The sequence below is a fragment of the Paenibacillus sp. S-12 genome, assembly GCF_030363895.1.
GTDB classification, from domain to species: Bacteria; Bacillota; Bacilli; order Paenibacillales; family Paenibacillaceae; genus Paenibacillus_B; species Paenibacillus_B alvei.
Genome location: NZ_JASIUF010000013.1, coordinates 173015 through 214839, shown reverse-complemented (window position 1 = coordinate 214839; position 41825 = coordinate 173015). Strand labels below are relative to the sequence as shown.

General features: G+C 45.6%; 35 protein-coding genes (1 of these 35 cut by a window edge). 22 read left to right on the top strand and 13 right to left on the bottom strand.

Annotated elements, in window-relative coordinates:
- Positions 1-91 precede the first annotated feature (91 nt).
- Complete coding sequence (locus NO352_RS13535; RefSeq protein ID WP_289355883.1) at positions 92-607, bottom strand: HPP family protein; 516 nt, start codon at positions 605-607, stop codon at positions 92-94.
- Between the two features lie 205 nt (positions 608-812).
- On the opposite strand from NO352_RS13535, the gene NO352_RS13530 reads away from it, so the two are divergent.
- A complete protein-coding gene (locus NO352_RS13530) occupies positions 813-1706 on the top strand; it encodes a LysR family transcriptional regulator (protein ID WP_051135114.1) in 894 nt (297 codons plus the stop codon).
- Between the two features lie 31 nt (positions 1707-1737).
- On the opposite strand, the gene NO352_RS13525 is transcribed toward NO352_RS13530, so the two are convergent.
- Positions 1738-2580, bottom strand: coding sequence for a DeoR/GlpR family DNA-binding transcription regulator (locus tag NO352_RS13525; RefSeq protein ID WP_005546563.1), 843 nt, complete (start codon positions 2578-2580; stop codon positions 1738-1740).
- Positions 2581-2816: 236 nt separating this feature from the next.
- On the opposite strand from NO352_RS13525, the gene NO352_RS13520 reads away from it, so the two are divergent.
- From NO352_RS13520 to NO352_RS13490, 7 genes are all read left to right on the top strand, one after another.
- Positions 2817-4067, top strand: coding sequence for a metallophosphoesterase (locus NO352_RS13520; RefSeq protein WP_289355882.1), 1251 nt, complete (start codon positions 2817-2819; stop codon positions 4065-4067).
- Between the two features lie 262 nt (positions 4068-4329).
- A complete protein-coding gene (locus NO352_RS13515) occupies positions 4330-5298 on the top strand; it encodes an ABC transporter permease (RefSeq protein ID WP_171414479.1) in 969 nt (322 codons plus the stop codon).
- Between the two features lie 31 nt (positions 5299-5329).
- Complete coding sequence (locus NO352_RS13510; RefSeq protein ID WP_005546570.1) at positions 5330-6226, top strand: carbohydrate ABC transporter permease; 897 nt, start codon at positions 5330-5332, stop codon at positions 6224-6226.
- 89 nt (positions 6227-6315) lie between these two features.
- On the top strand, positions 6316-7995 hold the full coding sequence (locus NO352_RS13505) for an extracellular solute-binding protein (protein WP_005546572.1): 1680 nt from the start codon (positions 6316-6318) through the stop codon (positions 7993-7995).
- 230 nt (positions 7996-8225) lie between these two features.
- Positions 8226-9803, top strand: a complete 1578-nt coding sequence (locus tag NO352_RS13500; RefSeq protein WP_163977028.1) for a response regulator transcription factor — start codon at positions 8226-8228, stop codon at positions 9801-9803.
- 14 nt (positions 9804-9817) lie between these two features.
- Positions 9818-11560: a sensor histidine kinase gene (locus tag NO352_RS13495; protein ID WP_005546576.1), complete on the top strand. Its 1743-nt coding sequence runs from the start codon at positions 9818-9820 to the stop codon at positions 11558-11560.
- 73 nt (positions 11561-11633) lie between these two features.
- On the top strand, positions 11634-12242 hold the full coding sequence (locus NO352_RS13490) for a hypothetical protein (RefSeq protein WP_005546578.1): 609 nt from the start codon (positions 11634-11636) through the stop codon (positions 12240-12242).
- Between the two features lie 68 nt (positions 12243-12310).
- Here the strand turns inward: NO352_RS13490 and NO352_RS13485 are convergent, their stop codons facing one another.
- Positions 12311-13159, bottom strand: a complete 849-nt coding sequence (locus tag NO352_RS13485; protein WP_005546581.1) for a DegV family protein — start codon at positions 13157-13159, stop codon at positions 12311-12313.
- A 232-nt stretch (positions 13160-13391) separates the two neighbouring features.
- Here NO352_RS13485 and NO352_RS13480 point away from each other — a divergent pair, with 232 nt between their 5' ends.
- Together NO352_RS13480 and NO352_RS13475 are read left to right on the top strand one after the other, a co-directional pair.
- On the top strand, positions 13392-13994 hold the full coding sequence (locus tag NO352_RS13480; RefSeq protein ID WP_005546583.1) for a hypothetical protein: 603 nt from the start codon (positions 13392-13394) through the stop codon (positions 13992-13994).
- A 24-nt stretch (positions 13995-14018) separates the two neighbouring features.
- Entirely contained in the window at positions 14019-14891 is an 873-nt protein-coding gene (locus NO352_RS13475; RefSeq protein ID WP_289355880.1) for a protein phosphatase 2C domain-containing protein, read from the top strand.
- A 60-nt stretch (positions 14892-14951) separates the two neighbouring features.
- Here the strand turns inward: NO352_RS13475 and msrA are convergent, their stop codons facing one another.
- The gene (gene msrA, locus NO352_RS13470) at positions 14952-15932 is read right to left on the bottom strand and encodes a peptide-methionine (S)-S-oxide reductase MsrA (protein ID WP_005546588.1); all 981 of its coding nucleotides are present in this window, start codon (positions 15930-15932) and stop codon (positions 14952-14954) included.
- A gap of 394 nt (positions 15933-16326) precedes the next feature.
- Between msrA and NO352_RS13465 the strand changes: the two genes are divergently transcribed.
- Positions 16327-17052 carry a TerC family protein gene (locus tag NO352_RS13465; RefSeq protein WP_005546590.1) on the top strand — a complete coding sequence of 242 codons (726 nt, stop codon included), beginning with the start codon at positions 16327-16329 and terminating at the stop codon, positions 17050-17052.
- An 81-nt stretch (positions 17053-17133) separates the two neighbouring features.
- On the opposite strand, the gene melA is transcribed toward NO352_RS13465, so the two are convergent.
- Positions 17134-18432 carry an alpha-glucosidase/alpha-galactosidase gene (gene melA, locus NO352_RS13460; protein WP_289355879.1) on the bottom strand — a complete coding sequence of 433 codons (1299 nt, stop codon included), beginning with the start codon at positions 18430-18432 and terminating at the stop codon, positions 17134-17136.
- Between the two features lie 174 nt (positions 18433-18606).
- On the opposite strand from melA, the gene NO352_RS13455 reads away from it, so the two are divergent.
- Positions 18607-19479 (top strand): AraC family transcriptional regulator, encoded by an 873-nt coding sequence (locus tag NO352_RS13455; RefSeq protein ID WP_289355878.1) that lies wholly within the window; start codon positions 18607-18609, stop codon positions 19477-19479.
- An 85-nt stretch (positions 19480-19564) separates the two neighbouring features.
- On the opposite strand, the gene NO352_RS13450 is transcribed toward NO352_RS13455, so the two are convergent.
- The 7 genes from NO352_RS13450 to NO352_RS13420 all read right to left on the bottom strand — a co-directional run bounded on the left by NO352_RS13450 (position 19565) and on the right by NO352_RS13420 (position 26805).
- A complete protein-coding gene (locus NO352_RS13450; RefSeq protein WP_005546596.1) occupies positions 19565-19732 on the bottom strand; it encodes a hypothetical protein in 168 nt (55 codons plus the stop codon).
- Positions 19733-19757: 25 nt separating this feature from the next.
- Positions 19758-20132, bottom strand: a complete 375-nt coding sequence (locus NO352_RS13445; protein WP_005546597.1) for a hypothetical protein — start codon at positions 20130-20132, stop codon at positions 19758-19760.
- 148 nt (positions 20133-20280) lie between these two features.
- Positions 20281-21678, bottom strand: a complete 1398-nt coding sequence (gene nhaC / locus NO352_RS13440; RefSeq protein WP_289355877.1) for a Na+/H+ antiporter NhaC — start codon at positions 21676-21678, stop codon at positions 20281-20283.
- Positions 21679-22000: 322 nt separating this feature from the next.
- On the bottom strand, positions 22001-23008 hold the full coding sequence (locus tag NO352_RS13435) for a LacI family DNA-binding transcriptional regulator (RefSeq protein ID WP_268619956.1): 1008 nt from the start codon (positions 23006-23008) through the stop codon (positions 22001-22003).
- A 340-nt stretch (positions 23009-23348) separates the two neighbouring features.
- Positions 23349-24473, bottom strand: a complete 1125-nt coding sequence (locus NO352_RS13430; protein WP_289355876.1) for a GNAT family N-acetyltransferase — start codon at positions 24471-24473, stop codon at positions 23349-23351.
- 29 nt (positions 24474-24502) lie between these two features.
- Entirely contained in the window at positions 24503-25423 is a 921-nt protein-coding gene (rbsK, locus tag NO352_RS13425) for a ribokinase (protein ID WP_005546606.1), read from the bottom strand.
- A gap of 122 nt (positions 25424-25545) precedes the next feature.
- Positions 25546-26805 (bottom strand): CapA family protein, encoded by a 1260-nt coding sequence (locus NO352_RS13420; protein WP_262866591.1) that lies wholly within the window; start codon positions 26803-26805, stop codon positions 25546-25548.
- A 226-nt stretch (positions 26806-27031) separates the two neighbouring features.
- Here NO352_RS13420 and NO352_RS13415 point away from each other — a divergent pair, with 226 nt between their 5' ends.
- The 8 genes from NO352_RS13415 (at position 27032) to NO352_RS13380 (ending at position 35964) form a co-directional block, all read left to right on the top strand.
- Positions 27032-27406, top strand: a complete 375-nt coding sequence (locus NO352_RS13415; RefSeq protein ID WP_005546610.1) for a winged helix-turn-helix transcriptional regulator — start codon at positions 27032-27034, stop codon at positions 27404-27406.
- A gap of 175 nt (positions 27407-27581) precedes the next feature.
- Positions 27582-28442, top strand: a complete 861-nt coding sequence (locus tag NO352_RS13410) for a DegV family protein (protein ID WP_163977013.1) — start codon at positions 27582-27584, stop codon at positions 28440-28442.
- Positions 28443-28672: 230 nt separating this feature from the next.
- A complete protein-coding gene (locus NO352_RS13405; protein ID WP_005546614.1) occupies positions 28673-29377 on the top strand; it encodes a response regulator transcription factor in 705 nt (234 codons plus the stop codon).
- Entirely contained in the window at positions 29374-30459 is a 1086-nt protein-coding gene (locus tag NO352_RS13400) for a sensor histidine kinase (RefSeq protein WP_268599723.1), read from the top strand. The genes NO352_RS13405 and NO352_RS13400 overlap by 4 nt, the downstream gene beginning before the upstream one ends.
- A gap of 224 nt (positions 30460-30683) precedes the next feature.
- Entirely contained in the window at positions 30684-31463 is a 780-nt protein-coding gene (locus NO352_RS13395) for an ABC transporter ATP-binding protein (RefSeq protein ID WP_040735918.1), read from the top strand.
- On the top strand, positions 31435-33396 hold the full coding sequence (locus tag NO352_RS13390) for an ABC transporter permease (protein ID WP_289355875.1): 1962 nt from the start codon (positions 31435-31437) through the stop codon (positions 33394-33396). The genes NO352_RS13395 and NO352_RS13390 overlap by 29 nt, the downstream gene beginning before the upstream one ends.
- 153 nt (positions 33397-33549) lie before the next feature.
- Positions 33550-34290 (top strand): hypothetical protein, encoded by a 741-nt coding sequence (locus NO352_RS13385; protein WP_005546622.1) that lies wholly within the window; start codon positions 33550-33552, stop codon positions 34288-34290.
- 264 nt (positions 34291-34554) lie between these two features.
- Entirely contained in the window at positions 34555-35964 is a 1410-nt protein-coding gene (locus tag NO352_RS13380) for an alpha-L-fucosidase (protein ID WP_289355874.1), read from the top strand.
- A gap of 94 nt (positions 35965-36058) precedes the next feature.
- Here NO352_RS13380 and NO352_RS13375 read toward each other — a convergent pair whose 3' ends face one another.
- Positions 36059-36778, bottom strand: coding sequence for a Crp/Fnr family transcriptional regulator (locus NO352_RS13375; RefSeq protein ID WP_163977009.1), 720 nt, complete (start codon positions 36776-36778; stop codon positions 36059-36061).
- Between the two features lie 404 nt (positions 36779-37182).
- Between NO352_RS13375 and adhE the strand changes: the two genes are divergently transcribed.
- Both adhE and pflB read left to right on the top strand, forming a co-directional pair.
- Entirely contained in the window at positions 37183-39798 is a 2616-nt protein-coding gene (adhE, locus tag NO352_RS13370; RefSeq protein WP_005546630.1) for a bifunctional acetaldehyde-CoA/alcohol dehydrogenase, read from the top strand.
- A 425-nt stretch (positions 39799-40223) separates the two neighbouring features.
- Positions 40224-41825, top strand: the 5' portion of a protein-coding gene (pflB, locus tag NO352_RS13365; protein WP_005546632.1) for a formate C-acetyltransferase. 666 nt of this gene lie beyond the right edge of the window; only the first 1602 of its 2268 coding nucleotides appear in the window; the start codon lies at positions 40224-40226; the stop codon falls past the right edge of the window.

Sequence of the window (41825 nt, the reverse complement as noted above, 5' to 3'; positions counted from 1 at the left end):
GCGTCTTTAGGCGCAGTTTGGCAACAGGGGGTTATACCCCAAGTGCAAACCACCCGTTGGACGGGTGGTTTTGATTGCATAATGGCTTGATTTAGAGCCATCGCTTCGGATAATGAAATCCGCGTGCACGATGGTAAGCCCAAGCTGCCAGCACCAAGATTACAGCTCCGATTCCTACGGGGAGCAGCAGAAATGACCACGAAGCACCCGTCATCATCATAAGCAGCGGATCTGCGCCCGCAGGCGGGTGAACGGTATGCGTCCACTGCATCAGGATTATGGCAAGACCGACAGCAAGCGCTAAGCTCCACGGATGCACGCCACAACTTGAGCCAATGATAAATCCGACGAGGGAACTGATGAGATGTCCGCCCACGACATTGCGCGGCTGTGCTAGCGGACTGTCCGGCAATGCGAAGAGAATGACACAGGATGCTCCAAATGGTGCCATCAGATAGGGCCAATTGCTCCATTTTTCAAGGACAGCCAGCAGCAATATGGCTAAAGCTCCACCGATTCCTGCGGTAAAATACATTTTTATGCTCATGAAATAGTTACGATTATAATCTGATCGATTCGATGTTTGTTTTACAGTTGATTGATCCATACAGCAACATCCTTCCTCGGTTCTTGTTAGGACGCGCGCTTCCAAACTACTTCTGCATCGATGTCTGAAAACTATTGTATAATGAATACAGGTATTTGTAATACGAATAATTTCGATATAATATATCGGAAAATGAAATATCTAATATACAATCGAAATTGCATGGATACGATCAAATTGGAATTGACTAAAAGAAGGAGTAAATATGATGCTGGATAAATTAGATGGGCGCCAGATTGCAACGGTATGGGCAGTTGCACAAGCGAGGAACATCAGTCAAGCTGCCGAGCAGCTTGGTTATGTGCAGTCCACTGTGACCTCACACGTTCAGTCGGTAGAGAAAATAGTAGGACATGCCTTATTTCATCGTTTGCCCCGCGGTGTGGAATTGACAGAGGCCGGAGCTATATTCATGAAGTACATGGAGCGTTGGCAGCAGCTTAATTCAGAACTAAGAGAAGAATTGCTGGAAGGACATCAGCTTGTAGGGGAGGTTGCAATAAGTATATTGGAATCGTTTTGCACGACGAGAATGCCGGCAATGCTAAAATCTATATTTCGGAAGCACCCTGGCATTAAGCTTCAGCTGATTCCAGGTTTCATGGATGATACATGCCATCGGGTGCTTAAAGGGGAGTGCGAGCTTGGAATTGTGCCTTGCCGACCGCAGATGGAAGGGGTGGAGTTCGTACCTCTTGTTCGAGAGCGTATGGTATGGGTAGTTTCAATGGATATGCGATCGCAATGGGATAAGCAAGGGTGGGAAGCGTTTGAGACGGTCAGGGTAATTGGGTTTGGGCCGCAATGCGCATATCAGACTATGGCATTCGAACTGTTGCAGGAGCGCGGGCTCAACCCGATTCAATACAGTACCTTCCACAGCATAGAGATGATGAAGCAGACGATTAAGCTTGGTTTGGGAATGGCACTGCTTCCATACAGCGCAGTGTGGGAGGAGGTAGAGCAAGGGGATTTGGAATGCCTGCCGTTACGGGAGCAATATTTGACGCATGGGCTTATATGGAAACAGGGGGATGATTTATCCCCCGCAGCGATTACCATACGTGACATACTGGTCAATCGTTTCATGATGGACTAATAGGCTAGGGCAAATCAAGTATGTATGGATACTATGATAGTGGCAAAGGTTTTTTGTCCTCTTTTTTGCTGCGACAAGCAGCAGCATATTGCTTGTTAGGGTCGCACTCATCATCGATAGCGATGGATTGAGTCGACAGCTCTTCCTTCCATTGGGCAGGCAATGGACAATTGGTAACGAGCATTTGGAAGCTGGATAAATCAGCGATTTTGATTAAACCGATTTTCTCGCATTTCGTTATATCTGCAACTAGTATCGTTTGTTTCGCATGCTGGAGCATAATTTTGCGCATTTCGGCTTCATCCTCATTGGCATCGGTTACTCCATGCTTCAGATCGATGCCGGAGCAGGAAAGAAAGGCTTTGTCGGCAGTGTATCGGGAAAGAGATTTGGCAGCAGCGTGGCCAGAATAGGATAGCGAGCGGCGACGAAGCGTGCCGCCTGTGCTGATTAATCTGATATCCTCGGCATCCGCCAGCTCCATGAGGACGTTAAGCGAGTTCGTGATGACGGTCAATTGTTTATGTGTTTTTATGATCTTGGCAATGTGAAGTGAAGTTGTACTGGAGTCGAGCATAATCGTATCCCCGTTACGGATAAGTTTAGCGCATTTTGTTCCGATCCACTTCTTCTCCGATAAATAACAGTCCTCGCGCACCCATACAGGGACCTCGGAGCTAACGGAAGTCTCTGCTAAAAAAGCCCCCCCATGCGTTCTAAGCAGGAGCCCTTCCTTCTCCATGCGACCCAGGTCTCTTCGCACTGTCTCTTCGGTTACTCGAAACTGCTTGCTGAGCTCTGCGACGAGGACTCTGCCGTCTTTGTACAGGTGCTGCATGATGCGTTTTCGGCGTTCAATGGCTAACAATGGCATTCACACATCCTTACGATATGGTTGACAATGGTGGCATCTTCTTTATGTAGAACTATATTATAGCGAAATATGGTATTTTTGACGAGTTAAGATAGCTTAACATTTTACAAAATAATTGAACCTCCAATTCTTGCTGGTCATCTAGCGAAAAAGGGAATAGACTAAGGGAGAGTTATCCATTCTTTATGTCGTTCGAATCGATTACATGGAATGAATAGGACAAGGGAGATGATCGAATGATGTCAGCACAGACACAGCCTACACTCGTTTTTCCCGTAATTAGTGACGTACATATCGACCCATCTGGTGAAGAAAGTGTTGTTAAGTTCGAACGTGCGATGTTGCAGTTGAATGCGAGGGCGCCTCATCAGGATGCATTCGTGATCGTAGGTGACTTGACAAACAACGGACTAGAAGAAGAATATGATCGCAATATGGAGGTTTTTTACAAGCACAAACTTCCAGAAGCAAAGCCGCTCATTGCGATTGGCAACCACGACTATTGGAATGGACTTCCGATCGAGGAGGCGCAGGCACGCTTTCTAGCGAAAACGGAAATGCCTTCATTATATTTTCATGAGGTGATAAAGGGCTATCATTTCATCGTGTTGGCGACGGAGGACAAAGTTACATCAGGATACTTTTCGTTGGAACAAATTGCATGGCTTCGCGAACAGCTGCAAATGGCTGCAGCAGATTCATCAGATCGGCCCATTTTTGTATTCTTGCACCAACACTTGAAGGACACGGTTTACGGCAGTGAGGATTGGGGCATCTTGGACAACATTGAACCTCTGATGGAGGCATTGCGCCCCTATCCGCAGGTGATCACATTCTCTGGACATTCTCACTATCCGCTTCAAGATCCGCGCAGCATCCATCAGAAGGATTTTACTTCCGTTGGAACAGCCTCGCTAAGCTATATGGAAGTGGAGCATGGCAAGCTGCAGGGAAACTTGCCGTTAAGGGGCGAGTATTTCAGTCAAGGCTGCCTTGTTGAGGTGTATGAGGATCGCGTTGCTATTCATAGGCTTGATTTCGTGTATGAACGGGAGCTTGGAGATACATGGGTCGTACCTCAGCCGGCCTCTCGATCTTCCTTCATCTATACCAATATTCGAGATGCAGAAGCACCGACCTTCCCGCCGCATGCGGTTCTTCTTGTAGAAGCAGACTGTACAACATCGAATTCGACCGTCATTATTTTCGATCAAGCGATAGATAATGAGCTTGTACATTCTTATCGAATTTCATTTAAGCCTCATGCAGCAGATGCAGCTGTCGAGTATTTTGCATACTCTGAGTATTATAAGTACCCTGTTCCCGAAAAGCTTCGTCTTGAGATTCCAGGGTTGGAACCAGATCGTGAGTACTTGATTACCGTGCAGGCGATCGATGCTTTCGGGAATGTGAGCGAGCAAATGCTGCAAGGCAGCTGCCGCACATGTCCTGCAGAAGCATTGACGGATAGAGTTCGGACAAACTAAGTCCTTGCTTTTGTAAGCAACGAAACGGTTTATCCATAGGGAGTGTCCTTCGCAAGGAATTGCGTTAGGTCACTCTTTTTTTACTTCAAGGTGAAAAAACATGGAAAAGTATCAATAATCGTTGCTTTGTCATATATTCGTGAAAGCGCTCTTCTTATACAATTGATGGTAATCAGACAGGAGATAAGAACAGGATCGCGCTTGCTTCAAATTTAATCGCTTTGCATTCCGGGACAAACATGATACTAGGAGGGATTCATGAATGGCGAAAACATCCGATGCGACGGAACCATCAGTGGGCTTGAGTCTCGATAAGCATCAGAAAAGTGCCTTTAAGCGCTTTTTTATGCAAATAGATATTCAACTAATGGTACTGCCTGCACTTGCGCTAATCTTTATCTTTTCATACATTCCAATGTATGGTGTGCTCATTGCGTTTCAAGATTACAAGATGGGCTCTAACTTATTGAATAATAATTGGGTTGGGTTGAAGCACTTTATTTACTTCTTCAACGCACCTGAGTTCTACCCTGTCATGCGCAATACGATTATTATCAGCTTTTTGAAGTTCATCTTCGGCTTCCCTGCGCCAATCATTCTTGCTCTTATGTTAAATGAGGTGCGCAAGATAGCGTTCAAGCGCATCATTCAGACGGTTACTTATCTGCCTCACTTCCTGTCTTGGGTCGTAATCGGATCGATGGTTACGTCCATGCTCTCGGTTGATAATGGAAGCGTGAACATGCTGCTGGAAAAGCTGAGGTTCATTGATGAGCCAATCAACTTCCTGTCGATGACGGAATATTTCTGGACAATTCTCGTCACAACGAATGTATGGAAGGAAATCGGCTTTGCTTCGATTGTGTACTTGGCAGCCATTGCGGGTATTGATCCGCATCTGTATGAAGCGGCCGCTATTGATGGTGCGAGCCGACTTAAACAGATTTATTTAATTACACTCCCATGTATTATGCCGGTTGTTATTATCTTTATGATCCTGGCTATTGGCAATCTGATGAATGCAGGCTTTGAGGATATTATGATTTTGGCTTCTAACCCGGCCCTACGGGAAGTGTCAGATTCACTTGATGTCTATGTCGTACGTGTCGGTATCGATAATTACAGGTACTCCTATGCAACGGCAATTGGTCTGTTCAAGGCTCTCGTAAGTGTTACGCTGCTGACATTTGCCAACTTTATCGCAAGAAGAACAGGCAATAGCTTATGGTGATGAATGACTCTATTAGGGGAGGACGTAATCGATGATTCGTGATAGCTTAGCAGACCGAATTTTAACGGTTTTCATCTATGTATTTCTTATCCTGCTGGCCTTTTCAGCTTTTTATCCGTTCTGGAACTCGCTTGTTATATCCTTCAATGACGGAATGGATACATCTAAGGGCGGAATTACATTTTGGCCGCGCCAGTTCTCTCTGGAGAACTATAGAATTGTGTTCGAAGATGCAAGACTTATGAATGGATTCGTCGTTGCGGCACTGCGCACGGTGATCGGTACAGTATCTGCCATATTGTGTACCTCGATTTTTGCGTACGGCATGTCAAAGCGTGAACTGATGGGTCGCAAATATTACATGATCATGTGTATTATCACGATGTATTTCGGTGGCGGGTTAATCCCGACTTACATGCTTATTCGTGGGCTTGGATTGTTCAACTCTTTCTGGGTATTCATCATTCCTGCGCTGATTAGTGTATGGAACATGATTATATTCCGCACCTTCTTCCAGGGGCTTCCGCAAGGTCTTGAGGAATCTGCGAAGATTGATGGCTGCGGGAACTGGGGCACTTATTTCCGAATTGTACTGCCGCTATCGGGACCGGTAGTCGCGACATTGGCATTGTTCACCGCAGTTGCGCACTGGAATGAATGGTTCGTAGCGAGCATTTATATCATGGACGAGAATTTGATGCCGATCCAAACGGTACTAAGACAGATTCTATTTTCCAATATTGCTTCCGAGCAAATTTCTAATCTGGATTCTAGCTCATTAGCGCGCCTCAATGCAGCAAAGAGCATTACATCCAAATCGTTGACGATGGCGACGATTATGGTAGCAACGATTCCAATTGTATGTGTGTACCCGTTCCTGCAGAAGTATTTTGTTAAGGGTGTATTGGTTGGTTCGCTTAAGGAATAGTCGGATCCGCTCTGATGTCATCCGCGTTTAGAGCATTCACTGCTTTAAACATAGATTAGAACTTACAAATTGAAAGGGGAAAAGAACCAGTGAAGAACAAGAGAAAACTTCTTCTGAGCGTGTTGTCGGTCTTTATGGTGTTCACCATGATGGTAGGCTGCAGCAGCGGTGGCAATACACCACAAGCGAACGAGCCGGCTAAGCAAGGTGAAGGAACGGAAAACAGCAATAGTGAAGCATCTAAGAGTGATGTGTACGAACTGGGCAAGGAGCCTCTTGAGGTTACGTTCTTCGGAAACTACGGCTGGTATGATATGCCGAAGTGGGGCAAGGATCCGGCTTCGAAATGGATTCAAGACAATAAGAAAATTTCGGTGAAGGCTATCAGTTCTGGCGGTAATGCGGCTCAAAAGCTGCAGACGATGATCGCCGGCAATGAATTGCCAGACATCATTTGGACTGACCGCGGTGCAGACGTAGAGCGTCTGCGCGAAGCGGATATGCTGGTTCCTTTGGATGAATATATCGATAAGTATCCGAACTTCAAGAAATACTTAACGAAAGATCATCTTGGCATGCTTCGTTCTCCAGACGGCAAGCTCTATCAGCTTCCGAACTACTATACGACGCAGCCAAACGGAAATGCAGGCTACGCGATCAACAAGCGCATTTATAAGGACCTGGGCTCGCCTCCATTGAATACAACGGATGATTTGTATAATTATTTGAAAGCGGTTAAGGCAAAGTATCCGGATGTCATTCCATTCGAAACAGGCTTGGCTAAAGAAGGCCATGGTGTTGATCAGATCTATTCCAGCTTCAAGGAAGGCAATCTGACCTTTACAAGATTTTATGGAGTACCGGATGGCGATAAGATTGTGTCCATTTATAAAGACGAACCGTTCCGTGAATCTGCACTCTTTGTCGCGAAGCTGATGCGTGAAAAGCTGATGACGCAGGATGCGAATACACAAACAGAAGATCAAATTAAAGAGAAAGCAATGAATGGAAAGTTCGCAGTCATTGCGGGTCCAGATCCATTCAAGTATATTAGTGCAGCCGATGCGGAGTTGAAGAAGAAAGATCCAGATGGCGGATACGAGTTCATCCAGCCTATCGCAAAGGCAGGTTTGGATCGCAGTAAAATTTACCCAGGCACTTACAATCAGTTAGGCTGGAACGTAGCGCTTATAACGAAAAATGCAAAAAATCCCGAAGCGATCTTCGCGATGCTCGACTGGATGACTGGTCCAGAGGCATCCATGGTTGAGAACTGGGGCCCTCCAGGACCAGACGGCTATTGGAATGGATTTGAAGCAGATGGTGTTACTCCGATCTTCAATAAGGATAAATATTTGAACGATCCAGGCCCGCTTGCAGATATTAATGGTGTAGCTGGTAACCTGGTATGGGTAGGCAACACGGTATACATGGACAATACAAAGAAGCAAATGCTGTCTCAATTGTCCCCAGACCAAATCGACTTTAACACTCGCTGGCAGATGGAAATAACTTGGGGCACGCAAGCGGACTACACTGAATTTTTGAATTGGGAGCCGCTTCCGGACAGCAAAGAAGGAACAATTAGACAAAGTGTAAGAGATATTTGGACAACAGCAAGAGCAAAGGCAATGTATGGCAAGACGGACGAAGAAGTGCTGGCTATATTGGATAAAGCACATGATGACTCGATGAAGCTGGGACTTCAAGAGCTCCTAGACCATGTTGCAAAGGTATGGAACGAGAATAAGAAAGCGATGGGGAGATAAAGGTTAGAATAATTCGGTTCGACGAATTAAGGAAAGAAGGCTTGCGTTGATCGCAGGCCTTCTTTTTTATGAATATTGCAGTGTGTACCTGTTGGATCGTTAGAAGGACATACATAATGTAACCGCTATTATTTGTCTGTTAAATGTAGAAATGAATTGTTATACTTAGGGTTGTGTATTGTTATAATTTAGGAGAGAGAGAAATCCAGTGTGTGTCTAAGGGGGCATTCATGTATAACGTACTGTTAGTAGACGATGAGATGTTGGATCTGGAAGGGTTGAAGCAGTTTATTCCTTGGAGCGATCTTGGCATGGAAGTCGTCGACGCTGTGAATAATGCATTTGCAGCATGCAATGTATTGGAGAAATACCCGATAGACATTATCGTTAGCGATGTGAACATGCCAAATATGTCTGGATTGGAGCTGGCGCGGACAGCTATCGAAAAAAAGCCGGATATACGGATCATTTTTGTAAGCGGTTACCAGGACTTCGGCTACGTCAAGCAAGCATTGTCGTTAAAAGCGTGCAGCTACATCTTGAAGCCTATGGATGACAACGAACTGATCACAAATTTGCAAAAAGTAAAAGATGAGCTGGATGTTGAACGGAAGCGGCGCGATGCAGAGGAAGCGTTCCAGCATATGATTCCGATGGCCAAGAACAACCTCCTGCTTCGCTTATTTGAAGGAGATTGGGACGGTATCCATGAGGAGGGCATGCATAAGCTTATTGTGTCTTATGGATTGGATCGCCTAGCATGGCCTGTTCGAGCTGCCATCATTGAATTAGATGATTGGAGCTGGCCGCAGCATGATACAGCTCAAGATCAAGGGGTAACGAAAAACTTTATTTATGAAGTCAATGAGATTGGCCATGCTTTGGGGCTGCCTCATTGCTGCAAGGTGTCAGCACATCGCTTTGTATTTTTGCTGGAAGATCACGGCATGGACGTATTTACAAAGGAATCCGCAAAATCGATTTACGCCAGAATAACCGTTTCGACGACGATAGGAGTTGGAGGTCCGGCATTCGGACTCGATGAGCTTCAGGCATCCTACAAGCAAGCATTGGAGGCGGTGGACAGCAAGATGTTCATCGGCAAGGGCCAACTCATCATGTATGAATCCGTGAATCGAGATCCGGAAATGATCGATGCCCGGAATCTTGATATCCGTATGGAAGCTCTCTTCAAGGCGATGAGTGACTATGAGCTTGTTCTCATTTATGATGAGCTCGAGAAGCTGTTTCAGTCCGTCACAATGCTCCGTTCAAAGTATACGATACATAATTTGGCAATGTTTATCATTTGGAAGCTGGATCAACAATTGAAGGGAAATGATGAAAGTTTATTCGAGATACTGGGTATGGAGCTCCACAGTCTGGACATTCTGCTTCAATTTGATACGGTGAGCGATATTCGCTCTTGGCTTGTAAGGAAGACCTTCGAAATTTCTGAATATTTGCGCAGCAAAGCTACTTCGAAGAACAACCGGCTTATTCGGGAAATGATTCAGATGATGAAAGATAAAATGAATGACAATATTACGTTGAAGGACGTGGCGAATCAATTCTCCTTCTCTCCGAATTACTTGGGGTATATGTTCAAGGAAGAGACAGGGAAATCGTTCAGTGAAGTGCTCATACAGCTCCGAATGGAAAGGGCCCGTGAACTGCTGCATGAACCATCCATCAAAATTTATGAAATAGCCAATCAAGTGGGGTATCGGTACCTTCCATACTTCAGCAGACAATTCAAGGAAGCGTATGGCATGACACCGATGGAATATCGCAAACGTGAAACGTGACAGGGGAGATGTTCATGAACGAGCAGCGAGCGAAATTTCGATACTTGCCGATTGGCTACAAACTCATGCTGACCTATATGCTCTTCATCATCATCCCTGTGCTTGTGATTGGACTCGTATCGCACTCGATGTATGATCAGTCCATTCGGAAGCATACGCGGACGAATATACAAGGTACACTGTTGCAAATTCGCGATAATATTGAATATAAAATGCAGGATTTAATCCGCATATCTACTATATTGTACGGTGATTATGAGTTATATCGGTACTTGCGCAGCTATGAGGAAGGCTGGGAGAATTTCGATCGGACGACAAAATATGTGGTTCCAAAGATAGAAGCAGCATCAGCGTCAACAGGGATGAAGCTGTGGGTATCTGTATTTTTGCGTAATGAATCGATTCATGAGATCTATCACAGTTCATTTGGGAAAGAGAATCCTTCTGATTACAACTGGCCTTATGATATTTATCATCTGAATCGAATTACGGATAAGGAATGGTATAAGAGTTTCCCGCCCGAGAAGTACAGTGTCACGATGAAATGGAGCCAAATTGAGCGCGATGAGGAGAATAGCCGCATTTCCCTGCTGCGCCGGCTTGTAGATACGAATAATCCTCTTAAGCTTCAAGAAGTCGGCTTTTTACGTATTAATGTTGCAATTTCGGAGCTATTTGACAGTATCAATTATTCAAAGATCGGGAATGGCAGCGTAATCTATCTAATGGACGAGCATGGGGAAACCATGTATCAGTCTGGCAAACTGCCGAATGATAAAGCCGATATTGAAAGCAACTATTTGACGATTCAAGAGACGATTGGAAAGCAAGCCTGGCAACTGGTAGCTCATGTTCCTCTTGCGATCATTCAGCAGGATTCCATGAAGGTTCGGTTATTCGTTATTTTTATTTGCTTCATTTGCTTTGTTGTCTTGTCATTTGCCGGCGTATTTATTTCGAGATATTTCTCCATTCGGATTACGAAGTTCGTGTCTGTGCTCAATGCTTTCCGTGAAGGGGATCTGCATAAGCGCATTTCGTATCGAGGGAAGGATGAGTTCTCGCAGATTGCGACGGCATTGAATAGTATGGGCGAGAACGTGGAGTCTCTCATTAAAGAAGTATATTTGACACAGCTCCAGAAGAAAGAAGCAGAGCTGGAGATGCTTCAATCGCAAATCAACCCGCACTTTTTATATAACACACTGTCTTCTATTAACCGACTTGCGAAATTCGGAGATAACGAGAAGCTGCAGCAAATGGTTCTGGGGCTCGCAAAGTTTTACCGGTTGTCGCTTAATAATGGCAAGCTGATGATCCCTGTACATAAGGAAATTGAGCAGGCGCAGGCTTATGTCGATATTCAGAAAATCAAATATGGAGATCGCCTTAGTGTGATGTTCGATATTGATCCTGCTGTATGGCCATTCAGTACGGTGAAGCTGATCATTCAGCCCTTTATTGAAAATGTGTTGGAGCATGCTTGGTGCGGGGATCGGATTCATATTCGCATTGTAGCGCAGAAGGATGGAGAAGAGCTGCTGTTCCGGATTATTGACGATGGGGTTGGCATGACGACGCAGCGCATCCACGACATTTTTGACGGAATCGATCATGTGAACACAGGTTACGGGATTCGAAATGTGAATCAGCGGATTAAGCTGCATTTTGGAACGGAGTATGGAGTTGCGATAATTAGCGGGCTTGGCATAGGAACGTCGGTTTCCATACGTATACCGGCAGAAAGACATAATTAATATACCATTATATGCCTAACTTCTTGTATAATAGATCATGTTGAACCATGCTCAGAAATGGAGGGAAGTTGGATTGAATGCTCGATCTTTAGCCTTTGTGGCTGTTCGACTCGGTGCTCTCTATTTGATCGCAACCTCCTTATTGGAGATGGCGAAGAATGCGGCAGATGTGGTGAGGCTGATCTCTGGCATTATTTATATGGATATTGGAAACGGAAATGTTGCATATAGCAGTTTACTTTTTTTGCTATTGCCGATTGTAGTCCCGCTTATTTGTGGCATTTTGCTATGGTGCTTGGCATATCGCTTGTCTCAAGCGTTAGCTCCAGCCAAGCTTCGCCTAGAACCGCCGATTGAATCGGCGGGCACCCGATCGAACAGTGAAGATCATTTGATGCCACTCCGTAGTCATACCCATGGAGCGAATCCGATATTGCGCACTTGCCTTCATATCGGACTTGGAATTTCTGGAATTATGCTGCTCGTGAATAGTATTCCTGAATTTATCAAACTATTAATCATGCTTACAAATCAAGAGGCTGCCCACTTTGCTGAGCATACTTGGACAGAGTACAGTGCCAATTTCGTAAAGGTGATTGTACAAATGCTGCTCGGGATATGTCTGGCGGCAGGAGCGGGTGGCATTGCACGTTTTTTCACACGCACAGCCCCGCCTTCTTAAGGATAATATGCGCAACAATACACAGCGGCTGAACCTTGCTCAATAGCGAGGCTCAGCCGCTGTGTCATTTATTTGCGGGCATATACAATACCGATCGTGTTCGGTCCACAGTGACTGGAAATCACACATCCGCAATCCGACAGGAATACATGCTTCGCTCCCGTCTTTTGTTTCAATTCCTCTTGCAGCATTTGGGCATCGTCCAGAGACAAGGAATGAGTGACAAATACGATATCCTTGTCCATTTCGTTCACATGATCCAGTGCATTTTGCTTCAACTGCTCTAAGGCTTTTTCACGTTTGCCTCGAATTTTATTGGCCGGCGTCATTTTACCGTCGACGACTTTGATGACCGGTCGAATGCGGAGGAGGCTGCCAATCAAGTTCTGCAGTCCGCTGCAGCGTCCGCCTTTGTAGAGGTAATCAAGCGTATCGATGATGAATTCCGTCTCCATTTTGCCGCGAACATCCTCAACAAGCTTCACTGTATCTTCGAGTGAGGTACCAGCTTCGAGTGCCATAGCAGCCTTGAGAACTGGAATCCCAATGCCTGTAGATAAATTCAAGGAATCTATAACGGTGACGGAACCTTCACCTAACATCTCCCCAGCAATCGTTGCGTTTTGAATGGTGGAGGATAGATGGGAAGACAATCCGATATATAAGATGTTACGGCCTTCCTTTACAAATGGTTCAAATGCCTGCATGAAGTCTGCAGGCGAAGGCGAGGACGTCTTCGGCAGCTTGCCGCATTCCTCAACTCGCTTATACATTTCTGGGGGGGTCATATCCACTCCGTCACGAAAAGCGTCGTCACCGAAGGTAACATATAAGGGGATGATGCCAATGTCATAACGTTCTAGTAATGATTTCGGCAGATCACAGGTACTGTCCGAAAATATTTTAATGTGGTTCATTATGCTTCCTCCTGAAAGGTATGTAGCTTTTATACGAAAATGGTTTCATTAGTAGACATTTAATCATTATACTGCAAAAAGAATAGACTTACCTAATCCAAATTAGTTGAATAGGCTGAAAAAATATTCCAAATGAGGCGTGCGATTGCGTTCGCTGAGCGGCCCACGTTATACTGAAGCAAGATAAAGCATGAAGTACAGAATAACAAAGTATGGTTCCAGAGGGAGCTTCATGATGGAGTACATAAGGAAAGGACAAGTAGCAACAAAGATGAACATCGAAGCGAAAGCATTTAGAAGGATTCAATGGGGTTTGTTATTTTTTATTGATTACGCGCCAAGAGGCATCGATCTGCTGCCCGATATTGTAGGCTTGGCCTTGGTCTTCAGCGGAGTTAAGGGATTGGTGTCCGTGTCAGATCGATTCTTGCTTGCGAAGCGGGTCTGCATTCCACTCATCGTGCTCGCCTTGTATGAATTAGTGCAGCCGATGGTGTTGGGTGGTGTGAACCCAGAAGTAAGAGCTTGGATTGGTGTCATACGGAGTATTGCGGAAACAGGTTTGAATATTACATTAGTGACCTTCATGTGCAGTGGATTGCGGCAATATGCCTTGAGCCGTGATTGGGGCTCCATCGCGCATATGGCACGAAGACGATCATTATACTTTACGGTTGCACTCGCATGCTCCTTCAGCATGATCGGCTTTGCGCTTGCGTCGCCAATGGTATTCTCTGCCATGGCTGCTCCGATGTTCCTGCTCTACATTATTGTCGTGTTCATGCTTATGGGGCTGTTCGGACAGGCAGCTAAAATGGTGCAGAAGCAAAAATAAATAGAGATTGGGAGGTGTGTCGAAGTGATTCGAGTTCATTGTGATGCTGTTACAAGACAAGGGCAAGGCATGCGTAATGAAGACCGGATGGTCGCACTTCCTGAACAGCAACTGTATGCAGTGATTGATGGGGTATCCGGATTGGAACCAATTGTGGATGAGCTTGGCTGTACGGCTGGTGAAATAGCAGCCATCAAGATTGCGGAGGGACTGCAATCGATTGTGGGACAGGCATCTGAAGCATGTTCTGCAATGGAAATTATGCGCTCTCATCTACTGGAAGCGAATCGGGAGCTTGATCTCCTCATGCGCAAATACAACATTGCCTCGCAGGAGACGAGCCGGCGATTCGGCGCAGTTCATGCCGGTGTATGGCTTGATGAGCATTATGCTTACTGGACACAGACAGGGGATTGTATGATTTATGCCCGTTATGATTCGGGGCGGGTTCGTGCAGTTACCTACGATCGTGTTGCGGCTTTTGATGATCATGCATTGAGAGAATGGATGAATCATGAGGAGGAGTGGAGAAAGCATCGTCAGCCTGACGTAGTCCGCAGTATCCTGCTGCACAATCGTGCCCAAGCCAACGCAGAAAATGGCTATAGTGTCCTGAATGGGGATGAAGCTGTCCAATATCGGATGGAATGCGGTGCGCTTCCACTGCAAGGAATTACGCATCTCTTGCTCGTGTCGGACGGAATCTATCCGTGGCATGTTGATCAGGAGCAAAGCTGTACAGAATGCTGGTTCCAGTCCATCATTGAGAAGGGCATGGAACGATGTGCAGTGGAACTGGAGGAACACGAACGTACGGATGAACGCTGTAATACAATGCCCCGGTTTAAAATGTGTGACGATAAGACGGGTATTCTGTTGACCATAGAGAAAATATAAAGAAGGCCCAAACCGATGCCCTGTTAGGCGGTACGGATTTGGGCCTTATTTCATACAAGCTTATTTGAACAAGGATGCGAATTCACCATAACCTTCTTGCTCCAGTTTATTCTTCGGAATGAATCGCAGAGCTGCTGAATTTATGCAATACCGAAGTCCGGTAGGCGTAGGGCCATCGTCGAACACATGACCCAAGTGAGAGTCGCCAAGTTTGCTTCTGACTTCCACACGAACCATACCGTGAGAGGTGTCCAGTTTATTTTCAACATGACTGGAGCGAAGCGGCTTCGAGAAGCTTGGCCAGCCGCAGCCCGCATCGAATTTATCCAAGGAGCTGAAGAGAGGTTCGCCTGATACGATGTCAACATAAATGCCATCCTCTTCATGGTTCCAATATTCATTGGCAAAAGGCGGTTCTGTACCGTTCTGCTGTGTTACCCGGTATTGGATCGGCGTCAGCTTTTCTGAAAGAGCTGCACGCTGCTGTTCTGTTACGCCCCAGTGACTTACGATATAGGCATCTCTGCCGGACGCAGCACGATAACGCTTGTAATGGGCTGGATTTTTCTGATGATAATGCTGATGATGCTCCTCGGCAGGATAGAATATACCTGCAGGAACAATCTCTGTTGCAATCGGCTTATCGAATCTACCGCTCTGCTCCAGCTCCTGCTTTGATTGAACTGCGAGCTTATGCTGCTCCTCATTGTGATAAAAGATGGCCGTTCGATATGACGAACCGCGGTCGTGGAACTGCCCGCCTTCATCGGTTGGGTCTATTTGCTGCCAGAAAATATCAAGCAGCTTTTTATAAGGGAATAGGGCAGGGTCGAATGTAATCTGAACAGCTTCGGCATGCCCTGTAGTTTCCGAACATACTTGCTCATATGTAGGACAGTCTGTGTGTCCTCCTGTATAGCCAGACACAATTGAATGGATGCCAGGAAGCTCTTCGAACGGCGTGACCATGCACCAGAAGCAGCCACCTGCAAAGGTCGCTTTTTCAAGTGAAGGATGATGATTGGATTGTTCTTCGCTCACGATAGGGAAGCCTCCTTATGATTAAATACGTATATCTTCATCATACCCAATTGTTATCATTCGAACAACGCCAGATCCGTAATAGAGCGAGAAAATAGAGAGAAATGATGGTTGAACAATTTGATAACCGGTGTTATGATAAGTTCACTGAAAAAACGAATACTCCAAAGGGGAGTAGCTAGCACAGTAACCGTCGTCATTACGGGATCCGCCACAACGCGTATCCTCGGCGCTACTGGCAACGTATAGATAACGTTGTTTGCGAGACCTTTGCCACGATGGTTGCGTTGGTGAAGGTCTCTTTCTGATCGGAAACGCCGTTACCACTTTCGTGGTAGCGGCGTTCATGTTTTTTACAGTATTTATACATACTAACGTCAAGGGGGAACTATCGATGGAGCTATTATCATTAGAGTTCTGGACCACGCTGCTGTCCATTGTCGTCATTGACTTGGTGTTAGCAGGGGATAACGCAATTGTTATTGGTCTAGCAGCTCGTAACCTGCCGAAGCAGGATCAGAAGAAGGTTATTATTTTCGGTACGATCGGCGCAGTGATCATTCGGGCACTTGCCACATTAGGCGTCGTGTGGCTGCTCAAGATTCCATTTTTGCTTGTGATTGGCGGAGTCGTCCTCATATGGATTGCGATAAAGCTCATGGTCGAAGAGAAGGAGCATAATGTGGAAGCTGGAGGCAGCTTCTGGGCGGCAGTTCGTACGATTATTATTGCGGATGCCGCTATGGGGCTCGATAATGTGCTTGCTGTAGCCGGTGCAGCGAATGGACACGGCCTGCTCGTCCTACTAGGACTTGCCATCTCCGTTCCGATTGTCGTGTGGGGAAGTACCATTGTGTTAAAATTTATCGAGCGATTCCCCACTATTATTGTCATTGGTTCAGCCGTTCTCGCATGGACATCGGCGAAAATGTTCGTTGGTGAATTTATGAAGTTCGATATGCTAGCGCCGTACTTCTCGAATCCAGTTATCAAGTACGGGTTCGAAATCGTATTGGTCATCGCAGTCGTTGCAGCTGGTTTGTCCATTAAGCGCAGTCAGCAGGCAAAGAAAGCAAAACAGGCAGCATCGGATGTGCATAAACGTGCGCAAGGGGAGTAATCACACGTGTAGTTCAGGTAAACACAGAGAAATGATAGAAAAAGCGGTACAGTTGATTTAAACTGTACCGCTTTGCTTTTTTTATACGAACTTCGGAAGCCAGTTACCATGTGCTTCGATTAGATCATCACACAAGGATACGATGTCATCCAAGCTAAGTTCTGCTGCCGTATGTGGATCGAGCATGGCCGCATGGTAGATATGCTCCTTCTTCCCTGTAATAGCAGCCTCAATCGTAAGGAGCTGCGTGTTCAAATTCGTACGATTCAGCGCCGCAAGCTGTGGCGGCAGATCGCCAACGTAGGTAGGTGTAACTCCGCTGCGGTCTACGAAGCAGGGACCTTCAACACAAGCGTTGCTTGGCAGGTTCGTAATAAGGCCGGTATTCATTACATTGCCGCCCAGCTTGAACGGTGTTCCTGTTTCCATCGCATCGAAAATATAAGACGCATATTCATGTGTCCGGCTATGCTCAATGTGCTGATTATTTACAAGCTGCTCACGCATGCTTTTCCATCCCTCGATTTGGTGAATGCAGCGGCGAGGGTACTCATCGAGAGGAATATTGTATTTCTCGATCAGCTCAGGGTACTGCTTCTTGATAAAATATGGATGATATTCTGCATTATGCTCCGATGATTCCGTTACATAGTAGCCAAATTTGAACATCAACTCATATCGCACCATATCGTGGTGCTTGGTTTTCTGTTTTTCCATAGCACGGCGTTTAATTTCCGGGTATAAATCCTCGCCATTGCGAGTTACTTCGAGTAGCCATGCCATATGATTAATGCCTGCTATCTTGGATTGCACGCCTGTGCTGTCAATGCCTAGATCATTGAACAGCCAAGGTACGCATACTTGGACACTATGACAAAGGCCAACTGTTTTAATCCCTCCATACGTATTCATCACATTGGTCAATACAGCCATTGGATTCGTATAGTTGAGGAACCAAGCGTCTGGGCACACCTCACGCATATCTTTTGCAAAATCAAGCATGACAGGGATTGTTCGCAAGTTGCGGAAGATTCCGCCGATACCAAGTGTATCTGCAATCGTTTGGCGCAGGCCGTACTTTTTCGGAATTTCAAAATCCGTAATCGTGCAAGGATCATAACCGCCAACTTGAATCGCATTCACAACATACTTTGCACCTCGAAGCGCTTCCTTGCGATCGGTATAGGCAACTACCCGGCAAGTGCTTCCAGTTGTAATAAGCATATTGGTCAGCATGCGCTCCGAATCGCGAAGACGTTCATGGTCAATGTCGAACAAGGCGAGCTCGAATTCTTGGAGGGAAGGAGTGAGCATGCAGTCTCCCAGTACGTTTTTGGCAAATACAGTGCTTCCTGCACCGAGAAAAGTAATTTTACTCATCGATCATTCATCCTCTCGTTCCAAGCAGTCACACAAAAGTTAGTGATAGCAGATATGGAGTGATGCAACTTGGAAATGATTATTGTACAATCAATGTATCTAAATCCACTGCCGGTTGGTATGGGGAAAACGAATGTGAGTATGGAGGAATGTTGTCAATTAAGGAGGGGACAGATGGGAGAACGAGCAAATCTCGCAATAAATGAAGCACCTTCCAGGGGAGAACTGTCTGTATTGTTCAGCGGCCAATCGATAACAGAACCCTTGCATCACGTAGGGCCAAGTGTTCATGATTATGGCATTGTGCATTATATTCAGTCTGGCAAAGGAACATTTACGATAAGAGGGGTTACGTATGAAGTGGGGGAAGGAGATAGCTTCTTTATCTTCCCAGGTGAACTTCACCATTATGTGGCGGATGAACGCGAGCCTTGGAAATATCGCTGGATCGGATACCGAGGCACAGGTGCGGATCAATTGCTTGCGTCGATTGGCATTGGACCGCATGCTCCTATCGTTCAAAACTATCGCACACATCGGGTCGAGGCGATGTTCCGGAATGTATATAAAGCACTGCAGCTTGGTGGAGTAGCAGGAGATATCGAGGCAGAAGGCTATACGCGTGTCGCATTCGCAGAGTATGCGCGTTCGACAGTCAAGGGAAATACATCGCAAAAAGCAGATAAACGATCCGATATTGAGCGTCAGGTCGAGCAAGCAGCCCGCTGGCTGTCTCTGCAGTTTGACAAATTCATTTCCATCGACGAGTTGGCACATACACTGGGCTATCACCGAACCTATTTGTCAAAGATGTTCCGCAAACAAATGGGGGAATCGCCCATGCAGTTTTTATTGCGGGTTCGGATGGAGCGAGCCAAAACACTTCTGATGACGACAAGGCTGACGATTGAGCAGGTAGCTGCTTCAGTGGGGTACGAGGATGCTCTTTACTTTTCGAAGCTGTATAAAAAATGGTACTCCTGTTCTCCGTCAACGCATCGTTCGGAAATGCAGAACGCACAATCATCCGGATGTCTTTATTTTTGAATGCGCTTACGAATTAGGAGTTCAGCAAAAAAAGCACCCCGTAACGCAGATGCAATAATGCTGCGATCGGGGTGCATGTATGTCGTTACATAATGAAATAGAGTACAGTGATAACAACTGCTGATAAGATGACAAACCAAATCATATGCTTCAAATCACGATTGATGACCTGTATATCTGTTTTTAACGCTTGTTCTTTGCCTGTAGGCGATTTCGCTTGCTTTACTTCTTTATTCGTATTCGTTGTCGTCATTCTAATTCTCCTCGTCTGTGAATAGTTAGTTTACGGGACAGGCGAGGAGACGAGCAACGAATCTCGAGGTGAATTTGAGCGGTCTTAAGGTTTGGTTGCGCAGCAGAATCATATACGGTGTATCAAATCTGTATCTGGGCAGCTGGTTTCTCAAAATAGCAATTGCGATATATAAAAGAAATAAAATAAACCATAATGGCATGGAAAAATGCTTGCCAATCTGATGCTGATGAATGCCTACGACGGAGCTGACATGGTCAGGATACGTATAGGCCGCCTCATCCGGTTGCAGGATCGTCATTTCATTTGAGCCAATAGGGGACAGTACAGTACATAACACAGCGAGTATACAAAGTATTAGTAATATATACCTTGGCATACGAGCATGTATAAACCGCATCTTGTTCATCCCCCTCTTCTTTATCCATGACTAGCTTGATAAGATGACAGTATCATAATTGGATGAGAAGAAGCAATAGGGCGACAATGTATCATTTTGTTATCAAAGATACAATTGCCGCCCCATAGAATGTGAGCTCTTCTGTAAATTATTGATTGCCTAATGTTGCTCGCTTTAAGCCGGGCAAGAGGGCAAAAGCAAAAGTGATGAATGGAGATACCCACAGGAAGAAAGCATATGGCATATAATCAAGCACACTTAAACCGAGCGCGCTCGTCATCATCGCACCGCTAACTCCCCATGGAATAAGCGGATTGACTAATGTTCCGCAATCCTCTAACGTACGGGATAAGGTGAGTCGGGGAATGTTTCGCTTATCATACTCGGATTCGAACAATTGCCCTGGAATAAGAATGGACATATACTGCTCTCCGGTAATCATATTGACGCCGATTGAGCTAAGTCCACTTGTGACGACAAGCCCCTCTTTACTCTTTACGGGAGCTATCAGTCGGTTGAACATCGTTTCAATAATACCTGCATGCTGCAGCAATCCTCCAAGCGCAAAGGCGATCGCGATGAGCGAGATTGCCCAGGTCATGGACTGCAGTCCCCCACGGTTCACAATGCTGCTCACTTCCGCCATGTTGAACTTACCCTGAAATCCTCCCTGCATGAATTCCATCCATTGTGGAACATTTATGTTTCCTTGAATGAGTGCTGTAACCAATAAACCCGATCCGATACCAAGCAGCATCGTAATAATGATTGGCAATCGCTTGAACGTAGCGATAAGTACAACCGCTAACGGAAGCAATGTCAATGGATGAATGTGAAATACGCTGCGAATATCCTGCTGCATCGCCAACAGCTGATCAACGTTGGATTGAGCCGAGGAACCGAAAAATAAAAAGGCGATACAAGTTATGATGAACGCAGGAACTGTCGTTTTGGTCATATTGCGGATATGATCAGGCATGCTGACACGAGCGACCGCAGATGCGAAATTCGTCGTATCAGAAAGCGGGGACATTTTATCCCCGAAGCAGGCGCCTGACACAACAGCTCCAGCTACAATCGCAGGATGGACTCCCATGGAATCAGACATGCCAATTAGTGCGACGCCGAATGTTCCAACGGTCGTTATCGAGCTGCCGACGAACATAGAGACGATAACCGTAAGCAGTAGGGCGCTAACTGTAAACCATTGAGGCTGGAACCAGGATGTGCCGTATACGAGCAGCGTTGGCACTGTTCCGCTCATCATCCAAACTGCGATAAGTATACCAATAAGGGATAAAAGCAAAGCAGGCATGACCGATGCTTGAAGCCCTTTAATCAAGGCTCTTTCCACCAGGCTCCAAGATTGTCCGAACAGCAAGAGCAGGCATCCGGCAGCGACTGTTGCTGCAAGCAACGGAATATGAGGCTGTGCTCCCCATCCGAGAATCGTAAACAGTAAAATAGCAATGATGACAGCAAAGATGGTGATGCTTTGCCAGAAGCGAAGCGGACGTAGGACCAATTGTTCATCATTCGTATTCATTATCGTTCAACTCCTTGATAGATAACATATTCTAGTATGTAAAGCTCACCTGGTTGCTTTTATACATACACGCTTTTATGTGTAAAAGTAAATAAAACGTCAATGTATCTATTCTAGTACGCTGGATCTATCAGGTCTACTGGTAACAATATGCATATATGTTAGGAGATAGTATAAGGGGGGGTGATTATAGGGAGATTAATCGAAGGCAGCAATATAGTATGAATGTCAGAACGGTATATTCGATAGAAAAGGATAGGCCTGTTCTAAAGCGGTAAGAACTCAATGAGCAGGCCATAAGGCTGAGGAATTAAAAAATAGATTAAAGCTGCCGCACCGATTCACGCAGATGAACTTGACAAGGAAGAATGACACGACGGGGAGCTTGCTCACGATCTTTGATACGCTCCAGCAACAGTTGCATGCCAATCTCACCGAACTGATAGGCAGGCTGAGAGGCAACAGAGAAGAACGGATTGGCTTCTTCCACCCAGCCGAAATCATCGAAGCAAGCGATAGAGATATCATCTGGGACACGAAGTCCGACACTTCTCAGTGCTGTATAAATAGAGAGTGCGAGCATATTGTTGGCTGCGAAAATCGCAGTAGGACGAGTTTGCGGCTCCATTTCTGCCCAGCAAGATAAATCAAGAGCGTCTCGTTCATGTAAATAGCCCATCTGCATACATAGCTGTTCGTCAAATGCAATTCCGGCTTCCTGCAAGGCTTCAATGTAGCCCGCTTTGCGTTCTCTAGCGGTAGATACCTCCTCAGAGCCGTTCAATAAAGCAATGCGTCGGTGGCCATATCGGATTAATTCACTCACCATATGCTTGGCACCGCCTCGGCTGTCGCCGAGTACAGCATCACACTCGATGCCTGGAACCTCGCGATCAAGCAGAACGAACGGTACATTTTGTCTGGTCAGCCACTCTAGATGCTCTTTGGACTGGTCTCCGCTGGGCGCAAATAAGACACCATCTACGCGCATCGACAATATCATTTGTACGTAATCTTTTTCTTTGATCAAGCTCTCATCGCTGTTGCCGAACATGAGTCGGTATCCATGTTGCATTGCGGCGTCTTCTGCTCCACGCGCCATTGTCGTGAAGAATGGGTTTGTTATATCTGTAATAAGCAATGATAAAATTTTGCTTTCTTGCGTAACGAGACAACGAGCGACCGAATTCGGTATGTACTGCATTTCCTCCATCACTTGTTTTACCTTGGCGCGAGTTTTTTCGCTAACTCGACCTGTATTGTTAATGACGCGTGATACGGTCATTGCGGAGACATTGGCTTGTCTCGCAATATCATAAATGGTAGCCATAATTAAATGCTCCTATTTTACAAATTAAATGGTGGCTGCATCGAAATAATGATGCATGAAAATAAAGGCATGACTGAATCTAAGATTCTATCTCAAATGATAACTCACTACTGTAGTTAATTGTATGCGATAGATAAGGTTGACATCAAGTGGAATGCATGGGAGTAAAGCGGGATTGTACTGAACTCAGTATCTTTAAAAGTAAAAGCGCACTAATTTTAGTGCGCTTTTAAGCAGTACGAAATCATAACTGAAAGAATGGATGAAACGTAATCCATGACTTGCGTTGTAGCTGCTGTATGAATTAACATGTAATCCTACATTTTAAATGGCTACGAAATTATATGTAATATAAACCGATTGTATAAGGAAGCGGTATTGTAATTTTCATCTGCTCTGCGGAAGGCCAAGCAGGCGGCAAAAGGTTGGTTGCCTTCGGATCGAATAATAAGGAGAGCAACTGGCTTTCAGCAAGCTCAATCGATTCTGCGCCAGGATATTCTAGGCGAACATTGCCACTTTCAAGATCGGTAACTTGAATATTGGCAGCCAATGCACCTTGATCAATCCACCAGTTCTTCATATAACGGAACAGTCGCTCCATGCTTGGAATGTAAAGCGTCCCTTGATTTTGCGCTTCTTCCAAGGCATAGTTTCCAAGCAGAGCGATCATCTCCTTATCCTGCCAAGGAACATAGATCTGGGAAGCTGCAATTTGTTTTTGCTTCATGACAAGCTGCATCAAAAGCAATACCTCTTCTGCTGTGCCGCCATATTCATAAATATGAGATGGGGCATCCGGCTGTTTTGAGGATGGTTTCATCAAATAGATGTATGCAGTGACTTGACCATTGCGCTCCAGTACATAAACTTTCGGCTTCATCATGACACAGGAGGCGAAGGATCCACCGTGTTCAAGGCCATGCATATCCCAAAGACTAAAATCAAATGCAGCTTCTCGCTGCTGGGCAAGCTCATACCATGCGAAACAATCATTTTCCGTCAGAACTCGTGCTTGAACATCAGCTTCTGCAACAGCAGATCCGTCTGGTGTAATGGTATACACATGGGTTTTTCCAAAGGAATAACAGCGATTGCGTGTATATAACGAGCGTCCTCCGGAAACGAACATCATAACAGCGCCTGTTGAATCCACATGTTCTTGCACCTTGTGCAGCAGATCAGTACCGAACCCTTTGCCGCGAGCAGCTTCAGAGGTGCATACCGAGCCGAGTGAGAACACAGGCAATTTTGATCGTCCAACTCGAACGATAGATGGAAGCAATCCCATATGTGCTAGCAGTACTCCGTCCTCAAAGGCACCGAATGAATGAGCGGTAATCGGGGAGAACAAGTACGAAAAACTATGTGCCATTGACATCTGTTCTTCATTGCGAAACACTTCATCAGACAATTTGGCTGCAGCATCATAATCAAGCGGCTGCAGCATGCGAATCGTTGCCATTATTGCTTCCTCCTTAATGAATGGGGATATTACGCTTGTTGCTGCATCATCCAATCCATCAGTTGCTCGCGAGTCGGCATACCTCCCTGCGCACCGAGTACAGTTACAGACAATGCCCCTGCGGCAGCAGCGAACCGGATTGCTTGTTCCATGGTGCGTCCTTCTGCGAGCATTACGGCCAGAGCACCATTGAATGTATCTCCAGCTCCCGTTGTATCGACAACATCGACATGATGGCTTGGACAGTGATGAAGCTCGCCGTTGGCATCCGACCAATAAGCTCCTTCAGCACCTTTGGTTAAAACGATTTTTCCCGGCATCGTCTGCAGCGCAGATTGCCAATCGAAAGTATTTCCCTGAGATGACATGCCGAGCAGTTCGGCAAGTTCATGCTCATTAGGAGTAATTACAGTTACCAGGCTTAGTAACTGTTCATCCAATTCCAACGCTGGCGCTGGGTTAAGGATGACAGGGACGTGTGCTTCAGCCGCGATCTCGATTGCTGCTCGTACCGAAGGAAGAGGAATTTCAAGCTGCAAAACGATGATGTCGGATTGGCGTATGACATCGGCGTATTTGCGAACTCGTTCGGGTGTAACAAGCGCATTAGCTCCTGGTACGACAATAATGCGATTGTCCCCATCCTTTACTATAATGGAAGCGGTTCCTGAAGATACGTCATGAAGAACCTCGACAGCTTCTGTATGTATGCCTTCGCGTGTCAAGTTGTCCAGCATCATCGTGCCAAATGTGTCATTGCCTACACATCCGATGAAGCTGACATCCGCCTGAAGCCGAGCGCAGGCAACCGCTTGATTGGCTCCCTTACCTCCATACATGGTCGCAAATGATTGTCCAGTGACGGTTTCGCCTTGTGTAGGCACCGTGGAGGTAACGGTAACGAGATCCATGTTCAAGCTTCCGATGATTGTTATTTTTGGCTGTGTCACATTATATCTTCCTTCCTCTTTCTAGCTATACATGCTGCGTCATAACGCTGTGCACATACAAAGACGCGAATCCTGGAACAGGTTCGCGACTTATGACCGAGATATCGGCATATCTAGCATGGTTAGCGTGTAGGCGGAGCGGTTGCACTCCCATTTGCCTTCACTGCATCCCGCACCTGTTTGCCGTCAATTTTAACACCAATCGAGATGGATTCCAAATACTTTAATTGCTTTTTATCATAAGCTTCGCCCTTTTTAATAATCTGGTCTTTATAGATGAAGTAAGGGGTAAAGGACATTTCAATATTTCCTTGATCCAGCGTCAGGTTCAAGAGACCTGTATCTGCTTTATCACCGCGTACATAGTCGGGAAATAGGAAATTGCCGATGGAATAGGCAATGGGTTTGCCTTTATAAAATTCGAAGCCTTGCAAAACATGAACATGGCTGCCGATTATGGCGTCTGCCCCAGCATCAATCATTTCACGGGCATAATTACGCTGCCATGGTTCTGGGCGATGATTTTTCTCAACTCCCCAATGCAGATAAACAAGCAAGTAGTCACAGTCTTCACGTTCTTTCTTGATAACGGGAAGAACACTTGATTTATTATATGCCTCTGCGATACCTGGCCTGTCTTTTCCAGCGAACCAGTAGGTTTGGGGAATGAATCGGGAGAAGGCAAGGAACTTAATGGTTTTACCCTTCATCTTTACAGTATGTGCGCGATAAGCCTCTTCTTTATTTCTCCCGCCGCCTATATAGGGGATATCATATTGCTCCAAATACTTTAAAGTGTCGAGAAACCCTTTTTGTTTAAAATCAAGTGTATGGTTGTTGGCGATCGTGACGAGATTAAAACCAGCATTTTTGAGACCTTGCAAAGACGCAGGATCGGATTTAAAGTTATACAGCTGATTTGTATCCTTTTCGGTATGATGAGTGATGGCCGTCTCCAAGTTCACTACGGCATAGTCTGCACTGCTGACCTCGTCTTTAACGTATTCGAATGGATAATCAGGCCCTTTTTTGCGAATGGTTTCCTTAACGGACCAATCCATCAACGCATCTCCTGCAAAGATGATTCGAATGGCATCCTGAGAAGATGACACCTTGATCGTATCCTTATTACTCTTTTTTTCTCCGCCTCGATCATATTCTCGATTCGGGTCAAGAGGAGCGATAGGCGTCACATCTGGATTCAAAGTAGTAACCAATTCCGAATGATTGTCTACAGCACGCATTGTCATTGTCAGAATGAGCATGCATACAAGCCCAACCGAAATAAGCAGCCCAATACCGGCTATCATTTTCATTTTGCGAAGCCGTTGCTTTTTTTTGCGGGCATACCTGTCTTTTCTGCTTTCGTGAAATGAATTCAAAGGAAGCCTCCTCGTCACTATACAACCCTAAACAGTTAGGGATAATAAGTAGTTGTAAGTTTTCTCCATACTATTATAATGATCATACGTGCCCCAAAAGTTGCAGATTCTTTGCAAGCCCATTAAATTTTGTAATATATGTCGATAGCCGCGTTTTCTTTTTTGCATAGCTATGGTAAAATAAATATTGCTTACATTTTGTAAGTTAAGAAGGAGGGATGAACGGATGCAATCAGAACATTTGGGAATGTGTCCCCGATTCGAAGCGGCATTCTGCATTTTGGGAAAGCGCTGGAATGGGCTGCTCATTCAAGTGCTGTTGAGTGGGCCTAAGCGCTTTAAGGATATTTCCGCACTCATTCCTACCATGAGCGACAAAATGTTGAGTGAACGCATGAAAGATATGGAGGCGGCAGGGATTGTAGTCCGCAATGTATATCCAGAAACGCCTGTACGCATCGAATATACACTTACGGAAAAAGGATTGGCTCTGCAGCCTGTCATGGAGGCCATTGGGAAGTGGGCAGAGCAGTGGGTCAACGAATCAATCGGATGCTGCGATGAGTCGGACGCAGCCTCTCATCATTCGGAACAAGAATAATGTGCAGCGGACAACTCATCGCATGCCGAGCCTAACTGACAGCAGGTTAGTGCTCGGCATTTTTGCTGTTTCAACTAGATTGCCTACTTTTGTCGTTGTAAACACCGGGACAAGCTCGTATAATTAAGCGAATGAGCCATAATAACTAACTTTTAATTTAGGACAGGAGAATGACATGACCATTCACATCATTACGGACGGAAGTTCAGACTTGACTCCAGAGATCGTCAAGCAGTTCGGCATCCACGTAGTACCCCTTTGCGTATGTTTCGGTCAAGAGGTGTTTACCTCTGATATGGACACCACTCAATTTTATGAGCGTATGCGAGAGGAGGAAGAACTACCGAAGACGTCCAGTCCGTCGCCAGCCGATTTCTACCACATGTATCAATCGCTTGGCACTGATAAAGATATATTGGTCCTTTCCTTGACCTCCAGCTTAAGCAGTACCTACAATCATGCAGTAATGGCAAAAACGATGTACGAGGAAGAAGGTCATCCGAATCGGATTGAAGTTATAGATACGAAAACAGCATCTGCTGGGCTTGGGCTGCTTGCCGTTCGCGCTGCTCAGTTGGCTGCTGCTGGTAAGACACTGGATGAGGTTGCTCATACACTGAGCGATCAAGTGAAGCGCACGACCACATACTTCACGCTGGATACCCTCGATAATGTCATACGCGGCGGACGCTTGAGCAAATTCAAGGGCACTGTTGCTTCGATGTTGAACATTAAGCTGCTTATGGAAGCAAGTGAAGAAGGTTCAATCGAAGTGATGGAGAAAATACGAGGCACGCAGAAAACGCTTCGCCGACTTATTGAGAAGGTGGGCGATGCGTGGAGCCATGTTGATAAAGAGTGGATCGCCTTCGCACATTCAAATTGCGAGGAACGAGCTAAAGCATTTATGAAGGAACTCCTCGATAAGTATCACTTCGATCAAGTGCTGTTCGTGAATATGGGGCCTGTCATTGGCACGTATGCGGGGGAAGGCGGCGTACTAATTTCTTATCAAGAAATGCCGCGCACGACTTAAATATTTCCATTTCCTTTAGGAATGAAGGAACACCACGTCAAGCTCCCGTCTATATGAAGGGAGCTTTGTTCATTATGTATACGTTTTTTATATGACATTCGCTTAAACGTTAATTCACTACATAAATGTCAAGCTGCTCCGTTCTTCGTGAAAAAAAAGGTTTATGTTATGATGAAAGAAAGTAGGCAACAACATATATTAGAGCATGTTCGCTGACTGGGGGTAATGGAATGTATACAATTATGATCGTGGAAGATGACGATAAGATAGCTTCGATTTTACAGTCTTCTCTTGAAAAATATAATTACAATGTAACTCGAGCGACAAGATTTAATGAATTAAAGGAAGAAATGCTGGAAATCAATCCAGATTTAATTTTGCTCGATATCCATTTGCCAGCCTTCGATGGTTTTTATTGGTGCCGGCAATTCCGCAGTGAAACGAACGTACCTATCATTTTCGTATCGGCGCGCACTGGAGAAATGGATCAAGTTATGGCGATCGAGAATGGCGGAGATGACTTTATTACGAAGCCGTTTCATCTTGATGTCCTCTTGGCGAAGGTAAAAGGGGTGTTGCGCCGTACATACGGTGAATATGCGGCTAACGGCGGAGGAAATGGTGAGGAGATGACGGTACAGGGGCTAACTCTTCACAGAGCGAAGAACACGCTCGAATGGTCAGGCAAGCGAGTTGATTTGACCAAAAATGAGGCGCTCCTCGTCGCCTGTCTCATGGAACGGATCGGCTATATCGTTTCTCGTGAGACGCTTCTCGAAACCTTATGGGACGATGTTGATTTTGTTGACGATAATACACTAACGGTTAATGTTACTCGTGTCCGCAAGAAGATGGAGGAAATCGGGATAGCAAAAGCGATAGAGACGGTGCGTGGCCAAGGGTATCGGATGTCGGCCACTTGGGTGAATGAATGAAGCCGGGAATGACCTTTCTTCAATATGTACGGGATCGAATTGTTATCCTATGCACCTGCTTCGTTGCGATTGCGATTGCATTGCTCGTCGTTTGGCTTGACCTGAGTATTGGACAACGATTTGCTGCAAAGGAAAGCCTGATATACATTTTTGTGCTTGCTGCTTTCATTCTCATGGTTGGTCTTGTATATGATTATACGAACCAGCGGCGCTGGTATAAGGAAATGTACAATGCAGAGACCAATACGAGCGATAGTGATTTCACGCTTTGTCTGCAACATCCAAGCACGTTGGAGCAGAGACGAATGCATGCGTTGTTATCACGTCAATATCGCTCGTTTATGAACGAGCTTCTTACGATGCGGAACGAGCGGGAGAAGCATGTTCATTTCACGAACCAATGGGTGCATCATATGAAGACTCCCGTGTCCGTCATTCATTTGCTTACGCAGCAGCCTGTGTATGAGCTCGATCAGTCTCAGGTAGAGACACTGCTGCGCAGTGTCAGCGAAGAAGCCGATCGTCTTACGAAAGGTTTGGACATGATGTTAAGCACAGCACGGCTGGACAAGTTCGAGCTGGATCTTCATGTTAGTGGCTTGAATCTGAAGCAGGTTATTCGGCAGGTTGTGAATGAAAATAAGAAATCGTTGATAAAGCATAAAATTTTCCCGAAAATTGAATCCGATGATGTGATCGTAGATAGTGATGAGAAATGGCTGAACTTTGTACTGACACAGCTCGTAACGAATTCGATTAAATACATGAGAGACAAAGAGGGCTCCAAATCACTGTCGTTCAAGGTGGAGCGGGAAGGGGAGTCGATACTCCTCCATGTTCAGGATGAAGGAATCGGGATAGCTCCTGAGGATTTGCCGCGTGTATTTGATGCATTCTTCACCGGTCAGAATGGACGCAAGGAAGGAGATGCAACAGGTATGGGGCTCTATTTGGTTAAACAAGTATGCGCGAAGCTTGGTCATTCGATCCACATAACATCGAAGCTTCATGAAGGCACGACGGTAACGATCAAGTTCGGGACAAGAGCGATGCACCATCAGTTGCTTGAACGGTTGCATTGAATTCATGAACAAAAAACAACTAGTTCACAACCTCTTCTCTTAACAGCCCTTTTCCATTAGGAAGAGGGCTGTTGTTATGGATTCGCCAGCACGAATGTGACAACTTTGTAAGGTGAATTCTTGGAATGAAAGCCAATTCGATGTTGGCATGATGAAGAGAAAGGGTATACTGTGTGTATATTTATTTGGGTTTCGGATCGCAAGAAGGAAGGGGCTGGACACATATGCCTGTATTAGAAGCTAAGCAACTATCCAAAGTTTATGGAACAAGAGGGAACATGACCTATACGGCTCTTCAAGATATAAATCTGACCATTGATGAAGGGGAATTTGTCGGCATAATGGGGCCTTCAGGCAGTGGAAAAACTACATTGCTTAATATATTAGCTACGATAGACAAGCAAACTTCTGGAGATGTATTTATTAACGGAACGGATCCTGCGAAGCTCAGCAATCGCAAGCTGGCCTATTTTCGCAGAAGAGAACTCGGTTATGTATTTCAAGATTTCAATTTGCTTGATACGCTCAGCATTCGAGAAAATATTATATTGCCGCTTGCGCTTGACGGCATATCTGCTAGAGAGATTGAGCGCAGGCTGTTGGAAACAGCAAGCTGGCTTGGGATCGATCATATATTGGATAAGCGTACTTATGAAGTTTCGGGCGGTCAGAAGCAGCGTACGGCGATAGCGCGGGCAGTCATTCATCAACCTTCGCTGCTGCTTGCAGATGAACTGACAGGCAATCTGGATTCAAAGGCCGCGAAGGATGTTATGACTGCGCTTGAGGATTTGAACGAAAGAACGAATCGAACCATATTGATGGTAACGCATGATGCATTCGCCGCGAGCTACTGTAAGCGAATTTTGTTCATCAAGGACGGCAGATTGTTCTCCGAACTGCGGCGCGGTGCGAATCGACAGATTTTCTTCCAACACATCTTAGACTCGCTAAGCTTGTTAGGAGGGAACTTCGATGACATTCCGACAGCTCGCTATAAGTAATATAAAGGGGAATTGGCATCGATACAGCGCCTATTTTTTAAGCAGTGTATTTGCTGTGATGATTTTCTATATGTATGCGGCATTTATCTATCATCCTGACGTTATCAATGGACATGTACCCGGAGGACACCAGGTTCGAAAAGTGATGATGATATGCGAGTATTTGATCATCATTTTCTCTTTTTTCTTCACCTTGTACTCCAGCTCCGCGTTCTTGAAATCAAGACAGCAGGAATTTGGGCTGCTTACGCTGTTCGGCATGACCAAGCCCCAACTGAGAAGACTCGTTTTTTATGAAAACATGATTATTTCCATATTGGCGATTGCAGTAGGAATGGGCATTGGCACTTTTATGACGAAGCTGTTTTTGATGGCTTTATCGCATATACTGGCCGTTGATGCACCGATTTCCTTTTACATTGTTCCGAAAGCAATCCTATTGACGTCAGCAGGGTATCTGCTTTTGTTTACTTGCATTACGGTGTTTTCGTTGCGGAAGGTAGGGCGCAGCCAAATTGTTGAGCTGATACGGGCGCATAGAGAACCTAAATCACCGCCTAAATTCTCATGGGTACTCGTGGCCCTGTCTGTCTTTTCTTTAACACTGGGATACAGCTTGGCCTATGTGACGAATGTGCAGTTGTTTGAGGCTACCGCTCTGCCGATATTGGGATTTACGGTGCTCGGGACGTACCTCTTTTATACGCAATTCAGTGTGGGGCTTATCCGTATTTTGCAAAAAAATAAACGCGTGTATTACCGCAGAACCAATTTGCTGAATATTTCACAGGCAGCTTTCAAATTGAAGGACAATGCTCGTGTGCTGTTCAATGTGTCGATTTTGTGTGCTGTGGTATTGACTGCTACCGCGAGCTTTTACGCGTTCGACCAGACGACGAGAAAGCAGCAGCTCTTAGAAATGCCGCAAAGCTATGTTATTACTTGGACCAAGGATAAGCCTCAACCGATAAAACCCGAAGTGATTAAATCTTGGGCGCAAAGTACCGATAACAAGGTAGAGCAAGAAGTTGCCTTCAGGTTTGTGGACGTGTTTTATTCACAAGCAAACATCAGCGAAAATTCTGCGGCGATGTTGAGTGTGTCGGAATATAACCGCATTATTGCAATGGATGAAGGACAACCGCTTACGTTAGCCCGCGATGAGATGACTCTCGTTACGCGTATGCCTCTGGTGGAGTCTGGGGAGAATGACAGGCAGCAATATTATGGCCATCCTGGTTCCATTACGGTAAATGTTCGCGACACCAGCATTCAGGCGTCCGGCCATATTCATAAATTGATGACAAGAAACGTCCTGAATTCAGGTACAGGTGTTTACAATGTACTTGTTGTAAGCGACGAGCTGTTTGAACAACTATTCAAGAAAGCGCCGGCGGAGAAGGCAAGATATGGACATGCATTCAATTGGGCGGATTGGGAATATTCCTTGGCGTTAGACAAGAAGATTAGGGAGCATCTGTCGTTTAACGAGGATGAACAAGACAGCATAAGAATTTCAAGCCGAGTGTATGATTGGAGCAGTTCGATGCAAGTATCTGCGCTTGGCATGTTCATAGGGTTGTTCATTTGTTTATTGTTCTTTATAGCGAGCGGCAGTGTCATCTATTTCAAATTGTTTACTGAATTACAGGATGACCAGGCCTATTTCAGGGGGCTAACACGCATCGGCTTATCCATTGTTGAAATTCGGCGTGTTGTCACGTTTCAAGTTGGTCTTATTTTTTTCGCACCCTGCATTGTTGGAAGCGCCCATACGCTGTTCGCCTTGAAGACCCTTAGCAATCTCGTGTACTCGAATATGATGGGATATGCATTGACGGTAGTGAGCATGTTCGTGGTAATGCAGGCTTTATTCTTCTTGGCTGCACGAAAAACCTATATGAGGAAAATATTAGAGGAAGTAATTGTATAAATAAGGGATCTTTCTCATGTTCATGTCGAACAACGGGTAATCAAACCAATTTTATTACGGGATTGATACGATTTCTTGCTCATCTTATTGCATAATAGACTAATAAACTTGTATGCTTATAGGTAAGAGAAGGCAAGAAAGTGAGTTGACGTAATGAAGAGTCGATGGATACACATCCGTAAATACGCCGAACACTCCGTAGTTCTTGTTGTATTGATGTTGTTGATAGGTATCATTACTGCGTGCTCCAAGACTCCTGTGCAGGAGCAGCATGTGGAAGAGCAATCCAGCCCGGCTTCGAAGGTGACTGTTACTATCGAGGGCGGTTCCTATATACCGAACTTGTCAGAACATATTGGGATTGATTGGAACTCAGGCATGACTGTAACAGATTCATTAAAGCAGACCGGAATCGTGAAGATTTCAGAAGAAGATGGAATGATACAGTCAGTTGGAGAAGTTGCCCTTGATGCGAAGATGGGGTGGGGCATCTTGTTGAATGATGAAGAGCTAAGGCAGCCTAAGGCTATGAATAAGATCGTCGGCCCTGACGATACCATTGTCGTATATGTGAAGCGATTGGATGTCAAGACGAATTCACTTCCTATAGCGGGATTGACATTGAGCATTGATGGCGGTAAGACAATTCCAGAAATGACGAATACGTATGTGGTCAGCTGGAAAGAGAACATGAACGTGAACGATTTGATTGATGAATTTGCACAAATTTCCTTGTCAGACGACGGCGAGCAAGTGCTTCACATTGGTCAGCGAAAAATGGAAAACACCATTGAATTTTCGCTGAAGGTCAACGGGAAAAAGATGTCGGTAAGCGAAGGCCGGAAGCTTGCACTGAAGCCTGATGACCAGATTGAGTTTATTATTACCCCATGAACGAGTGACAGCTATAGCTCTCAACGGGAAACGTGGCATGCGTTTCGGACGTTGGGGGCTTTTTTTGATGACAGAGACTAGGCTTAAATAATGAACCTCATTTATAAAAAATTCCCCTCGTTTATTCGATTTCCCCGTAAATTTCTTATGTCTATGTTTTTTTATTGCTGTTCACAAGATGTTTCTGGTTTACTAGGAATTAGATATTTCTGCTAGCATAATTGGGTTCTTCATCAAAGATCAGACATGGGAGGATAAGTGAAAATGAGTGATACCATTCAACATGATGAACAACAACGCCAAGATGAACAAATTGTTCAGCAAGGGGTGCACAATTTCAGTGCAGAAGAAGAATGGGTGAAGCCTGATCGGCCAATCTTGCTCGAGCAGTTGGAATGGTTCAAGGATCAGAAGCTCGGCTTAATGATGCATTGGGGCACTTATTCCCAGCTCGGTATCGTGGAATCGTGGGCGCTTAGTGATGTCGATGAAGAGTGGTCGCGTGATAGTGTGGATTGGGATTATGATGCTGAGGAGCTGAAGCAGCAATATTTTGATTTGAACAAAACGTTTAATCCACTTCGCTTCGAGCCAGAACGTTGGGCGAACTTAGCTGCGGAAGGCGGCTTCAAATATTTGATTTTTACGACCAAGCATCATGATGGATTTTGCATGTGGGATACGAAAACGACAGATTATAAAATTACGGGTGCCCAAACACCATTCCATACCCATAAGTATGCGGATGTGTGCAAGCATTTATTCAATGCGTTCCGAGACAAAGGCATGGCCATCGCAGCGTATTTCTCCAAGGCTGATTGGCATACGCCAACGTATTGGGCGCCAGGGATGGAGAGAAGCAATCCGACATGGCGGGGCCCGTCTTATAATCCGCAGGATTATCCTGAATTATGGGAGCAATTCGTCCAATTTACTCATGAACAGATAATGGAGCTGTTGACGGACTACGGCCGTATCGATGTGTTGTGGCTGGATGCGGGCTGGGTATGCAAGGAAAGCCGCGTATCACAGGATATTCGTCTGGGAGAAGTGGTGGAGAGGGCGAGAGAGAAGCAGCCATGGCTGCTGTCTGCCGACCGCACGGTTGGCGGGCCGTATGAGAACATTATTACTCCGGAACAAACAATTCCAAATGAGGCAATGAATGTGCCTTGGGAAAGCTGTATTACGATGGGGACATCCTTCTCATTCCGATATGAGGACAAGTATAAGTCAACTCGGCAGCTTGTGCACATTCTCATGGAGGTGGTTGCTAAGGGAGGGAACCTAGCCCTTAATGTGGGGCCGCAGCCTGACGGCCGCATCCCAGAGGGGGCGATTGTACGGATTAAGGAACTCGGTGCATGGATGGAGACCTATGGGGAAGCTGTTTATGGAACCCGTATTTGTGCTCCTTATTTTACTCAGCGCTGTGCCTTTACTCGTAAGGAAGACACAGTATATTGTACGTACTTATATCCGTCTGAGGAATCGGAAGTTACCGATCACATATTTATTCCTTATCTAGAAAAGGTGACGAACATCCAATTGGTCGGTACAGATCAGAACGTAGCATTCCATTCAGACGAAGCAGGTTTGCACGTAAAGCTGCCAACGAGTGAAGTTGGGGGCAATGCCCCGATCGCACATGTATTCCGGATGACAGCCTTTTAAGCGCTATAGAGAGCACATTATTTGCAGTGCTAAATATAGATGCATAACATAATGATTGCCCTCATGTCATATACGTGCATGAGGGCAATTTGATTTAGATGCGGCAAATCTCATTCGGGCACATTTCGCAATGACATACTTCCCGCAAATGTTCCAATTCCCGAATAACAATCATGCCATTCTCATATTCAATGACATCGCGCTTGCGGAGATCGCTCAACATACGATTCACACTTTCGCGTGTCGCGCCGATCATGTTCGATAAATCTGTATGTGTGATTTTTTTGTTGATAAGAATCCCGCCATCCTCTAGCTCCTCGCCATACGTGTTCGATAATCTTATCAGTGTGGAGCACAGCGCGCCAGGCTTGCCGTACATCATCAAGTCCCGGAACTTTGTCTGTGTAAGGCGGTGATGAATACCCATCCACTTCATAAAGTCAATGGAGAAATCGCAGTGCTGGCAGATGAGTATTTCGATATCTTTTTGCTCGATTAGTAATACTTCAGCTTCTTCGATAACTTCAGCGGTGAAGGTATGCTTCGTGCTATGGAATGGGTCAACTTGGCCAACCAAATCTCCAGCTTGATACATGTACAGAATGAGCTCTTTTCCTTCATCTGTGGATTTCGTGATTTTTACACGGCCGCTTTTCAGAAGGAATAGCTTATCAGATAGGTCTCCCTCCCAGAACAAATGAGAACTATCCGGATAGGTACGTTCTTTACCAATACTTATTAATCGTTCTACATTCTGTTCTGAGAAACAAGAGGTATTGCATGGCTCTCCAAATTGTTCGATGATGTTAGTCACCCTGTTCCCCTCCAATTTACATATTTCAAATTTTAGTAATTTTGACCCAAGGAATTCCATGTGACAAGTTTCACTATATGAATACGTATTACTATCATGGATGTTCCGCAAGCAGTTGTCAATTTATTTACGATTAAAATTAGTTACAGTTTGGTTAAATTGAGTGATTAATATCACGCTGGACCAAAGAAAAATAAAATATTGATCAGATTAGTGAGATAATGTGAAAAATATCACATACTAAACCCCGTCCAGGTGGGTACAATGAGAGTGTGAAATGATTCACAAGCAATTGTATCCATTACGAACCTCAGATAAGGACCGTAACAGAACCGTATACAGACCAAATAAAAGACCTTTCCTTAGGTTCATCGGCATGGAATCAATGAATGGAGGCGGAGAGAATGGCGACAAAACAGGAAACGAAACCAGTTGTAGAGAAAAACGATGTCACGAAGCACATTCAACAATTGATTGACCGCGCGAAGAAGGCGCAAGAAGCATTTATGGATATGAACCAAGAGCAAATTGACAAGGTCGTGCAGCAAATGGCACTCGCTGGCTTGGATAAGCACATGCTGCTGGCCAAGATGGCCGTTGAGGAAACGGGACGCGGTGTGTATGAGGATAAAATTACGAAAAATATATTTGCAACTGAATATATCCACAATTATATCAAGTATGACAAAACAGTAGGCGTCATTGAGGATAATCCGTACGGCTCTTACATGAAAATTGCGGAACCAGTTGGAATTGTCATGGGGATTACACCGGTAACGAATCCGACCTCAACGACAATGTTCAAGGCGCTCATTTCGATAAAGACACGCAATCCAATCATTTTCGGCTTTCATCCATCAGCTCAGAAATGCAGCGCGGAAGCAGCTCGCATCCTGCATGATGCAGCTGTGAAATATGGTGCGCCAGAGCACTGTATCCAATGGATCGAGTATCCGTCGATGGAAGCGACTAACGCCTTGATGAATCATCCTGATGTGGCGCTTATCCTAGCGACAGGCGGTGCTGGTATGGTTCGCTCTGCTTACAGCTGCGGCAAGCCTGCTCTTGGCGTTGGCCCGGGCAACGTACCTTGCTTCATCGAGAAGACGGCAGACTTGAATCAAGCCGTAACGGATTTGATTCTTTCCAAGACGTTCGATAATGGTATGATCTGTGCTTCTGAACAGTCAGTCATTATTGAAGAGCCGATTTACGTACAAACGAAGAAAATGATGACAGCCCAAGGCTGCTACTTCTTGAGCAAGGAAGAGACAGGCAAGCTTCAAGCAATGGCGATGAAGACAGACACTTGTGCAGTGAATCCGAACATCGTAGGTCAGTCCGCGAAGAAGATTGCAGAGATGGCTGGTATTCAAGTGCCGGATACGACGAAGATTCTAGTAGCTGAGCTGGATGGCGTAGGGCCGAAGTTCCCATTGTCTGCTGAAAAGCTAAGCCCAGTGCTTGCCTGCTACAAGGTGAAAACCGCACAAGATGGAATTGATCGCGCTGCTGAAATCGTAGCGTTTGGCGGAATGGGCCATTCCTCGGTTATCCATTCGCATGATGACGAGGTAATCGGCAAATTCGCAGATCGTCTGCAAACAGGTCGTATTCTTGTAAACTCTCCTTCGACCCATGGAGCAATCGGCGACCTATACAACACGAATATTCCTTCGTTGACGCTAGGCTGCGGATCTTATGGCCGCAACTCGACTTCTTCGAACGTAACGGCTGTCAATCTGCTGAATATTAAACGGGTGGCGAAGCGAACAGTGAATATGCAATGGTTCAAGGTGCCGAACAAGATATACTTTGAAAAAGGCGCAACGCAGTACTTGGCGAAGATGCCGGATATTAGCCGTGTCATGATTGTTACCGACCCGATGATGGTGAAGCTTGGCTACGTAGAAAAATTGGAATACTACTTGCGTCAACGCCGCAACCCAGTCGTTATTGAAGTGTTCTCTGATGTAGAGCCAGATCCATCGACAAAGACAGTGGAACGCGGTACAGAAATGATGCTCAGCTTCGAGCCTGACTGCATTATCGCACTTGGCGGCGGCTCTCCGATGGATGCGGCGAAGGGCATGTGGCTGTTCTACGAACATCCAGATGCTGAATTCGACAACCTGAAGCAAAAGTTCCTTGATATCCGCAAGCGTACATTCAAGTATCCGCGTCTCGGGCAGAAGGCGAAATTCGTCGCAATTCCAACGACTTCGGGTACAGGTTCGGAAGTAACTTCGTTCGCGGTTATTACGGATAAGGAGAAAGGAAACACGAAATATCCACTAGCCGATTATGAACTAACGCCAGACGTAGCGATTATCGACCCAGAGTTCGTATATAGCCTGCCGAAGACGGCAGTTGCAGATACGGGTATGGACGTACTGACGCACGCAATCGAAGCTTATGTATCGGTGATGGCAAGCGATTATACTGATGGGTTAGCAATTAAGGCCATTCAACTGGTGTTCGAGAACTTGGTGAAATCTCATCATGAAGCTTGTCCAAAGGCTCGCGAGAAAATGCATAACGCATCCACACTTGCTGGTATGGCGTTCGCGAATGCATTCCTAGGCATCAACCACAGCTTGGCTCATAAGTGGGGTGCGCAATATCATACTGCGCATGGCCGTACGAATGCGATTCTCATGCCGCATGTCATTCGCTACAATGCGAAGAAGCCAACGAAGTATGCATCGTTCCCGAAATACGATCACTTTGTGGCAGATGAGCGCTACGCGGAAATTGCCCGCATCCTCGGTCTACCATGCCGGACAACCGAAGAGGGCGTGAACAGCTTGATTAACGCCATTCGTGGATTGAATCGCGAATTGGGAATTCCAGAGTCGTTCCAAGAACTTGGCTTCGATGCGAAGGACTTCGAATCCCGTGTTGATTATTTGGCAGACCGTGCTTTTGAAGACCAGTGTACAACAGCAAATCCGAAGCTTCCGCTCGTAACAGAGCTGGCGGATGTATATCGGAACGCATTCTACGGACGTTTTGAATAATCAAGAAGCAGGCAGCGGGGAGATTTTCTCCGCTGCTTTTGCTTTGTAAGCAGCAATGAGATGGGGAGTAGGAATACGATTCCAACATTTTGAATCATAATTTGTGAAAAAAATCATTTGCCCAGCATATATTGTGATAAATATCACATAATTAAAAGTGTGAAAAGAGGTACAATGAAGACGTAGCAAGGAGAGGATGAAATAGAATCAGAATTCGCCTTATAAAACTTGCTGCACAGCCTCACTCGGCATTACGAAAAGGCAGCTATCGAACGAATGCGAAAGATGAGATAACCGCCTTGCAGCCTTTTTCGTGAAAATGATCACAAGCAATGTGAAGTGGAAAACGAAAACATTTGCTGGGTGTGCGCTTTCAATTCGATTACAACACATACAGAAAAACAAACATGTATGGAGGGATTATGATGTCGGTGATGGAAAAGAACATGACAGGAACAAATGAAATGAATCCTTGGCGTGGATTCAAAGCAGGCAAATGGCAAACTCACGTTGATGTGCCAAACTTCTTGGATGGACACATCAAGCCTTACTTAGGCGATGAAGCATTCTTGGCAGGTCCTACGCAAAATACGAAGGATCTGTGGGATATCGTGAGCCAGCTCTCCAAAGAAGAACGTGAACGCGGCGGTGTATGGGATGTTGATGTGAATACACCTTCAACGATCGTATCGCACAAGCCGGGATATTTAGATAAAGAAAAAGAAAAAGTAGTAGGTGTACAAACGGATGCTCCGTTCCGCCGCTCGATTCAACCTTTTGGCGGCATTAAGATGATGATCGATGCTTGTAAAGCATACGGCTTCGAAATGCCGGAAGACGTTATCAAAATTTTCACAGACATTCGCAAAACACATAACCAAGGTGTTTTCGATGCTTATACTTCCGACATGCGCATGGCGCGCAAAGCGGGTATTATTACAGGCTTGCCAGACGCTTACGGCCGCGGCCGCATTATCGGCGACTACCGCCGCGTAGCGCTGTACGGTGTAGATTTCTTGATTCAGCAAAAGAAAAACGACCTCAAAAATCTTGAGCTGGATGCAATGGATGAACATACTATCCGCGATCGTGAAGAAATTTCGGAACAAATTCGCGCACTTGCTGAATTGAAGGAAATGGCCGCAATGCACGGCATGGATATTTCCAAGCCAGCCGTAAATGCACAAGAGGCATTCCAATGGGTATACTTCGGTTACCTGGCAGCCATCAAAGAACAGAACGGTGCTGCAATGTCCCTCGGTCGTGTATCCTCGTTCCTCGATGTGTATGTGGAACGCGACATTCAAGAAGGTACATTGACAGAGCAAGAAGCTCAAGAATTGGTTGACCATTTCATTATGAAACTGCGTATCGTTAAATTCTTGCGCACACCTGCTTACAACGACCTGTTCAGTGGTGACCCAACCTGGGTAACAGAATCGATCGGCGGTATGGCTTCGGACGGTACAACTCGCGTAACGAAGAACAGCTTCCGCTTCCTGCATTCCTTGTACAACTTGGGACCTGCTCCAGAGCCTAACTTGACTGTTCTCTGGTCGACGAAGCTTCCTGAAGCGTTCAAGAAATATTGTGCGAAAGTATCGATTGAAACAAGCTCCATTCAATATGAAAATGACGACCTGATGCGTCCAATCTATGGCGACGACTACGGTATCGCATGTTGTGTGTCCGCAATGCGCATCGGTAAGCAAATGCAGTTCTTCGGCGCTCGCGCCAACTTGGCGAAATGCTTGCTGTACGCAATCAATGGCGGTAAAGATGAGAAGCTTGGCTTGCAAGTTGGACCAGAGCTTCCTCCAATCACTAGCGACGTATTGGACTACGACGAGGTTGTGAAACGCTTCAAGCAGATGATGGAATGGCTCGCGAAGCTGTATATGAACACATTGAATGTGATTCACTTCATGCATGATAAATATTGCTATGAGCGCATTGAGATGGCGCTGCACGATAAAGAAATCTTGCGCACAATGGCTTGCGGTATTGCCGGCTTGTCGGTAGCAGCC

What these genes read in the sequence shown, in the direction of transcription:
- NO352_RS13430 (WP_289355876.1), bottom strand. Translation starts at nt 24,473, where the DNA reads ATGGCAACGATTCGCATGCTGCAGCCGCTTGATTATGATGCTGCAGCC.
- NO352_RS13415 (WP_005546610.1), top strand. Translation starts at nt 27,032, where the DNA reads ATGCAATCAGAACATTTGGGAATGTGTCCCCGATTCGAAGCGGCATTC.
- NO352_RS13400 (WP_268599723.1), top strand. Translation starts at nt 29,374, where the DNA reads ATGAAGCCGGGAATGACCTTTCTTCAATATGTACGGGATCGAATTGTT.
- NO352_RS13500 (WP_163977028.1), top strand. Translation starts at nt 8,226, where the DNA reads ATGTATAACGTACTGTTAGTAGACGATGAGATGTTGGATCTGGAAGGG.
- NO352_RS13385 (WP_005546622.1), top strand. Translation starts at nt 33,550, where the DNA reads ATGAAGAGTCGATGGATACACATCCGTAAATACGCCGAACACTCCGTA.
- NO352_RS13495 (WP_005546576.1), top strand. Translation starts at nt 9,818, where the DNA reads ATGAACGAGCAGCGAGCGAAATTTCGATACTTGCCGATTGGCTACAAA.
- nhaC (WP_289355877.1), bottom strand. Translation starts at nt 21,678, where the DNA reads ATGAATACGAATGATGAACAATTGGTCCTACGTCCGCTTCGCTTCTGG.
- NO352_RS13515 (WP_171414479.1), top strand. Translation starts at nt 4,330, where the DNA reads ATGGCGAAAACATCCGATGCGACGGAACCATCAGTGGGCTTGAGTCTC.
- NO352_RS13380 (WP_289355874.1), top strand. Translation starts at nt 34,555, where the DNA reads ATGAGTGATACCATTCAACATGATGAACAACAACGCCAAGATGAACAA.
- NO352_RS13435 (WP_268619956.1), bottom strand. Translation starts at nt 23,008, where the DNA reads ATGGCTACCATTTATGATATTGCGAGACAAGCCAATGTCTCCGCAATG.
- NO352_RS13530 (WP_051135114.1), top strand. Translation starts at nt 813, where the DNA reads ATGATGCTGGATAAATTAGATGGGCGCCAGATTGCAACGGTATGGGCA.
- adhE (WP_005546630.1), top strand. Translation starts at nt 37,183, where the DNA reads ATGGCGACAAAACAGGAAACGAAACCAGTTGTAGAGAAAAACGATGTC.
- NO352_RS13510 (WP_005546570.1), top strand. Translation starts at nt 5,330, where the DNA reads ATGATTCGTGATAGCTTAGCAGACCGAATTTTAACGGTTTTCATCTAT.
- NO352_RS13480 (WP_005546583.1), top strand. Translation starts at nt 13,392, where the DNA reads ATGATGGAGTACATAAGGAAAGGACAAGTAGCAACAAAGATGAACATC.
- melA (WP_289355879.1), bottom strand. Translation starts at nt 18,432, where the DNA reads ATGAGTAAAATTACTTTTCTCGGTGCAGGAAGCACTGTATTTGCCAAA.
- NO352_RS13485 (WP_005546581.1), bottom strand. Translation starts at nt 13,159, where the DNA reads ATGAACCACATTAAAATATTTTCGGACAGTACCTGTGATCTGCCGAAA.
- NO352_RS13410 (WP_163977013.1), top strand. Translation starts at nt 27,582, where the DNA reads ATGACCATTCACATCATTACGGACGGAAGTTCAGACTTGACTCCAGAG.
- NO352_RS13445 (WP_005546597.1), bottom strand. Translation starts at nt 20,132, where the DNA reads ATGCGGTTTATACATGCTCGTATGCCAAGGTATATATTACTAATACTT.
- NO352_RS13535 (WP_289355883.1), bottom strand. Translation starts at nt 607, where the DNA reads ATGGATCAATCAACTGTAAAACAAACATCGAATCGATCAGATTATAAT.
- NO352_RS13520 (WP_289355882.1), top strand. Translation starts at nt 2,817, where the DNA reads ATGATGTCAGCACAGACACAGCCTACACTCGTTTTTCCCGTAATTAGT.
- NO352_RS13455 (WP_289355878.1), top strand. Translation starts at nt 18,607, where the DNA reads ATGGGAGAACGAGCAAATCTCGCAATAAATGAAGCACCTTCCAGGGGA.
- NO352_RS13450 (WP_005546596.1), bottom strand. Translation starts at nt 19,732, where the DNA reads ATGACGACAACGAATACGAATAAAGAAGTAAAGCAAGCGAAATCGCCT.
- NO352_RS13405 (WP_005546614.1), top strand. Translation starts at nt 28,673, where the DNA reads ATGTATACAATTATGATCGTGGAAGATGACGATAAGATAGCTTCGATT.
- NO352_RS13465 (WP_005546590.1), top strand. Translation starts at nt 16,327, where the DNA reads ATGGAGCTATTATCATTAGAGTTCTGGACCACGCTGCTGTCCATTGTC.
- NO352_RS13390 (WP_289355875.1), top strand. Translation starts at nt 31,435, where the DNA reads ATGACATTCCGACAGCTCGCTATAAGTAATATAAAGGGGAATTGGCAT.
- NO352_RS13395 (WP_040735918.1), top strand. Translation starts at nt 30,684, where the DNA reads ATGCCTGTATTAGAAGCTAAGCAACTATCCAAAGTTTATGGAACAAGA.
- NO352_RS13525 (WP_005546563.1), bottom strand. Translation starts at nt 2,580, where the DNA reads ATGCCATTGTTAGCCATTGAACGCCGAAAACGCATCATGCAGCACCTG.